This is a genomic window from Arthrobacter sp. AZCC_0090, from assembly GCF_014207375.1.
Taxonomy (GTDB): Bacteria; Actinomycetota; Actinomycetes; order Actinomycetales; family Micrococcaceae; genus Arthrobacter.
In genome coordinates, this window is record NZ_JACHEE010000010.1 from 1 (window position 1) to 56,621 (window position 56,621).

A 56,621-nucleotide genomic window follows, 5' to 3' on the forward strand; every position below is an offset into this window, starting at 1 on the left:
CGGGGCCTGAACCATTTAAACCACCCCCCCTACACACCCGGGCACCCAGCCCCCGGGCACCCGCCCCGCCGGAAGGCGCCATAAGCGAGCGGGCGTCGGGCAGGAAGGTCCCGGGACCCGGCAGAGGTGAGCGGGCGTTTAGCCCGAGAAGAAGTCGGAGAGCTCGGCGATGAGTTTGTCCGGAGCCCGGATTACTCCGTCGTGGCCGTGGCCGGAGAGGATGGTGTAGCTCGATCCGGACAGGACGTCGTGGATCTGGCCGCACGCCACCCCGAAGTATGCCGGGCTCTTTTCGCCCACTACAATGAGCGTCTCCAGCGGCAACTCCAGGAACGGCTCTGCGGGCATGTCCGCGGCAATGACTGCCTTGATCTCACGCACGCCGGCCTGCATGAGCTCACGCATTTGTTTACCCATGGGGGTGCCCGACGTCAGCTTGTTGACGAGGGTCAGCATGGAGAGCGGCATCCTCGCGAAGGCGCCCTCGGTTTCGACGCCCTTCACCAATACTGCGAGTCCGCGGTCAAAGTCTCCGGCCGCCGTCGCGCGCTCGTATTCGCTCGTCCAGTCGGCCTTCACGCTGTGGTTGACAGAAACTGCGGGGTCATAGACCGCCAAGCGTTCCACAGGCAGCGTTCGTGCCGCGTGCAGCGCCACTGCACCCCCGAAGCTGTGCCCGAAAACGTCGGTGCTTGACGTGTGCTTCATGATCTCGGCAAGATCCCTGATGTCCACGTCGAGCGTGTAATCCTTGGGCTGCGGCGACGATTCGCCGCGGCCCCGGCGGTTGAAAGTGTGGACCGGGCGGCCGAGGGCGGCGCTGAGCTTCTGGGCAAACCTGGAGTAGTCTGCGGCGGTCACCATTGAGGCGGGCACGACGACGACGCCGGAGCCGCCAGCGGCCAGCCCACCACCCGTCGTGAAGAGCTCGAGGGTTCCGCCGTCGGCTGTTGTGATGTTCTCGCGCGTCATGCTTCGAGCCTAACGGAGCCGCCGGGTTCCGTCAGTCCTTGAAATAGCTGGAAATGTCCGCCACAAGTTCCTTGACCGCTGCTGGGACGGACCCGTGAAAGCCTTTCGGCGATACCACGAGCGTGCTTCCAGGGACGGCCGCGTACAGTCGCTCGGCGGTGACCTTGTAGTACTTGGGGCTCTTGCTACCCACCATGAACCGTGTGTTTCGAGGAAGTACAGAGAAGTCCCGGGGGTGTGCAGCTTCGTCGTAGGCGGCTTTGAGTTCGCCGACGCCCGTTGGCATGAGTTCCCTGAGGACCTTGTTCACCTTCGTGTGGGAGACGAGGGCCATGAGCCCGGCCAGGATGGGTTCCGGGATCCGGGCCAAGGCGGTGCCGGGCTGCATGCCCTTCTTCATCCGCGCCATGGCACGTCCCACATTTCCGCTATCCACAGATTGCGCAAAGCCGTCCAACCAACCCGTGTCCATACTGCCGTCGATGTTGACCGCGGCATCGTAGACGGCAAGTTTGTTCGGTTCGTAGTTTGTTCCCGCAAACTCCTGCGCGGCGTTCAGTGCCACGGATCCGCCGAGGCTGTGGCCGAGGATGTTCCTCGCGCCCGTCGCGTCCGTGATGGTGCGGACGTCCGCGATCTCCGTGGCCATGGAGTAGTTTGCGGGTAGCTCCGTTGAGCTGCCCCGGCCCCTGCGGTCGTAGACGTCAACTGCCCACCCTTCGCCGAGCCCGCTGGCTAGGGCCATGGAAAATGGCCGATAGATGAGTGCGGTCAGGAATGCACCGCCAATGAGCAGCACGCGACGTTCTCCGGGAGCGTCCACCGAGCCGTAACTGTACAAGGCGAGCTTGCCGCCGTCGGGCGTGGGGACCTCACGTTCTCTCACCGTTTCATCCTAGGGCGACGCCGGCGTCGCCCGTCCCTTGGGCCAGGTAGCGGGCGATTTTCGCCGCGAGATGCTTCCCCGGCCGGAGGGGGCCTTCATGGAACTGCAGGGGGACTATCGCGAAGTCCACCACCGGGACGGCGGCGGCAAGCTGCCGCCCGGTTTCGGCGAAGTACGCCGGGCTCCAGCCGCCACTGAGCATCAGGGTTGGGGTTTCCAACTTCGCATAGTCCTGTATGTGTGAGTCGGCGTCGATGATCACGCGCATCTCTGACACAGCCGTCGGCAACAAGTCCCTCATCTCGGCTCCCAACCTGGTCTTGGCCGAGAGGATGCTGAGCACCCGCAGCGCTCCGAGCGGCAAATAGGAAATCGGCCCGGCCGTGGCCAGCCCTTGGACCAAATGCGCCCATGCATGGTCGAGCTGACCCGCAGTGACGGCCTCTTCCAATTGCGGTCGCCAGCGCCCGTTCAGGTTGCCGGACAGGGAAACCGCGGCGTCGTAAGTGACGATCCGGGAGATGGGCGCGCGCAAGGCTGCCTGGAGCGCCACGAATCCGCCATAGCTATGCCCGACAACATCCGTGGAGCCACTCGCCTCCATCACGGCAAGCAGATCGCTGGTCTCTGTCGCGGCGGAGTAGTCAGGCGGCTGCGGTGCCGAGCGGCCGCGGCCGCGCCGGTTGTATGAATGCACCGGCCGGCCAAGCAGGATGCTGAGGTTCCTCGCGAAGGGCCAGTAGAGGGAGTCGGTCACCAAGGTGCCGTGTACAAGTAGGACGCCGGGTCCCTCCGCCGCGCTCGGAGCGCCGGGAATGGAGGCCCCGGCCGCGGGACGGAAGGAATGCACCTCAAGGTGGCCGCCGTCGTCGTCCGTCTTAACTGTCCACGTCTCCACAGCCCGAGTCTATGTCGGCCGCCGCCGGGAGCGAGGGTAGGTAACTCTGGGGAATTCCGGTAGGGAACTCCAAGGAATCCCCGGTAAACTTGGGGATTGTGACTTCCGTAAACACCCCAGCCCAGCACAACGCCGCAGAGCCCGCCGACGCCAGCGAACAGATGCGTATCCGCATGGAAAAGCGCAGCAAGCTGATCGAGCGTGGCGCCGAGGCATACCCTGTGGGTGTTGAGCGGACGCATTCCCTTGCCGAGATCCGCGAGAAGTACGCCCACCTCCAGGCTGACGAAACCACCGGCGACACCGTGGGCGTCACCGGCCGTGTCGTGTTCGTGCGCAATACCGGCAAGCTCTGCTTCGCCACCATCCAGGAAGGCGGGGCAGACGGAAAAGGCGTCCGCCTGCAGGCCATGCTCAGCCTGGCTAACGTCGGCGAGGAGACCCTCGCGGACTGGAAGGCGCTGGTGGACCTCGGAGACCACGTTTTCATTAAGGGCGAGGTCATTTCATCCCGCCGGGGCGAGCTGTCCGTCATGGCCGACTCTTGGTCCATGGCCTCCAAGGCTTTGCGCCCGCTGCCGGTGCTACACGCTGAACTGAACGAGGAAACTCGCGTCAGGCAGCGCTACGTGGACCTGATGGTCCGCGATGAAGCCCGGGAAATGGTCTACACCCGTGCTGCGATCACTCGCTCGGTGCGCGACACTTTGGACCGCCATGGCTATGTGGAGGTGGAGACCCCCATCCTGCAGCTCGTCCACGGCGGCGCTACAGCCCGTCCGTTCGAGACGCACATGAATGCGTTCGACCAGAAGATGACGTTGCGCATCGCCACTGAGCTCTTCCTCAAGCGCGCGGTGGTGGGCGGAATTGACCGCGTTTACGACATGGGCCGCGTCTTCCGCAACGAAGGCGTCGATTCCACCCACAGCCCGGAATTCACCACCTTGGAATGCTATGAGGCGTGGGCAGACCAATTCGTCATGGCCGATCGCATGAAGGAAATCATCCTCAACGTCGCCGACGTCGTGGGTACCCGCACCATCCAGACGGACGCCGGAGAGATCGACCTCGACGGCGAATGGGCCTGGGTCGCTGTCTATCCGGGACTCTCCGAGGCGATTGGCGAGGAGATTACGCCCGAGACCACGGTGGCGGAGCTGCTGGCGATTGCCGCTAAGCACGAAGTCAAGGTGGATCCCAAGTGGGAGGCCGAAAAGCTGGTGGTCGAACTGTTCGGCGAGATCGTCGAGCCCACGCTGCTCAACCCCACCTTCGTCTACAACTACCCGCCCTCCGCGCAGCCCCTCGCCCGCCCGCATCGGGAGGACGGCCGCTTGATCGAGGCTTGGGACCTCATCATCGGTGGCATGGAACGCGGCACGGCCTTCTCAGAGCTGATCGACCCCGTCATCCAGCGCGAACGACTCACCGAGCAGTCGCGCCGTTCGGCTGCCGGCGACGTTGAAGCCATGCAGCTGGACGAGGACTTCCTCAGAGCCCTTGAGTACGGTGCTCCGCCCATGGGCGGCATCGGCTTGGGCATCGACCGTTTGGTCATGCTGTTCACCGGAGCAGGTATCCGGGAAACCATCTTGTTCCCACTCCTCAAGCCCGAAGGGCACTGACCATGGAATACATTGCCGTTCTTGCGCCGTCCGTCGTTGTCGGGCTTCTCTTTTGGTTTGCCATGAAGGCTATCTTCAACGCGGACAAATCGGAGCGCCAAGCAGAAGCCCGAGCCCAGGAAGAAGCCGGTTTCGGAATTGCGAACCCGGCGGGCGAGGTTCAACGCCTGTCAAATAGCTCTTTCCCGCGGCCTTCCCCAAAGATTTAATAGTGTCTTTGGCGATGTCTTTGACGATGTGCCATGTCCTGGACTTATAATCTTTAATAAGTAGTCCAGCTATTCTGCATATCCGACCCCTCCAAAAGAGAGTCTTTTCATGGCACAGAAAGTCAAAATTATCCTCGTTGACGACCTGGATGAGGGCGCCGCGGATGAAACTGTCCGCTTCGGCCTTGACGGAGTCAGTTACGAAATGGACCTGTCCAGTGCCAACGCTGCCAAGCTGCGGGACGCTCTGGGACCGTTTGTGGCCAAAGCGCGCAAAACCTCCACTGGTCGTGCAACGCGCAGCCGCGTTGCCGCAGGGAGAAACCAGGACTCTGCACAGATCCGTCAATGGGCGCGCGAGAACGGTTATACCGTAAACAGCCGAGGCCGCATTCAGGCCGAAATTCAGGAAGCCTACCAGAAGGCAAATTCCTGACACCAAGTATCAATACCCCGGCCCTTGGGCCGGGGTATTGTCATTTCAGCGTCCGTTTCGCGGGTTACCCGTGTCGATTGGCAGTACGGCGGCACTATTCATCTGAAGGCTTGGAGCCGTCTGGGAATATTCGGTATGTAGTCACTACGTTTGCTGAGAAGAACGACGGCGGGTGGCCCGGCTCGTGAGGGCGGCGGCGGCGCCGCACGAGGCCGCGGAACATCCGGAGTTTGGTTCCCAACGCCGCGCCAAGGACCCTTCACGGCGTGAGTGGACTTATTCCCGGTGCGGCCATGTTTCCCCTGTGGCGAACACGCCCCAAAATTCCTGCGTTGCCACGTAGCATCAAAGTACGTCGTAGCTAGGAGTGTGGCGAAATGTTTGAGAGATTTACGGACCGTGCCCGTCGCGTTGTTGTGCTTGCCCAGGAAGAGGCACGCATGCTCAACCACAACTACATCGGTACCGAGCACATCCTCTTGGGTCTGATCCACGAGGGTGAAGGCGTTGCCGCCAAGGCGCTTGAGTCCCTGAGCATTTCGCTCGATGGCGTCCGCGAGCAGGTACAGGAGATCATCGGCCAGGGCCAGCAGGCTCCGTCCGGTCACATCCCCTTCACCCCGCGCGCCAAGAAGGTACTTGAGCTTTCGCTCCGGGAAGCCCTGCAGCTCGGCCACAACTACATCGGTACCGAGCACATCCTGCTGGGCCTCATCCGTGAGGGCGAAGGCGTTGCCGCGCAGGTGCTTGTCAAGCTTGGAGCCGACCTCAACCGGGTCCGCCAGCAGGTCATCCAGCTGCTCTCCGGCTACCAGGGCAAGGAAGCCGCGGGCCCCGGCTCGGGACCTGGTCAGCAGGAAGGCACTCCCGCCGGTTCGGTGGTGCTGGACCAGTTTGGCCGCAACCTCACCCAGGCTGCGCGCGAAAACAAGCTTGATCCTGTGATCGGCCGTGAGCTGGAGATGGAACGCGTCATGCAGGTCCTCTCTCGGCGCACCAAGAACAACCCCGTCCTGATCGGTGAGCCCGGCGTCGGCAAGACCGCCGTCGTCGAAGGCCTTGCCCAGGCGATCGTCCGCGGGGACGTCCCGGAGACCATCAAGGATAAGCAGCTGTACACGCTCGACCTCGGTTCCCTCGTGGCCGGTTCCCGCTACCGCGGTGACTTCGAAGAGCGCCTGAAGAAGGTCCTCAAGGAAATCCGCACCCGCGGCGACATCATCCTCTTCATCGATGAGATCCACACCCTCGTGGGCGCCGGTGCGGCCGAAGGTGCCATCGATGCCGCGTCCATCCTGAAGCCGATGCTTGCCCGCGGTGAACTCCAGACCATCGGTGCCACCACCCTGGACGAGTACCGCAAGCACATTGAGAAGGACGCAGCTCTGGAACGCCGCTTCCAGCCGATCCAGGTCAAAGAACCTTCCGTCGCGCATGCGATCGAGATCCTCAAGGGCCTGCGTGACCGTTACGAGGCGCACCACCGCGTGACCATCACGGACGGTGCCCTTGCCTCCGCGGCAACGCTGGCCGAGCGCTACATTTCGGACCGTTTCCTTCCGGACAAGGCGATCGACCTGATCGACGAAGCCGGTGCTCGCCTGCGCATCCGCCGCATGACGGCGCCGCCGGAGCTCAAGGCCATGGATGAGCGCATCGCCGAGGTCAAGATGGAGAAGGAATCCGCCATCGACGCCCAGGACTTCGAAGGCGCCGCGTCGTTGCGCGACAAGGAGCAGAAGCTCATTGCCGAGCGTGCCGAGAAGGAACGCAACTGGAAGTCTGGCGGCATGGACGATATTTCCGAGGTGGACGAAGACCTGATCGCCGAAGTTCTCGCGAACTCCACCGGCATCCCTGTCTTCAAGCTGACCGAGGAAGAATCCAGCCGCCTGCTGAAGATGGAAGACGAGCTGCACAAGCGGGTCGTCGGTCAGGATGAGGCCATCCGTGCTCTCTCCCAGGCCATCCGCCGCACCCGTGCAGGCCTCAAGGACCCCAAGCGTCCGGGCGGTTCGTTCATCTTTGCCGGCCCTACCGGCGTCGGCAAGACCGAACTCGCCAAGGCGCTGGCCGAATTCCTGTTCGGTGAAGAGGACGCCCTCATTACGCTGGACATGTCCGAGTACTCCGAGAAGCACACGGTTTCGCGTCTTTTCGGTGCTCCTCCGGGCTACGTCGGCTACGAAGAGGGCGGGCAGCTGACCGAAAAGGTCCGCCGCCGTCCGTTCTCCGTGGTGTTGTTCGATGAAGTGGAGAAGGCTCATGCCGATCTCTTCAACTCGCTGCTGCAGATCCTGGAAGATGGTCGACTGACCGACTCCCAGGGCCGGGTGGTGGACTTCAAGAACACGGTGATCATCATGACCACCAACCTGGGAACCCGCGATATCTCCAAGAGCGTCGCAACGGGCTTCCAGTCCGGCACGGACACCACCACCGGCTACAACCGGATGCGGGCACGGGTCACCGAAGAGCTCAAGCAGCACTTCCGCCCCGAGTTCCTCAACCGCGTTGACGACGTCGTGGTGTTCCCGCAGCTCACGCAGGACGAGATCATCGAGATCGTTGACCTGTTCGTCACGCGCCTCGAGGCACGCCTCAAGGACAAGGACATGGGCATCGAGCTCACCAAGGCTGCCAAGGTGCTCCTGGCCACGCGTGGCTACGATCCCGCCATGGGTGCCCGGCCGCTGCGCCGCACCATCCAGCGCGAGATCGAGGACCAGCTCTCCGAGAAGATCCTTTTCGGTGAACTGCACACCGGCGACATCGTGGTGGTCGACGTGGACGGCGAAGGCGACGACGCCAAGTTCACCTTCGCCGGCAATGCCAAGCCGCGCATTCCGGAAATCGCTCCGAGCGCCTAAGCCCCGAGCGCCTCAGTTCCGACTCGATAGCCCCGCCCACTCCGCAAGGAGCGGGCGGGGCTTTTGTGTTGCGCAGCTAATTCTGAAAGTACCGTTTCACTCTTAGTGAACCTTTTGTGATCTGGCACACATTAAGTGTTGAATCGGAGCATGGATTCGAATGCCTCAGAGACCCCGAGCACACAACCCGAAACTCCTTTTCCACGATCTGGACCACTACCTTGCCATCCCCCGGGTTGGTGGCCTGGCTCTCAGTCCAGACGGAAGCCGCCTGGTCACCACGGTTTCCACCCTCAACGCCAAGGGCACGGAATACGTCACGGCCCTTTGGGAGCTCGATCCCGTGGGAAAGAAGCACGCACGCCGCATCACGCGCAGCGCCAAGGGCGAGACCGGTGCGGTGTTTGCCGCAAACGGCGACCTCTACTTCACTTCAGCCCGTCCTGACCCGGACAGCCCTGAGGCCGATCCCGTGAGCGCATTGTGGCTCTTGCCTGCCGACGGCGGGGAAGCCCGGGTGGTGCACTCCCGCGCGGGCGGCGTCGGAGGCGTCATGGCTGCGTCGGCCGCCGATGCCACGTTCGTGACGGCCTCGGTCCTGGCTGGTTCCACTGACGAGGAAAGCGACGAGGAGCGCCGCAAGGCCCGGAAGGACAACAAGGTGGCGGCTATCCTGCACACGGGCTATCCGGTTCGCTACTGGGACGCCGATCTCGGCCCAGCCCAGCCTAGGCTGTTTGCTGTGGAAAACGGGGACGTGGCTGAGTCGGGAAAGCCCGCGACCGTGGACGCTATCGCGCCCCTGAAACTGCGCAATCTGACTCCCGACGTCGGTGGCAACCTCCGCAACACCCACGCCGTGGTCAGTCCAGACGGCAAGACGATCTACACGAGCCTGGCCAAGCCGCTCGCGAAGGCGGACACGCGCTTTGTGCTCGCCGCTGTCGATGTCGCATCCGGGTCCCTCAAGGTGCTTTTGGACCAAGAGGGGATGAGCTATTTCCAGGGCCCGGTCAGCCCTGACGGCACCATGCTTGCGGTGGTCAGTGAAAGCGATAGCACTCCAAGGGAGGCGCCCCAGGTCAAGCTGCACCTCTTGAACGTCGCCGCCGGAGAAACCCTTGACCTTGAGCCGCTCGCGCCGGGCTGGGACCGCTGGGGCAGTCCGGCGGCGTGGCTTCCGGATGCGCGCTCGCTCCTCGTCACAGCCGACGACGACGGCGCCACGCCGGTCTTCCGGGTCGGCGTCGCTGACGGTACCGTCACCCGGGTGACGCGTGACGCAGCGGCGTATACCGACGTCGTGGTTTCCCCGGATGGGCTGAGCGCGTTCGCGCTCCGCAGCTCTTACCAATTCCCGGCGGAAGCCGTCCGGATCGACCTCGCCACGGGCGGCGTCGAACGGCTCCCCGCGCCCGCGGAGCGTCCCAACATCAAGGGATCGTTGGAGCGGGTGAAGGCGACCGCGGCGGACGGCTCCCGGGTTCCGGCCTACCTCGCGCTCCCGGAAGGGGCATCGGAGGCGAATCCAGCACCTTTGCTCCTGTGGATCCACGGTGGCCCCTTGGGCTCGTGGAATGCCTGGACCTGGCGGTGGAACCCTTGGCTGCTCGTGTCCAAGGGCTATGCCGTACTGTTGCCCGACCCCGCCCTGTCCACCGGGTACGGCCAGCAATTCATCCAGCGCGGCTGGGGTGAGTGGGGCAAAGCGCCGTTTACGGACCTCATGTCCATTACCGACGCAGTGGTCCGGCGGCCTGACATTGACGAGTCGCGGACGGCCGCCATGGGTGGGTCATTCGGCGGATACATGGCCAACTGGGTGGCCGGGCAGACTGACCGCTTCAAGGCGATCGTGACCCACGCCAGTTTGTGGGCCTTGGACCAGTTCGGCCCCACCACGGACGCTTCGCAGTATTGGCTCAAGGAAATGACCGTAGAGATGGCCATGGAGAACTCGCCCCATCTCCATGTCGGAAAGATCAATACGCCCATGCTCGTGATCCATGGTGACAAGGACTATCGGGTGCCGATCGGCGAAGGCCTGAGGCTTTGGTACGAACTCCTCTCCAGCTCCGGTCTGCCTGCCGATGACAACGGCGAGACCCAGCACCGCTTCCTGTACTTCCCGGACGAGAACCATTGGATCCTGCAGCCGCAGCACGCCAAGGTCTGGTACGGCGTTGTGGAGCACTTCCTGGCCAAGCAGGTACTCGGGCAAGACATCGCCGTTCCTGAGGACCTCGGGCTGTAGTGATGAGGTGCAGGGATGGGGGCGCTAAGGCTTCAGGCCGGGGTCGCCTGAGCGGGCAGGCGGCTCGCTGGACATAGGATGGGGCTGTGACTCCGACGTTCAGTATCCGCCCTGCCCGCACCGGCGATGTTGCCGCGATCAAGAGGCTTGTGGCGCCCTTGGCGGAGCAGCGAATCCTGATGGCCAAGGAGACGGTGGCCTACTATGAGAGCCTTCAGGAGTTCCGGATTGCCGAATCGTGCGACGGTGAGGTGATCGGTTGCGGGGCCTTGCACGTTATGTGGGAGGACCTGGCCGAGGTGCGCACTCTGGCGGCGGACGACGATTGGCGCGGCAAGGGCGTGGGCCACGTCCTTGTTCAGCAGCTCCTGGAGGACGCCCGCGCCTTGGGCGTTGCGCGGGTTTTCTGCCTGACTTTCGAAGTGGACTTCTTCAAGCGCCACGGATTCGAAGTCATGGAGGACCAAACAGCAGTGGACCCCCAGGTCTACTCGGAATTGCTCCGTTCCCATGACGAAGGCATAGCTGAGTTCCTCGATCTGGCGCGGGTTAAGCCCAACACCCTGGGCAATACCCGAATGATCAAGATCCTCTAGCTCCGGTTTCTTCTCCCCGGTCCCTGAATAGCTGGCCATCGAGTCTTTACGTATATCAACTTGATGGATAAACTAATCGAGGCTCGGTTGCGGCGAGCCAACCATACTGTGGAGGCGAAAATGAAATACCACGTTATGTTTCCAGACTTTTCAGGTTTCCAGATAGACATACCGCGCCCTGGCTCCACACCGGAGTCGCGCAAGCGCGGGACGGGTGGCTGCATGCGGGAAGCGTGTGCGGATCTCTGGCCGGACCCGTTGGCCACGGGCGTAACGGCCCAGGACCCCAGCACCGGCCGATTGAAGGCCGGCGGGCCGCCGCACTAACCAGGCGCAAACCAGAACCTTTGAGAAGGGACAGCCATTGGGGGCTGTCCCTTCTGTGTTCTCCGGCGCGGCTTTCCACATACGGAACCGTTCCCCTACCGTGCCCGGGGCGCTGGTAGTAGGGTCAAATCACCTACCAGCAACGCCCAGGAGCGAGTCATGAAAAAGCTCATCAACGATCCCCGTTCGGTGGTGGACGAGTCCGTCGAAGGATTTGGCATGGCTCATGCCGACCTCGTGGACGTCCACACGGATCCCATCTTCGTCGTCCGAAAAGGTGCGCCGGTGGCCGGCAAGGTGGCGCTTGTGTCGGGAGGCGGAAGCGGTCATGAGCCGCTTCATGCCGGTTTTGTGGGTCACGGGATGCTCGACGCCGCCGTGCCGGGTGCCGTCTTCACCTCGCCTACGCCTGACCAGATCATTCCCGCCACTGCGGCAGTCGATTCTGGGGCCGGCGTCATACACATCGTGAAGAACTACACCGGTGACGTCCTGAACTTCGAGACCGCGGCAGAGATGGCCCAAGCCGAAGGAATCAGCGTCCGAACTGTTCTCGTCAACGACGACGTCGCGGTGGAGGATTCGCTGTACACCGCAGGCCGGCGCGGCGTGGGAGGCACTGTGCTGGTGGAAAAGATTGCTGGGGCGGCCGCCGAACGCGGGGACTCGCTGGACGCCGTCGCCGGTGTGGCAGAAGGGGTTGTCCGCAATGTGCGCACTATGGGCGTGGCCTTGTCCGGCTGCACCGTGCCCCATGCCGGGGTGCCCAGCTTCGAGCTTGCTGACGACGAGATTGAAATCGGGATAGGCATTCACGGTGAGCCTGGCAGGCACCGGATCGCGATGGAGGGCGCCGACGCCATCACTAGCCGCTTGTTGGATCCCGTCCTTGAAGACCTGGCGATCCGGGCCGGTGAAGAAGTGCTGCTCTTCGTCAACGGAATGGGTGGCACGCCCCTCAGCGAGCTGTACATCGTTTACCGGCGGGCGGCCCAGATCCTCGCCGAAAGAGGAGCCAAAGTGGAACGCTCGCTAGTGGGCAACTACGTCACGTCGCTTGAGATGCAGGGCTGCTCCATATCCGTGCTGCGGCTCGATGACGAACTGACTTCCCTGTGGGATGCACCTGTCCACACTCCTGCCCTGCGTTGGGGGATGTGACTGTGGGTCTGGGGGTCGACTGGGCGGTTCAATGGTTGACGCTCTCCGCACGGCTCATGTCCGAGCATCGTGAGGAGCTGATCGCGTTGGACCGTGCGATTGGGGACTCGGACCACGGCGAAAACATGGACCGCGGATTCCAGGCGGTCATGGAGAAGATCGCCCAGACTCCACCGGAAACACCCGGTGCCGCACTGAAGCTGGCCGCGATGGCCCTGATGTCCAAGGTGGGTGGGGCGGCCGGTCCGTTGTACGGAACCGCATATCTGCGGGCCGCGACGGCACTGGGAGAAAGCACAGAGATTGATGCTGTGGCGCTCGCCGGGGCGTTGACCGCGGCACGTGACGGAATTGTTGCCCGCGGCAAGGCGGAGCTAGGAGACAAGACCATGGTGGATGCGTGGTCCCCTGCCGTGGAAGCCGCGGATGAGGTCCTGGCCGTTGGTGGAGATGCGGTAGCGGTGCTGGCTGCCGCGGCCGAGGCCGCCGAAGTGGGAGCCGTGACAACAGATCCCCTCGTAGCCCGCAAGGGCCGCGCCAGCTACCTCGGTGAACGCAGCGCCGGCCACCGTGATCCCGGAGCCGCGTCTTCGGCCCTGTTGTTGCGCGCAGCAGCTACCGCTGCGGGATTCCCCGAGGGGTCCGCTGAATGACGGTGGGCTTGGTGGTGGTCTCGCACAGCCGGAAGATCGCGGAAGGCGCAGTGGAATTGGCCGCTCAGATGGCGCCCGATGTGAAGTTCTACCCCGTTGGTGGCACGGACGATGGACGGGTTGGCACGGATCTGGAGAAAACAATAGCGGCATTCGAGGCCGGACTTGCCGAGGCCTCGGGGGACGGGCTGGTGGTGCTGACGGACCTCGGCTCCGCAGTCATGACGGCGGAATCGGCACTGGAGTTCTGCAGTGAGCCGGATAGGGTTCTTCTTGCCGACGCTCCCTTGGTGGAAGGCCTCGTTGCCGCCGCGGTTGCCACCCAAGGTGGTGCCCTGGCCGCCACGGTGAAGGCCGCCGCGGAATCGGTTCGATTCGGACCCCAGCCCACGTTAAACGCCGCGGGGCCGGTCCAATCCCAGGGCAGGGGTGAACCGGCGGAAAGCGAGGAATTCGAACTCATCAATCCCATGGGAATGCACGCCAGGCCCGCGGCGAAAATTGCGGGTGGACTGGCTGGCCTGGACGTCGAGGCAACGGTGAACGGCGTCGATGGCACATCAATCATGGAACTTATGAGCCTTGCCGTGGGTCAGGGCGGCAAGCTCAGGGTGGAAGCCTGGGGCAAAGACGCATCCAAAGCCGTGAATTACGTCCGACGGCTTGTGGAACAGGGCTTTGGGGAGATCTGAGGGGGCTGAGGGAGAGGGGCTAAGGGGTGGTTTCGTGGGTCTTTGAGTGGCTCTGAAGTTCAGGCCTGTCGCAGGCCGTTGGCGTCCAACAGGAGGCTGGCTGTGATGACGGTCTGACACTGCTCGCCCCAGGGTTTGGCGCTCTTTGGCGTGAAGTCCAATGTCCTGGCAGGCAAGGTTCCGCCGCTTGCGTCTGAGCCGGTCACCTCGGCATTGATGGGAGAAGCCGTCAATGTCCCCATGTTCAGGAATCCGTAGCTCGTACCATCCGGGGACGAGACGGCCGAACATGCCGCCCCAGGTTCGGGGACGCAGGTTACGGGGATTGACGCACTTCCTGGGCGCAACTCCAGATCGGCCTCACGGCATTTCCCGTCTTGGCATGCTTTCAAATGGACGGTTTTGACCATCGGCGCGTACTCTGCCGCAACGGTCAGAGACACCACCGGGGCCATGGCAATTGCCGGGCAGACGGTCACTTGAGGTTGGCATCCCGAACCGAGCGCCGCCGTCGTGATCAAAGCGATCGCGGCCCAGAACCTTCGCATAATTGAGGATATTCCCGCGGAGAGGTGCCCGGAACGCCATGCCGGCAACTGGCAGGCACATCGTTACCGACATCTACGGACCGTTGCAGCTCCGCGACCTCAAAGCGTTCCGCGACCCACGGCCGGGCCTCTGGCACTCAGACCGCAAGGCCTTTGGCCGTTCGAAAAGCAGTAGGGTTCTGGGCATGACTGAACTGGGCATGACTGAACCCGCGGACGTGCATGCCACCCGCGCCGCCTATGACACGGTAGCTGCCGACTACGCCGAACTCCTGCGCGACGAGCTCGCGTCCAAGCCGTTTGACCGGGCCATGCTCGACACGTTTGCCGAACTCGTGGAGGCGGCTGGAGGAGGGGCAGTTGCAGACGTCGGTTGCGGTCCCGGGCGCATCACGGCGCACTTGCAATCCCTTGGCTTGGCGGCTTTCGGCGTCGACCTGTCGCCGGAGATGGTGGCAGTAGCCCGCCGGGATCACCCCGGCCTGCAGTTTACCGAAGGGTCGATGGAGGCCCTGGACCTGGCGGACGGCGCGTTGGGTGGCATTGTCGCCTGGTATTCGATTATCCATACACCGCCGGCACGGTTGCCCGGGGTGTTCGCCCAATTCCATCGGACCCTCGGGGACGGCGGACTGCTCCTGCTTGCGTTTCAGGCGGGCGACGAACCCCGGCACCTGGATTTCGCCTACGGCCACGAGATCGACCTCGATGCCTACCGCTTGCCACCTGAACGTATCGCGGAACTCCTGCGTCAGGCAGGGCTCGTTGTGGAGGCGCAGCTAGTCCGCGAACCAGACGACAGGTACGAGAAAACCCCGCAGGCCTTCCTTCTGGCCCGCAAGCCAACCCGCGTCTGAAGGAAGCAGCATGGCGGAAACAGCGAAATGGAACCTCACGCCGGGAGCCGCAGCCCGCCGTCGTGCACCTCGGCCAGACCGTCGCGCAGGAGTCCCTCGAGAGCGCGTTCCAGTTGCTCAGGGGCCGAGTTCAAGCGGTGGAGGGCGGCAAGTGGCACCTCGGCGCCGTCGGCGGCAAAGCCAAGGTCAGCTGCGGGACGCTCGAACAGTTCCCGTGCCACGGGCGAAGCGGCCACACGCAACACGGCCATGACCGCGCCCCGGAGCTGCCGGTCCGTGCCGTGCCACGCCTGGCCTTTGGGCGTGTATGTCGGCGGCGGCTCGCCCGCGGTAAGCCATGCGCAGGACTCGCGAACCGGGCAGTCTGAGCACTTGGGGGAGCGGGCCGTGCACACCAGCGCACCGAGTTCCATGACGGAAGCGTTCCACCGGACGGAGAGCCGTACGTCGTTGGGCATGAGCGATTCGGCGAGGCGCATCTCGGACGCAGTGAGCGACGGCGCTGGCAGCGCCAATCCCGAAACGAGCCGTGCATGCACGCGCCGGATGTTCGTATCCACCACGGTTTCGCGCCGCCCAAAGGCAAAAGCGGCTACCGCCGCGGCTGTGTAGTCGCCGACGCCGGGAAGGCTCAGCAGCGCGCTATGCGTGTCCGGCACGTTTCCGCCATGCTGTTCCACCATCGCGACGGCGGCCGCGTGGAGCCTCAGCGCGCGGCGGGGATAACCGAGCCTGCCCCAATGCCGCACGGCCTCGCCCGAAGCCTCCCTCGCGAGATCCGCAGGTTGAGGCCAGCGCTCCATCCAGTCTTCCCACACTGGCAGGACGCGAACCACAGGGGTCTGCTGCAGCATCACCTCGCTGACCAGGATTCCCCACGGGCTGCAGTCCGGCGACCGCCACGGCAACACCCGGGCCTTCTCAGAGAACCAACGGCCGATGGACAGGTGCAAGTCCGTGAGGTGATGGGTGCCGGCAAGTTCAGCGGCGCCTGGCAGTGACATGGGGATCCTCGCTGCGGTTCGTGGCGGGCCCTGATAGCGGCCGATTCCTGCCATCAACTGTAATGGAGCCGGCCAGGGATGACGGACGTCATACTGGCTCCGATCAGGCCCCGGCGGCGTGGTGCGACGCCATCCCGGGCTGGTGTTGCCTAGCCTAGAAGAATGGTCAACAGGGGCAAGCAACCGCCGAGGGCGCGCACGTCGCCGTCGGCAAAAAGCCCTGCCCGGACCGCAGGCGCAAGCCGTTCAAAGAATGCAGGGCGACCTCAAAGGCGCCGGCCGAGCCCCGCCGTTTACCGCCGTCGGAGACTGGTAGTTTTTGGTGCCTTGCTAGTGATCTTGGCGATGCTCGTGGCCGGGGCTGTGGCCGTGAGTTCCTCCCTTGCAAGCAAGGCTGATTCCGGTGCGTCCAAGAACGATGCCAGTGGAGCTGTTCCGGCGGTCCAAACCCCTTCGTCGGCCCCGGTTGCGGCCGCCGCGACCCCCTCTGCGACCCCGGTCTGCGACCTCAACCTCGTGACCGTAACCGCATCCACGGACCAGGCCGTCTATGCAGCTGGGCAGAACCCGTTGCTGAGCATGAAGATCACCAACGGCGGAGCGGCTCCGTGCCAGGTCAACGTTGGCACGTCCCAGATGGAGTTCCTGGTGATGAGCGGCGACGACCGGATTTTCTCTTCGAAGGACTGCCAAGCGAAGAGCGAGGACCTCGTGAAGCAGATTGATCCGGGCAAGAGCGAGATGGCCAACTTCTCGTGGCAACGCAACAGGACGTCGGAAGGCTGCGGCGTGGTCTCGGCAAAGCCGGCCAACGGCACGTACACGTTCAAGGCCACCCTGGGAAACAAAGTGAGCACCAAGGCCATCTTCCAGCTCGGCTAACGCGAGCCGGTGGGTGGGACGCTAGAGGAACCGGTCCAGCAGGCTGGCCTCGGCCATGCGGCTGAGCCCTTCGCGGACGGTCCTGGCGCGCTGGTCGCCGATGCCGTCCACGGTCATGAGATCGTCGATGGTGGCCGCCATGAGGTTCTGGAGGCCCCCGAAATGCTCCACCAAACGGTCGGCCACCGCTTTCGGAACCGACTTCAGCCCTGACAGGAGACGGTAGCCCCGCGGCTGCACACCGGCGTCGAGCACATCCATGCCCCCGGCGAAACCGATGATGCCCGCAATCTTGCCAAGGTCAATCAGCTCCGTCGGGCCAAGATCCAGGAGTGCCTGCACCGCGGCGTCGATCTCTTCCGGTGAGGCGTCCGCGCCGGCATAATCGCGAATGATGACGTCGCTGCCCGGGCCACGGCCCATGGTGAGCTCCTCCAACTGAAGGGAGAGCAACCTGCCGTCCTCGCCCAGTTCCAGGACATACTGCGCGATTTCCTCGGCGATGCGCCGGACCATTTCCTGGCGCTGCAGGGTGACTGCCACATCCCGGACGGTAACCATGGCCTCAATCTCGAGGGCCGAGAGGGCGCTGGTGACCTGGTCCAATCGGGCGCTGTAGCGTTCAAGGGTTGCGAGGGCCTGGTTGGCGCGGGCGAGGACCTTCTCGGAACCCTCCAGGACGTGTCGCAGCCCGTTGACGTACAGTGCGATGATCTGCATGGATTGGCTGACCGAAATCACCGGCACCCCGGTCTGGATGGCGACGCGCTCGGCTGTCCGGTGACGCGTGCCTGATTCCTGGGTCTCGATGCTGGAGTCCGGCACAAGCTGGACTGCGGCACGGAGGATGTTCCCGGCGTCCTTGTCGCAGATGATGGCACCGTCCATCTTCGCAAGCTCACGCAAGCGTGTCGGGGAGAAGTCGATGCCGATTTCAAAGCCGCCTGAGCAGATCGACTCGATGGTCCGGTCCGTACCCAGCACGATCAGGGCGCCAGTGCGCCCACGAAGGATGCGTTCCAGGCCGTCGCGCAGCGGCGTTCCGGGGGCCACCCTGCCCAGAGTCGCCTTGAGCGATTCTTCGGGGCTCCGAGCCATAGGTGTTCCCTTCAACGGTGCAAGCAGACGCGCCCGCGATTATGCCGGTTTTCAGCAGTGAGCCGGCAGGATCAAAGTACTAGGTTTCCCGCAAGCTCAATGATAGAGGTATAGACCGGCAAGAACCGCACAGGCAAGCCTTAAAGTGCCCCAAAGAAGGTTAAGTGAAGAGTGCTTCGAAACGCGTTCGACGGCGGCCGCCAGACCGCCACTTTGTGCTGGATCCGCGCGAACTCAGGGAGTCATTCGAAGCCGGGCGAGCCGCTCGAGGTCGCGCCGCACGCTGAGCAGCGCTGCTTCACGCGCCGGACCCCTTCCGGCGTCCGGGTGTACCTGCCTCGCCGCAGCCTGAGATCCGCCAAGGGAACTGTCCGGGCCGTGACCGGCCGGGGGCCCACTCCTGGGCGCAGAGGTGCTCGTAGCGGTGGCCGCAGGAGTGCCCGCTGCGTTGCCCGCGGCAGAGGAAGGGCCGAGGGGATCGTAGAACAAGCCATTCCCTGGTTTCATTGATGCCTGTCCTTTCGTGCCAACGCCGGCTTTTCGTGCCAACGCCGGCTTTCGTGTGTTTTCCTGGCGGTACGTCTTCGCAACCCTGATGAGCCGGACCGCCGTCAAATCAAACTATCGGCCGGTGGTTTCGGAGGTTTGTGCACCTCGTTTCGATCCTGTTAAACGCCGACGTCCAGAGCTGCCTTCGGCTTGTTCCGCGGGCTGCGATAAACTTGGTATCTTGGCTGGCGCGCAATCGTGCCGCTCCTTGAGTTGGCCCCCGGCCCGCGCAGGGCCCGTATCCAGCCTCCATCCACGTTTGGCCCGTCGTTCCTCAGCGCGGGCAGCGCCCCGATCGCAGCGAAAGTAGCACCGTGTCCCAAGAAGTCCTGAGCCCCGCCCGAGTCCAGGCAATTCACCATGAGGCGTCCCGGCGTCGGACTTTCGCGGTCATTTCGCACCCTGACGCCGGTAAGTCCACGCTCACGGAAGCCCTCGCCCTGCACGCCAAAGTCATCGGTACTGCGGGTGCGTCGAGCGGCAAGGCCAACCGCAAGGAAACTGTTTCCGACTGGATGCAGATGGAGAAGGACCGCGGTATTTCCATCAGCTCCGCGGCCTTGCAGTTCTCCTACCGCGACACCGTGATCAACCTGCTGGATACCCCGGGTCACGCCGACTTTTCCGAAGACACCTACCGCGTCTTGGCCGCCGTCGACTGCGCAGTGATGCTGGTGGATGCCGCGAAGGGCCTGGAAACGCAGACCATGAAGCTCTTTGAAGTCTGCAAGCAGCGGAACCTGCCCATCATCACCGTCATCAACAAATGGGACCGCCCGGGCCTGGACGCCCTCGCGCTGATGGACGAGATCACGGAACGCACCGGGCTTCAGCCCATGCCCTTGACTTGGGCTGTGGGCATTTCCGGCGACTTCCGCGGAGTCTGGGACCTGCGCAACGACCGCTTCGCGCGATTTGCGCGCAATAACGCCGGCGCCAGCATCGCTATCACCGAGTACTTCACCCCGGAAGAAGCAGCGGAAACCCAAGGCAACAACTGGAGCGACGCCGTCGACGAAGCCGGACTGGTGATCGAATCAAACCTTGAGTTCGACGTTGACAGCTTCCACGCCGGAACGGCAACGCCCATTCTCTTCAGCTCGGCTGCTTTGAACTTCGGCGTCAAGGAAATCCTGGACGCCCTGGTGGACTTCGCGCCTCCCGCCGCGCCGCGCCCGGATGTCGACGGTGAGCCCCGCTCCGTTGACGCGCCCTTTGCCGGGTTCGTCTTCAAAGTCCAGGCCGGCATGAACAAGGCCCACCGCGACCACGTTGCCTTCATCCGAGTGTGTTCCGGTGTGTTTGAGCGCGGCATGGTGGTCACGCAGACCCGCACAGGGAAGTCCTTCGCCACCAAGTACGCACAGCAGGTATTCGGACGTGAACGCGAAGTCATCGACGAGGCTTATCCCGGCGACGTCGTTGGTTTGGTGAACGCGTCCTCACTGCGCGTAGGGGACAGCTTGTTCCTGGACGAACCCGTGGAATTCCCCGCCATTCCGCTCTTTGCCCCCGAGCATTTCCAAGTGGCCAGGTCCAAGGACCCCAGCCGCTTCAAGCAGTTCCGCCGCGGGATCGAGCAGCTTGAGCACGAAGGCGTCATCCAGGTGCTCCGCTCCGACGTCCGCGGCGATCAGGCACCTGTCCTCGCCGCCGTCGGCCCCATGCAGTTCGAAGTGGTGGAAGATCGCATGGCACACGACTTCAACGCCCCCATGCGTTTGGAGCGCCTCCCGTACTCGATGGCGAGGATCTCGACGGCGGACGCGATGCCTGCGCTCGCCAACGTCCCGGGCGCCGAGGTGCTGCTGCGGTCCGACGGCGAATACCTGGCTTTGTTCAACGACGTCTGGGCGCTGCGCCGGATCGAGAAGAACCACCCGAACCTCACGTTGGTCCCGATCGGCACGCACAACCCCGCGAAATAGTCCTCCGGACACGGAGTAATCCTCCGGACATGCCCCTCGCTTGAGCCCACGAGTGGGCATGTCCCCCGTGCTCGCCGAGCATGCCCTTTGTGCAGGCGTAGGAATGGACATATTGGGTTCATGTCCATTCCTTGGTTCGAGCAGAGGACATGCTCGGTGGTGAGGTGCGCTGAGAGGGGGACATGTCCAGTGGTGGAGTGAGCCTAGTAGTCCACTTGGCGCTCGAGTTTGCTGTCCAGGCTCAGCACGGCCGGGTTCGCATTGATTGAGCCCGGGAAGGGACATGCTCACTGTCGTGCACTGGATATGCGCGCTGTGTGAGCCCAGGAATGGACATAGTGGCATTATGTCCACTCCTTGGATCGAGCAGGGGGCATGCTCGGTGGGTGGATCGAGCAAGTGGCGGGCCGTTACGTCATCAGCAGGTCCAAGGCCTCGGCCAGGTGGGCCACCTCGCGGACCGAGAACCCTTCGGGGACCGGCCCTGGTCCGTTGGGACTCGCGGGCACCACGGCATGGGTGAAACCGAGCCGCTGGGCTTCGTGGATGCGCTGGTTGATCCCGGGAACGGGACGGACCTCGCCGGCCAGCCCAACCTCGCCGAAGGCAATCAGTCTTTGCGGCAGCGCCTTGCGGGCCTTCGCCGAGGCCACAGCAAGCGCCACGGCGAGGTCGGTGGCAGGTTCGCTCAATTTCACGCCGCCAACGGTGGCCACATAGGAATCGTCCTTGTGCAGGATGCAGCCGGCCCGCTGTTGAAGCACGGCCAGGAGCATGGCGACGCGCGAGCTGTCCAGGCCACTGGTGGCCCTGCGCGGCTGGGAACTGGCGCTCTCTGCCAGGAGCGATTGCACCTCGGCCAGCAGTGGCCGGCGGCCTTCCATGGTCACTGTGATGCAGGTGCCGGAGACCGGCTCACGAGTCCGCGAAACGAAGAGGCCGCTAGGATCGGCGAGGCCTTCGATCCCGGCCTCATTCAGGTCGAAGCAGCCTACGTCGTCCGTGGCCCCGTAGCGGTTCTTGACTGCGCGCAGCAAGCGGAGCCGGGAATGGCGCTCGCCTTCGAACTGGCACACGACGTCCACCAAGTGCTCCAAAAGGCGCGGACCTGCGATGGAACCATCCTTCGTCACGTGGCCCACCAGCAAAGTGGTCATGTTGCGGCGTTTTGCCGCGGCGATGATGGACGCGGCCACTTCCCGGACCTGGGAAACACCGCCCGCGCTCCCTTCGACATCGGCGCTACTGAGCGTCTGCACCGAGTCCACAATCAGCAGCTTCGGCTCGAGCTTCTCCACTTGCCCAAGTGCCTGGCCCAAGTCCGTTTCCGCCGAGAGGTAGAGGCTGTGAGCGACGGCGTCAATCCGTTCAGCGCGGAGTTTGACCTGGGCGGCCGATTCCTCGCCCGTGACGTACAGGACATCCTGACCCGTGCGGGCGAATTTCGCCGCGACGTCCAACAGGAGGGTGGATTTTCCGACGCCCGGTTCCCCGGCAAGCAGGATCACCGCGCCGGGGACGAGGCCCCCGCCCAGGACGCGGTCGAGTTCGTCGACGCCGGTGGGGAGGAACGCGGCGGTGGTGCCGTCTACCTCGGCAATACGGCGCGCCGGCTCCAAAACTGTGGTTGCCGCCGTCGTACGTGCAACTGTGGTGCCTGTTTCTTCGACGGTGCCCCACGCCTGGCACTCACCGCAGCGGCCCACCCACTTGACCGTGGTCCACCCACATTCAGCACATTTGTACGCGGGTGTCTTGGAGGTGCGCGAGGTCTTGGAAGCCATGCGTACAAGGCTAGTGGAGGGGTAGGACAGTCAAGTGCTCCTTACTGCAAAGGAGGCAGCACGTCCCTTGCCTCAAGGGGGTCCATGCCTGCCGCTTCGAGCAAGTCCACCATAAGCGGGCGGAAGAGCATCACCACCGTTTCTCCCTCTAGCTTTTGGACGTGGAGCATTTTGGGATGTAGCCGCGTGGCGATGTCGGCCAGGTCCTGCCGGGCACCGCGCATGTGGGCGCGGCGGGCGCCGTCGTGCACTTCGGCGAGACCGAGCGATAGCTCCTCGACGGCGGCGGACGTGTCCTGCAGGACTTCCGAGATGCTGTCCGTAGCCTCGTCGGTCAGCGCGGCATGGTTGATCGCGCTGGTGAGCCTCCGTGCGAACACGCGGCCGTTGCGGAGGGCGAGGTCGATGGAATCCAACGATTCCGACAGCATGGTCAACTCGTCGCGGTGCCGTCGGTACGCCGGGGCAAGGGTCGCCACCTCGCCGGACGCTTTGAGGGATTGTCTCATGCGGTCCACGAGGGGCTGGCAATTCCTGCCGCGGATGAGCGCGTGCCAGGCCTGGGTCGAGTCGCTGTTGATCAAGGCGTCGGCACACTCGCGGAGAACTTCCGAGAGCTCGTGCAGGAGCTTGCGGACGTCCTGGCGGGGCTCCCTGCGAGGGTCTTTGGGGACCAGCATGGTGACCAGCAGCGCGAAGACCCCGCCCACCACGGCGTCGATGCTCCGGGTGAACGGTCCGCCGGCCGGAGCGGGAAGTAACACCACGAGTAGTGACTGCAGGCCCAACTGCGTTGTGAAAATGCTGCCGCTGTCCAGGAACCGGGCCAGGAGGATGGAGAAAAGGAGCACGAGGGCGGCCTGCCAGATCCCCGAGCCCAGCCAGTGCAGCAGCAGATCGCCGATGACGATCCCGAGGGTGCAGCCAAGGCCAACTTCCATGACCCGGCGAAGCCGCGGATCCCGGGAGAAGCCGAGGGCGATCAGGGACGAAGTGGCGGCGAACAGTGGTCCCGAGTGTCCCAGGATGTATTCAGCGAAGGCGTAGGCGCCCACGGCGCACAAGGTCATCTGGACTGCCGGTACCAACGAGTTCCGGCTGCGGACGAAGCCCGTGCGCAGCCGTGCCCGCAGGAATTTCTTGCTTGCTGAAAGTCCTTGGGGGGCGGCCATGGCTCAAGTCTATTCAGGAGCGGGTCACGGGGTGCGGCAGGTCGAGCGAGCCAAAAGGTGAGGGGCGTCACTTAAACCCTTGCGGTATGCCAAGCGCAAGGGTGACGCTGCACATGTAAACCAATGGTCCGCTGCCGTTCACCTCCCGTTCACTTTGCACCGCCGATCCCGTTACCTGCGGCTCTTACCGTCAATCAAGGTACAAACTCGTACGCAAATCTTCAGTCTGCCGACTTTCTCCCTCGGCACGCATCAGAGAATCCCTGGAAGGGGTACATCCAGTGAAGGTAACTCGCTTCGGCCGCAACGCGGCAATCGCGGTCCTCGCAGTCGGCGCCCTTGCGCTGACCGCTTGCGGTTCGGACAACGCAACCAGCGCCCCCGCAGCCACCCAGAGCGCCGCCGGCGTGAAGGTCACCGGCACGCTGACCGGTATCGGCTCCTCGGCGCAGGGCGCCGCTATGGACGCTTGGAAGACCGCATTCGCTTCCGCCAACTCGGGCGCATCCGTACAGTACTCCCCGGACGGCTCGGGCGCAGGCCGCAAGGCCATCCTTGACGGCTCCGCGCAGTTCGCAGGCTCTGACGCCTTCTTGACTGACGCCGAGCTCGCCAGCTCCAAGACCAAGTGCGGCACCGATGGCGCCATCAACATCCCGGTTTACATCTCCCCGATCGCCGTCGCCTTCAACATCCCCAACGTCAAGGACTTGAAGCTCGACGCCACCACGGTTGCGAAGATCTTCCGCGGCCAGATCACTAACTGGAACGACCCCGCGATCGCCGCGATGAACGCCGGCGTTACGCTTCCGGACCTCAAGGTCACCCCGGTCAACCGCTCTGACGACTCCGGCACCACCCAGAACTTCACGGACTACCTGGCGTCGGCTGCTCCCTCGGTCTGGACCGACAAGGCTGCTGGCCTTTGGCCTGCTTCCTTGAAGGGCGAGAACGCCAAGGGCACCTCCGGCGTCGTCAAGACTGTCACTGACACCCCCGGTGCTGTGACCTACGCTGACGACTCTGCAGTCTCCGGCAAGCTTGGCACTGCGCAGATCAAGGTTGGCTCGGACTTCGTCAAGATCTCTGCTGGCGCTGCCGCAAAGGCTGTCGAACTGGGCAAACCGGTTGCTGGCCGCCCCGCGGGCGACCTTTCCATCAAGCTTGACCGCACCCTGACGGATTCCTCTGCTTACCCGGTAGTGCTGGTTTCCTACCACGTCGTCTGCACCACGTACGACAAGAAGGAAACTGCTGACCTGGTCAAGGCATTCGAGAGCTATGTAGTCTCCGACGCCGGCCAGCAGGCTGCGGCCGGCTCCGCCAAGTCCGCCCCGCTCTCCAAGGCGCTGCAGGACAAAGCAAAGGCTGCCGTGGACTCCATCAAGGCCAAGGCCTAGGACCACAACGGAGTAGTAGTGCCGCGTACGGCGGTACCACTACCCTGAATATCGAAGTTCCCTGTCCCGCGCTGGTGAAACATCACCGGGCGGGGCGGGGAACTTGGCCATTTTTGAGTGAATCTGAAGGATCGTGAAGTGACCACCAACTCCTTGACCACTTCCCAAGGTGCCGGGCGCGCCGGGGACAAGGTCTTCTCCGGAGCCACCTTGGCCGCGGGATGCCTGATCCTCGTAGTCCTCTTCGGCGTCGCACTTTTCCTTGTTGTTCAGGCCATTCCGGCGCTCGTGGCACCGCCAGCGGACATCCAAGGCGGCCACGGCTTCTTCGCCTACATTTGGCCGATCGTGCTGGGGACCCTGATTGCCGCCGTTATCGCGCTGGTGATCGCCACCCCGATCGCTATCGGCGTCGCGTTGTTCATCTCGCACTACGCCCCCCGCAGGCTTGCCTCGGGCCTGGGCTACGTAGTGGACCTCCTTGCTGCCATTCCCTCCGTGGTCTACGGCGCGTGGGGTGCAGCCTTCCTTGCCCCGCAGATTTCGCCCGCCTACGGCTGGCTTGCCAGCAACTTGGGCTGGTTGCCGATTTTCCAGGGCCCGGCCTCCGCTACCGGCAAGACCATCCTGACCGCAAGCATTGTCCTGTCGGTCATGGTGCTGCCGATCATCACCTCCTTGTCGCGCGAAATCTTCCTGCAGACCCCGAAGCTCCACGAGGAAGCCGCTCTGGCCCTTGGTGCGACGCGTTGGGAAATGATCAAGATGGCTGTTTTGCCGTTCGGCCGTCCCGGCATCGTGAGCGCCATCATGCTCGGCCTCGGCCGTGCACTTGGCGAGACGATGGCTGTCGCGCTGGTTCTCTCCTCCGGCGTCCTGACCGCAAGCCTGATCCAGTCCGGAAACCAGACCATCGCCGCGGAAATCGCCTTGAACTTCCCCGAAGCCAGCGGACTCAAGGTCAGTACTTTGATCGCGGCCGGCTTGGTATTGTTCGTCATCACGCTGGGTGTCAACATGATTGCACGCTGGATCATCACCAAGCACAAAGAATTCTCGGGAGCCAACTAATGACTGTCACTGCCCCCGTGGCGCGCAAACGCTCCGCCCTCACCAAGGGACAGTTGCCCGCCTTCGCACCGTACATCGTCCTCGCGGTCGCGTTGGTGCTCGGCGCAGCAATCCTTGCCCTGATCGGCTTCAACGCTTTCGGCTGGGGCCTCGTCTCCGCCATCCTCTTTACGATCGGGTTGGTGGGCTGGAGCGCTGCCGTAGAAGGCGGACGCAAGGCGAGCGACAAGCTTGCCACGTGCCTGATTGTCGGCTCGTTCCTCGTCGCCCTGCTGCCACTGGTCTCGGTCATTTGGACTGTACTGGTGAACGGCATCCCAGGCATCATCACTCCCGGCTTCTTGACGACATCCATGAACGGCGTCACGGGCGCCTTCGACAACAAGAGCGTCGAAGAAGGCACCAAGGTCCTCGGCGGCGTCTACCACGCTCTCCTGGGTACCGTGCAGATCACCCTGCTGGCCACCGTCATCTCGGTGCCCGTGGGCTTGCTGACCGCGATCTACCTGGTGGAATACGGCAACGACCGGGTCTTGGCCCGCGCCATCACGTTCTTCGTCGATGTCATGACCGGCATCCCCTCGATCGTGGCAGGCCTCTTTGCGGCGGCCTTCTTCTTCGTCGTGGTGGGCCCAGGCACCAAGACCGGTGCGGTTGCCGCCGTCGCGCTTTCAGTCCTCATGATCCCGGTGGTGGTTCGTTCCAGCGAGGAAATGCTCAAGATCGTGCCAAACGAACTCCGTGAGGCGGCTTACGCACTGGGTGTCCGCAAATGGCGCGCCATCCTCAAGGTAGTCATCCCGACGGCGATCTCCGGCATCGCGTCCGGCGTCACCTTGGCGATCGCCCGCGTGATTGGCGAGACGGCGCCAATCCTGGTCACAGCAGGGTTTGCCACCAGCATCAACAACAACGTGTTCGGTGGATGGATGGCCTCGCTGCCCACGTTCATCTACACGCAGATCCTGAACCCGACCTCGCCGTCCAACCCGGACCCGTCGAGCCAACGGGCATGGGGTGCCGCGCTGGTCCTGATCATCCTGGTGATGCTCCTGAACCTCGGCGCCAGGCTGATCGCTCGGATCTTCGCTCCCAAGGCCGGCCGTTGAGCCGCCAAGCCAACCGCAAACTTCCAACCACAGCACCGAAGGAACACCATGTCTAAGCGGATCGACGTCAAGGATCTGAACGTATACTACGGCAGCTTCCTGGCCGTTGAAGGCGTCAACATCAACATCGAGGCCAAATCGGTGACAGCGTTCATCGGTCCGTCCGGTTGTGGCAAGTCCACCTTCCTGCGCACCCTGAACCGCATGCATGAGGTGCTGCCGGGCGCGCGCGTCGAAGGCGAAGTCTTGCTCGACGGCGACAACCTCTACGGTCCCGGCGTGGACCCCGTGACTGTCCGCACCCAGGTAGGCATGGTCTTCCAGCGGCCCAACCCGTTCCCCACCATGTCCATCCGCGACAACGTGCTGGCTGGCGTGAAGCTGAACAACAAGAAGATCAGCAAGGGCGCGGCCGACGCTCTCGTGGAGAAGTCCCTGCGCGGCGCCAACCTGTGGAACGAGGTAAAAGACCGCCTCGAGAAGCCGGGCTCCGGACTCTCCGGCGGCCAGCAGCAGAGGCTCTGCATTGCCCGGGCCATCGCCGTGGAACCGCAGGTCATCCTCATGGACGAGCCCTGCTCCGCGCTGGACCCGATCTCCACTTTGGCTGTCGAAGACCTCATCAATGAGCTCAAGGACGAGTACACCGTGGTGATCGTGACTCACAACATGCAGCAGGCCGCTCGCGTTTCCGACAAGACGGCGTTCTTCAACATCGCCGGCACCGGTAAGCCGGGCAAGCTCATCGAGTTCGCGGACACCACCACCATCTTCAACAACCCGTCCCAGAAGGCCACGGAAGACTACGTCTCCGGCCGGTTCGGATAAGCCCCAGAGCTTGCTTGCCTGAAAGACCCGCTGAACTCAGCGCGACTTCCTGAACTCAGCGCCACAGCGGCGAGAGCGCCAGCCCCAGGACGAAGGCCACTGCGGCGGTGACGATCGGCGTCGCAACCCAGAACCCCAGGATCCGCAGCACCATCCGACGGTTGGTCACCGAAAAGTTTTGGTTGGTTCCCGCTCCGAGCACCGCCGATGTCACCGTGTGGGTGGTGGAAAGAGGCAGATGGAGCCCGATGGCGCCGACGAACAGCATGAGCGAAGTCAGGCTTTGGGCGACGAATCCCCGCAGCGGGTCCACCCTGGTCAGCTTGTAACCCAAGGTGTAGGAGATGCGCCAGCCACCACAAAGCGTCCCCGCCGTGAGCATGGCAGCAGTCAGGAGGATGACCCAGAACGGGAGATCGTCGTGGTCGGACACTCCTGCCGCCACAGCGCCGAGCAGTATCACGGCTACAGTCCGCTGCCCGTCCTGCAGTCCGTGGCCGAACGCCACTGCGGCGGCCGAGACGGACTGGGCATGGCGGAAACGGCCGTGCACAACGTCGGGCTGGGTGTAACGCGCCGCCCACGTGACGGGCCACACGAGGAGATAGGCGCCGAGGAAAGCAATCACCGGGGACAGCAGCAACGGCAGGACCACTTGCACCAGCAGAATACTGTCTACCCCGTTGATGTGGCTGCCTCCCATGGTTGCGCTTGCAGCTCCAGCGCCGACCAGGCCTCCCACCAGGGCGTGCGTTGACGAGAGAGGCACGCCGCGCCACCAAGCGTAAGTTCCCCAAAGGATGGCGCTGCACAACCCCGAAGCGAGGACACTCAGCCCGTTCATGCCCGGAGGAAGAACTACCCACGATTGGCTGAAAATCAGGGCGAACCCACCGCTGAGGAGCACCCCGGCAAAGTTGAAAACGGCCGCCAAAACTACGGCAACAGAAGGAGTGAGGGCGCGGGTCCGTACGGAGAGGGCGACGGCGGTGGAGACATCGCGGAAGCCGTTGAGGAACGCGAAACCAGCCGCCAGCGTCACCACGAGGGCGAAGAACGCGACCATCACCTCATGCTTCCTTGACGATGATGCTGCCTACCTGGGTGGCGATGCGGCGCATGTCCTTGGTGACGTCCACCAACTGGTTGGCCACGTCACGATTCCTCGAAAACTGTGCCGACTTCATGTCCCGCAGCATCTCTGCCACCCACGTCCGGTGGCTGCGCTCAGCACGCTTGGCCAGCCGGAGGACCTCGATCCAGTAGTCTTCGAGCTCGTCCAAATCGTCCAGCTGGCGCATGGCATCAACCGTGAGTTCTGCCTGGCGGCTGATGATCTCCAGCTGGTCCGCCGCGCGCTTAGGCAGACGGTCCAGCTTGTAGAGGGCCACGAGTTCGCCAGCGGCGTCAAGCTTCTCCATTGCCTCGTTGAGGAAGCGGGAGAGGGCGTACATGTCCTCGCGGGGGAGCGGGTTCACGAAGCTCGTGCGCATGTGGGTCAGCAAGGCGAAATGCAGATCGGTGGATTTCGCCTCGTGTTCGTGCATCTCTTCCACGAGCCGTTCGTGCTCCGCGACCGGGGCTCCGAAGATCTCAGAAAGCGTCCCTGTGGCCTCAAGAATCTGACGAGCCATCTGCGAAAGCAACTGCAAACCGGCGGGTTCTTGGGGGAAGAGACGCAGCTTCATTTGGCTTCCGGTAGGCGAGGTGGACGGGGACTGAGCGGCGTCTTCGCCGAAGGGCATAAAAATGGTGCCGAACCGGATACGCCTCTCGGCGGTAGGCCGCTCGAAGCGGCTATAAGTTGAAGCCCGGGGGTTTCGCGGTTCGACACCAGTTTCAGTTTTCTACGTCGGCCGAGCTAAGTCAACATTGACAGTTGGCGCTCGGAGTGGTTGCGGTGGCCCCACTCCCTTGTACTTCATGTCAATCAAGCTCACCCAGACGCCATGCGTTGGCCGCGTGCTCCAGGTCCTCAGCGGTCTTGACGAGCTGATGCGAATTGCGGGTCAACTTGCTTGCGTGGCCTTCGTTCGAATGCTCGGCGCTGTCTGCCAGGGTGGCCTGGCCGAGCGCGACGACGCGGCAAAACGCAGCCGAGCGTTCCAGCGCGACGTCGAATTCGCCGTCGAACGCTCCCGAAAGGATGGCGTCTGCCATCTGCTTCATCTCGTCGGCTCCCGGGGGCTCCGCGGCTCCCGCCACAACGTGTGAAACCTGTGCGGTGTCCCGGCCGGCCTTGAAGTACACGGAGATCCGCTCGGAATTCTGCATGGTGGCCGCGCGCAGGGCATAAAGCCGCCACAAAGCGCCGGGCAAGGACCGGGCAGGGCTCTCGGCCCACATCTCGGCGATGGCTTCGAGGCCCTGCTCGTCGGCGAGCTTCACGAGGCGCCTGGTGATCTTGGGATCGTCGCTATCGCGGCCGCGCCGCACAAGTGCCTGAGCCGCAAGGTGTGCGGCTTCGGACACGCGCGCGGGGTCCGCTCCGCCGGCGAACGGCTCGAAGTCAATCGGCGCGAAGGGTTTCGGCTTGTGATGCCTGTTCGCCCCGCCGTACACAGGAGATCCCGATTGTTCGCTCATGCCCCAACGCTACTCCTGTGCCATCGCTCGTGCACTCTTGAACGGTGGCAGATGTGGGGTCTGTTGCGTGGGGCTCGGCTTGTCTTCGGGTGTCGCCGGGGTGACGCGTTCCTTCCTGACCTTGTTTGGATCCGTAAGTGCCGCGACACGCCGTTGTGGCCGCGCGTCGTCGTCGGCGTTTGGTTCAAAAGAGGTAACGACGGCGCGCGGGCCGGCGGTGTCAAAACGCCCCTGAGCTTGAGGTACAGTATTCATGGCTGTTTCTACAGTCAGCAGGGGCCTTTAGCTCAGTTGGTAGAGCATCGGACTTTTAATCCGTGGGTCGTGGGTTCGATCCCCACAGGGCCCACCCATTCCGCAGGCCAGAGGCACATTGCCTCTGGCCTGCTTCTCATTTCGGGGCCAAATCCAACGGAAACCCAACGAATTCAGGGAGCATCCGCGTCTTGAAAGCCCGCGATGGCCTGGAAAGCTCTCGATAGGCATCCAAAATGGGTCGATGGTCATAGATGTCCGAAATCGGGATCGATCTGACGTGGTGAAGGACGGACTCAAACGGAGAAGGCGCCCGATGCAGAAGGGGAGCATCGTGGCCGGCAACCTGATCCGCCGTGATGTCCAGAATGTAGCCCCCCAGGCTCCAGCCAGCAATGCGAATACAGCCACGATGGGCTCTGTTCACCGCAACGGATGATCCATACGTCCTCACCGTAGTCTTCTAGAACTTTGGCGAGCATGAAAGTAGCCCATCGGCACGAACCATGTGGGAAGGTGCGCAGCCCCGAGTGACCGCTGATGTCCATGTTCCGTAAGGCCAGACGGAAGGCAGTCATGATGCTTTTGACCTTCTGGAGTTGTGACTCGTCCATTTCAGCGTCCCGGCGTTCGCTTCACTTGATCGAGCGCCTCGGCGACCTCGGTGTGAACTACTTTGCGCCCCATGTAGACGTCTTGAGTCATCGATACCTGATCCTTCAGCCTTGAGTTAATGCAATGGTGCCAACCAAACCAGGACGAACGGGTCGGCCAGGCACCACCGCCTATGCCTCGTCAGTACACGTGACGTTGAAGTTATCGAACTGCGTCTGGCCGTTGGCGTAGTGGTAGTCGACCGTGTAAGTGCAGGAGAAGCTGAGTGGCGCTCCGGTCACGGCTCTTGTTTCAGACAGATACAGATGATCCTCCTGCGGGTCACCGGATTTAAAGAGGGTCTGCTGGTGCGTGGTCGTGCTGTCCGAGCGCGTAAAGGTCCCGCGTGTGAAGGAGAAGGCAGACGTTACATTTTCTTCCACAATGGCGTTTCCGCTCGGGGTCGAGACATAGTTGCTTTCACCGTCCAGGGAGATACAAATGATGCCACGGTTAGCTGGGTAGCATTCGCTGAAATGGGCTGTGGAGGCTCCGCTGCTGCTGGCCGCAAAAGCGGGGGTGGAGCCGAGTGCCAAGGTGGCGGTTGCGGCTACGGCAACTGCGGCTCGGGCAACGGTTCGTCGGGTGGTTCTGCTGAACATGGTGATCTCCCTGTGAAGGGGCTGGAGTGTGCATCACCAGGGTGGGCGGAGACCATGCACTTTGGATGGAATCGGGGCTAGCCCCTGACGGCGGGATTTCCACTGGATTTCAATCCGTTTAGTACGGGTGCGATGAACCATATCAGAGTGCAACTTGATTGCGCAGCACCCGAATATTTGACTAGGCAGTACCCGGATTCGTGTATGAGACACGGAAGTGCAGCTCGCCGCGCTCGAAGCAGAGGCCAAGCGCAACGGCCGGAAGCTGACCGTCTACCGGGAAGATGCAGCTTCGGCCAAGAGCCTGAAGAATCGGCCGGTGCTGGCGTCAGCGCTCGCGGACCTCAAGGCCGGCACCTATGAGGCGCTGGCAGTATCCAAGCTCGACCGGCTCTCCCGTTCGGTGGCGGACTTCGCAGCGTTGTTGGAAACATCGGACCGTCAGCGCTGGGCTCTCATCTGCCTGGACCTCGAGATTGATACCTCCACAATCACCGGCGCGGCCATGGCGCAGGTGACCTGCACATTTGCGGAGATGGAGCGCAAGAAGATCGCGGAGCGCACGCGGGACGGAGTGGCGAAGATGAAAGCCACCACGGGCAAGCACATGGGGCGTCGCAGCGCACTGCCTGCCCCAACCGTCCAGCGGATAGTTTCAGAGCGTGATGTTAGGTCCTCCCGCCATTGGCGGTTTTCGGTGTTTGTCTGCCCGATTCGTAGAGGGACCGCTTGGATGCATCACGTTAACTGTCGAGCGCTCATCGCAACCCAACGTTTACCCAACGAAAACGACGGCATCCAACGAAATCGGGCTGACCCTTCCAAGGTCCAAGGGCATCGAGAATCCGCGGAAGCTCGGGGGTAATGGCAGCTATCGGAATCTGGCGAAATTGAAGGCCGCCCAATCCGTGTGCGTGACCCACCTGGCTGGGTGACGGCCGAGCGGTCCGGCATGCTCCGACCAGTGTGCGGGGGCGCCGCCGATCCTTCCGGGGAGAGGCACTCGTCGCGCCGGCCCCCAGGCGGTGTTGGTTGCCACGAGGGTGAAGTCTTCGGGTGCGGGCGTGGGCGGGTGCTCGCTCGGCGGGGTGAGCGAATACAACAAGTTGGCCGTGCCAATCAGCGAGGACTGGATGCGCGCCGTCACAGAGTGGGTGAGACGCCGGGTCAAAGCACGGGCGACGGCCGCGGCCAAGAGCCAGCCAGTCGCGTGGTCGAGAGCTTGGACGGGCAGCGGGGTCGGCTCCGCCCGTCCCATGGCGTTAGCTCCGTCGTCGGCGATGCCACAGCTCATCTGGACCAAGCTGTCGAACCCGCGGCGATTGCGCCACGGACCATCCCAGCCGTAGGCGTCGAGGCTGGCTATGATCAGGCCGGGGTTCACGGCGGTCAGGGCTTCGTCGTCGTAGCCCAAGCCTTTCAGGGCGTCGCCTCGCAGTCCCGATACGAGCACATCGGCACCCGCGAGCAGTTCTTCGAAGGTTGCGCGGTCGCTTGAGGCCGTGAGATCCAAAGCGGCGGTACGTTTGCCGAGCGTCGTCTCAGGGAGTAGCGACGGCACCTCGTCAAAGCCCGGCGGGTCGATCCGCAGCACGTCCGCACCATAGCCGGCGAGGAACTTGGTGCACACCGGTCCGGCGATCACCCGCGTCAGGTCCAGCACGCGCACCCCGTCGAAGGGCAGCTGCCCGACGGCGTTCGGTGTGCGGATGCCGGGCGACTGGCGCTCGACGACGGTCAGCGGCGGCGCGTCCGCGGTCGCCGCCCCCGGAGCCGAGGCGAGCCACTGGCGGCGGTTGTGCATGACGGCGGCACATCCGCCCGCCTCCACGATCGCCGTCTCCAACTCCTCGGCACGCAGCCCGGCCACTGCGGCCTCGACGGTTTCGCGGTCATGGGCGCCCAGCACCTGCTCGACGGCGGCGCGGTGGTTGGCGTAGTTGGTGTGCAGCCTGATCCAAGCGTCCGCCGCACGATAGTTTCCGGCGATGGGGTCCCACAGCGGCGGTTGGGTCCAGCCGATCGGGGTGAACAGCCTCTCGGACGTGAACGCGGCGCACGCTTCCCGACTGTTTACGGTCACCGCTTGCGGCCGCGAGTCCCGGCGGGCGGCGAGGAACTGTGCTGCGGCCACCGTCGCGACAGCAACCGCTCCGGTCGCAAGTCCTGTCACGTCAAAAGCCGCCGGGAGGACCGCCCGTGGCCCGGTCGTCGTTAGCTGAGTGGCTGGCCAATCCTCATTGTCGTCATCGGCGCCGATCGCGTGCCACACGCGTGAGATCACATCAGCGAAGCTGTCGTTCACACTCCCCATTCTCAACGGGCCTACACCGGCGATCAACTTTGATTGTCGTCTGCCAGACTATTCACCATGCAGGCCCTTTTGGATGGACTCTTGAACACCAGCCCGCTCCTGATCGGGTGCATTGTTTTCGCCCTCGTCTTCGCCGAGGATGCGATCTTCGTGGGCTTTGTGATCCCGGGCGAAACGGCAGCCGTCGTCGGCGGGGTGATTGCAAGCCGTGGAATCTTCCCGTTGTGGCTCATGATCGCCATTGTGGTGACTGCCGCAATCACGGGCGACACCGTGGGCTACGAAATAGGCAAGCACTTTGGTCCCCGGGTGATGGCCCTGAAGATCCTGGACAAGAGGCGCGCCCAGCTGCAAAAGGCCGAAGATTTCCTCAAGGACAAGGGGGGCCTCGCTGTATTCCTCGGCCGGTTTACGGCCTTCTTCCGCGCAGTCATGCCCGCGCTCGCCGGACTCAGCCGGATGCCTTACCGGCGTTTCGCCTTCTGGAACTTCAGCGGCGGCATCGTCTGGGGGTCCTTGTTCGTGACCCTCGGTTTTGTGGCTGGAAACTCGTACGAGGAAGTGGCCCGCATGGTGGGCCGGGGTGCCGCAGCGGTGGTGGCTGTTATTGCGGTGGCGATCCTTGTCGTCTGGCAGGTCAGGAAGCACCGGGCCAAGAAAGTTTGAGCAAGCGGTAGTGGAAATCTGGCTGAAACCTCAAGGCTTTAGGCTGGTCACAATTTGTTCGGGACGGGCGCTAGAGGAGTGAGCTGGATATGTCTGACGTTTGGCGTTATAACCGTAATAGCTGCCCCGACGTCCTCGGCTTTTCCGGGCCTTGAGTGATCTGATGTCCGCTTCTGCAGCACACAACTTTAAGGAGAACCGATGCATCTTTTGCCCCGTGAGCAAGAAAAGCTGATGATCGTGGTCGCTGCCGACCTCGCCCGCCGTCGGCAATCCCGCGGATTGAAACTCAACTTTCCCGAAGCCGTGGCGATCATCAGCTACGAACTGATTGAGGGTGCCCGCGACGGAAAGACCGTTGCCGATCTCATGAGCTACGGGACAACGCTGCTGCGCCGTGAGGATGTCATGGAGGGCGTGCCCGAGATGATCCATGACGTCCAAATCGAGGCCACGTTCCCTGACGGCACCAAGCTCGTCACCGTCCACGACCCCATCCGCTAGGAGGCCACCATGATTCCCGGAGAGTACCGGCTCCAAGCAGAGCCCATTGAGTGCAACAGCGGACGCGAGGCAATCGCCGTCGAGGTGGTCAACCGTGGTGATCGCCCTGTCCAGGTGGGCTCGCACTACCATTTCGCCGAGGCGAACCCTGCCCTCGATTTCAACCGTGAAGCCGCCCATGGCCGCCGCCTGGACATCCCCGCGGGAACAGCCGCACGTTTCGAACCCGGCGACTCCAAGACCGTCAAACTGGTGGCCCTTGCGGGCAGCCGCGAGGTTTACGGCCTGCGGAACGCCGTCAACGGATCGCTGGATGCAGGCAGCGGAAAGAACGACGGCGGCGCTGCCGCTGCCGCCGAAGGACCCGGAGCAAGCAAGGAAGGGACAGCCCAGTGAGCTTCGAAATTTCGCGCAAGCAGTACGCAGACCTTTACGGCCCGACGACTGGCGACTCCATCCGCTTGGCGGACACCGAGCTTTTCCTCGAGATCGAGAACGACTACACGGTCTACGGCGAAGAGGTCATGTTCGGCGGCGGCAAAGTGGTTCGCGACGGGATGGGGCAGAACGGCCAAGTGACCCGCGGCGGCCGTTTGCCTGAATCAAACGCTGCCTCGGACCAGACGCTCGACGTCCCGGACACCGTCATCTCCAACGTGGTGGTCCTCGACTACACGGGAATCTACAAGGCCGACGTGGCGCTCAAAGACGGGCACATCTTCAAGATCGGCAAGGCCGGGAACCCGCAGATCGCCGACGGCGTGGACATCGTGATCGGCGCCAGCACCGAGATGATCGCGGGCGAGGGCAAGATCCTCACCGCAGGCGGCGTCGACACCCACATCCACTACATTTCCCCGGACCAGGTCCCCACCGCGCTATGCAGCGGCGTCACCACCATGGTGGGCGGCGGGACCGGGCCGGCCGAAGGCACCAAGGCCACCACCATCACGCCGGGCAAATGGCACATTTCGAGGATGCTGCAATCCGTAGAAGGGCTCCCGATCAATATCGGCCTCCTCGGCAAGGGGCACGCGTCCGCCGTCGAGCCTCTGGCCGAACAAATCCGTGCGGGCGCAGTGGGCCTCAAAGTCCATGAAGACTGGGGTGCCACGACGTCGTCCATCGACATGTCCCTGCGGGTGGCGGATGAATTCGATGTGCAGGTGGCCATCCACACGGACACCCTCAACGAGTGCGGATTCGTGGAGGACACCATCAAGGCGATCGACGGCCGCGTGATCCACACCTTCCACACCGAAGGCGCTGGCGGCGGGCACGCTCCGGACATCATCAAGATTGCTGGATTGCCCAATGTGCTCCCGGCATCCACCAACCCCACGCTCCCGTACACGCGGAACACCATCGAAGAGCACCTGGACATGCTCATGGTGTGCCACCACCTCAACCCGGACATCCCGGAAGACGTGGCGTTCGCAGATTCCCGCATCCGGGCCGAAACCATCGCCGCCGAAGACGTGCTCCAGGACCTGGGCATCTTCTCCATGACGTCCTCGGATTCCCAGGCCATGGGTCGCGTGGGCGAAGTCGTCATCCGCACGTGGCAAGTGGCCGACGCCATGAAGCGGCAGCGGGGCGTCCTCAAGGACCCCCGGAGGGACAGCACAGGTGCAAGCCACGGCGCTCCGAACGGCTTGGGCGAGGAAAGCGATAACTTCAGGATCAAGCGCTACATCGCCAAATACACCATCAACCCCGCGATCGCGCAGGGCATGGCCGACTCCATCGGCTCGGTGGAAGTGGGTAAGTTCGCCGACCTCGTTCTGTGGAATCCGGCTTTCTTCGGCGTGAAGCCTGAACTTGTCCTCAAAGGCGGGCAGATTGCCTACGCACTGATGGGCGATTCCAACGGCTCCATCCCCACCCCGCAGCCACGCACCATGCGCCCGATGTTCGCCACCTACGGCAAGGCGTTGCAGCAGTCCTCCATCACGTTCCTGTCCAAGGCGGCAATCGCGGCCGGCGTCCCACAGGAACTTGGCCTCGAACGTGTCATCCGGGCGGTATCCGGCATCCGGAACCTCACCAAAGCGGACCTGAAGTTCAACGGCGAAACGCCGGATATCGCCGTCGACCCCGAAACCTACAAAGTGACTGTCGACGGCGAAGACGTCACCTGTGAGCCTTCCGACGTGCTGCCCATGGCCCAGCGCTACTTCCTTTTCTAGATCGCCGGAGGAGAACACATGATCATCGAAAGGATCCTCGGCAACCTGCACGAATTGCCGCAAGCCGAAGCCGCGGCGCTCGCCAAACTCCACAAGGAGAAGGTCGTCCTGCCCAGCGCCCAACTGGTCAAACGCATCCAACGCGTGACCACGGACCACGGCAAGGAACTCGGCATCCGGCTCCCGGCCGGATCCGGAGACCTGCGCGACGGCGACATCCTCGCCGTCGAGGACGCGAACCTGATTGTAGTGTCCGTGCTGCCGAGCGACGTCCTGGTGATTGCTGCCCGCAGTATCTACGAAATGGGTGTCGTGGCGCACTCCCTTGGCAACCGGCACCTGCAGGCCCAGTTCTTCGACGGCGACTCCGAGTACGGGGCCGAAGTCATGGTGTGCCAGTACGACCACACGGTGGAGGACTACCTCAAACACGTCGGTGTGCCTTACGAACGCCAGGAACGCGTCATGCCGGTGCCTTTCCGCCATGCTGAACACACGCACTAGTTCCGCCTCGGGTGCCGCTAACCCGGTCGGCAAGCCTCCGGCGGGTGATAGGGGCCGTGCCCGCTTCGCGGTGCCCGCCACGCCGCGGCCCCTATCACCCACCTACGCCGTACACGTCACCTTCGGGGAACAACAGTGAGCGCTTATCAATTAGCCCTCCAGCAGCTAACTGACTCCGCTCTTCCTACCGGGGCGTTTGCGCATTCTTTGGGGTTCGAGACTTACATTGACCGCGGGTTGGTTCACGATGAAGCGTCATTCGGCACCTGGTTGTCGGCCTTCATTTCGCAGCAGTTGACCTATTCCGACGGCTTGGCCATTCGGTTCCTTTATGAGGGTTTTGACTTGGCTGGGCTTGATGCTCATTTGAGTGCCCAGCTCTTGCCTCGGCAGTTGCGGGAGGCTAGTACCAAGATGGGTGGGCGGCTGATCGAGATCGGCACCGAAGTCTTTGCGTCGGCCGAGCTGGAAGCGTACCGGACTCTCGTGACCACAGGCCGGGCTGCCGGCCACCAGCCGCTGGCGTTCGCCGTCGTCGCGCGCTCGCTAGGCGTGCCGTTCGAAGAAGCGCTCGCCGCGTACCTTTTCGCGGCGGTCACCTCCCTGACCCAGAACGCGGTGCGCGCCATCCCGCTCGGCCAGAACTCGGGCCAGCGGATTCTGCGCAAAGCGCACGACGACGTCGCTGCCGCCGTCGAACATGTCCGGCACCTCAGCTGGGACGACTTCGGGGCCGTGAGCGCCGGGCTGGAAATTTCGCAGATGCGGCATGAATGGCAACGTGCGCGCATGTTCATGAGCTAAAACCATAGGAGGACACATGTCTGAACCCATCAAGATCGGCATCGGCGGCCCGGTTGGAGCCGGCAAAACGCAGCTCGTGGAGCGCCTGACCCGCCACATGAGCCGGGAAATCTCCATGGCCGCCATCACCAACGACATCTACACGATCGAAGACGCCAAGATCCTCGCAGCCAACGGCATCCTGCCCGAGGACCGGATCATCGGCGTCGAAACCGGCGGCTGCCCGCACACTGCCATCCGCGAAGACACGTCCATGAACACGGCCGCGATCGAGGAACTCAAGAAGCGGCACCCCGAACTGCAGGTCATCTTCGTGGAATCCGGCGGCGACAACCTCTCAGCCACGTTCAGCCCCGAACTCGTGGACTTCTCGATCTACATCATCGACGTCGCCCAGGGAGAGAAAATCCCCCGCAAGGCCGGCCAAGGCATGATCAAGTCGGACCTTTTCATCATCAACAAGACCGACCTCGCCCCGTTCGTCGGGGCAGACCTCTCAGTCATGGAGCGGGACTCCAAGGAATTCCGCGGCGACAAGCCGTTCTGCTTTACCAACCTGAAGACGGACGAAGGGCTCGACAAGGTCATCGCCTGGATGCGGCACGACGTCCTGATGCTTGACCTGGCGCAATGAGTTCACTCGCGAACGCTCTCATCTCACCTGGGCCTTCATCCGCGTCCGCTGATCGGCCCGAGATGGGTCGCCTTGCGCTCGTCATAGGGATACGTGCCGGGCGCTCCGTGGCCGTGCAGCAGTTCCATCAGGGTGCTTTGAGGGTGTTGAGGCCGCATTACTTGGATGGGTCCGGGCAGGTTTGTTATGTCATGGTCAATCCGGGCGGGGCGTATTTGGGGGCGGATCTTTATGTTGTAGACGTGGAGGTGGAGGCTGGCGCTTCGTTGCTTTTGACGACGCAGTCCGCCACGAAGATTTATCGGACTCCGGGGTCGTATGCGGAGCAGCGGATGACTGTGACGTTGGGGGAGGGGGCGGAACTGGAGTTGGCGCCGGACCAACTCATCGCCTACCGGGAGGCCAGCTATCGGCAGAATACGCACATCACCGTACATCCGACGTCGAGCCTCATCATGGCGGAAGTCATCACTCCCGGCTGGTCGCCGGACGGCGCTTCCTTCAAGTACCGGGAACTTCGTCTCCGCAACGAGATCCACGTGGAGGGCGACGACGACGCGGCGCTGCTTGCGCTCGACAACCTCCTGATCCGACCGTCCCTCGGCGATGTGACCAGCATGGGATTCATGGAAGGCTACAGCCACCTGGGTTCGCTCATTGTGGTGGATCCTCGGGTTGACCAAGCGCTCGCAGATGAACTGCACCGGCTGATTGCCGGATACGAAGCGTACTCGGGCTTGTCGCTGACCCGGACCCTTGCGGGCACCACCGGGTTGGTCCTACGATCCCTCTCGAACAGCACCGAGGAACTGAACCGCTTGCTCGGTGCCTGCACCGGTCTTTTGCGCGAACGTTGGTCCGGCCGGGCGCCGCTGAATCTCAGGAAGTACTGATGACCTCACTCGCCGAGTTCGCCTCGATGTACCGCCGGCGCGAACACCTCCCGATGAAGTCGCGCCTCGCGTACATGTTCGGTTCCGTCGTCCTCCTGCACGTTGCCGCCGTCGTGCTCCTGCTGGTGGGTGGCGCCGGTGGCGGGCAGCCGTTGGCGCTGGGTCTTGTGCTGACCGCCTATGTGGCCGGCATCAAGCACAGTTACGACTGGGACCACCTCGCCGCAATCGACAATTCCACCCGGAAGTTCGTGGCACAGCACAAAGACCCCGTGAGCGTCGGCTTTGCCTTCAGCCTGGGCCACAGCTCCGTGGTGATCCTGGCTGGTCTATTGGTGGTGGGCGGCGCAAGTCTGGTGGGCCAACTCATGGAGGACGGGACCACCGGGCACCACGTGCTGGGGCTGATCGGCAGCGGAGTCTCAGGGCTCTTCCTCCTGGCCATGGGCATCTTCAACGGCTCGGCGTTCCTCCGCACAGTGCAGCTGTACCGCGCCGCCCAGGCTGGCGGCGAGATCGCCGTCGACGACCTCGAAACCAAAGGCTTCATCGCGCGGCTCTTGGCCAAGCCGCTATCCAAGGTCCAGCGTCCCCGGAACATCTACGTGATCGGGTTCTTGTTCGGGCTCGGTTTCGACACAGCAACCACCATTGGGCTTCTGGTGCTCACGACGGCGGCGTCCCTCGCGGGTGTGTCTGTGCTCGCCCTCCTGACATTGCCGCTTGCCTTCACGGCGGCCATGACCTTCTGCGATTCCGTCAACGGCGTTGCCATGATGCGGATGTACAAATCGGCGATTCACGATCCCCAGCGCAAGCTGGGATTCAATGCCGTCATCACCGGTATTTCGGCCTTCTCGGCGCTCTTCATCGCGGTCATCACGCTGGGCGGTTTCCTCAATGCGGCCTTTGGGCTTAGCGATCCAGTCACCACCTGGCTAGGCGAAATCGACCTCGGCGACGCCGGGCTGGTGCTGATTGCGTTGTTCGCCGTTGTGTGGGCGGTTGCGGCCGTGCGGGTCCGTGCGGCGCTCCGTGGGAAGACCTGACGACGCCCGCTCACCTATGACCTGAATTCTGACGACGCCCGCTCACTTATGCCCGGAAAATCGACAACGCCCGCTCCCTTTTAAGGCCATTTGGGCGAACCCTCCCGCAATTTCATCGCCAGTGTTCGACGGCGGGCGGCGGCACTTGGTGCGGAAGCCGCTGTCGGGCACTAAACAGTTGGCGACGACGGCGGGCTATTGCTTGGACTGGAGCCACTCCAGAAGCCGATCCACTGGCCACGTCGTCACGATGCGATCGGCGGGTACACCGTTGGCGTCCGCCCGCTCGGCGCCGTATTGCAGGAAATCGAGCTGGCCAGGGGCGTGTGCGTCACTATCGATGCTGAAGAGGCAGCCCGCATCGAGGGCAAGCTGAATCAACTTCTCCGGTGGGTCTTGGCGTTCCGGCCTCGAATTGATCTCGACGGCCACAGAGTGCTCCGCGCATGACGCGAACACTTTTTCTGCGTCGAACTCCGACGGGGGCCTTGTTCCTCGTGACCCCGTGACCAACCGCCCGGTGCAATGGCCAAGGACGTTGGTATGAGGGTCTTCGATGGCGGCGAGCATCCGGCGCGTCATGGCGCGTTTGTCGGAACGGAGCTTCGAATGGACGCTGGCCACCACAACGTCAAGTTGGCTCAGCATTTCCGCAGACTGGTCCAACTGACCGTCCTCCAGAATGTCGACTTCAATTCCCGCCAATAATTGAAAGCCGGACTGTTGCTCGTTGTTGATCTCGTCCACAACCGTTAGCTGCTCCATCAAACGCTCCGCGTTGAGCCCGTTGGCGATTTTGAGGCTGGGGGAGTGATCGGTCAAAGCGAGATATTCCCGGCCGAGAATACGAGCCGCGGCGGCCATGGCTTCGATCGGCGAGCCGCCATCCGACCAGTTGCTGTGGCTATGCAGATCGCCCCGGAGCTTGGCGTCCAGCTTGTGTCCACCATCGACCAAGGGTTCGGCCCCGCGACGGCGGAGGTCTTCGAGATAGCCCGGGACGGTGCCGCCCAGGGACTGGCTGATCACCTCAAGGGTCCGGCTGCCGATTCCTTTGGTTCGTTTGAGGCGACCATCCCTGACCCGGGCGGACAGTTCCTCTTGGCTCAGGCCGGCGATGATGCCCGCAGCCCGGCGAAACGCCTGGACCTTGAAGCTGTCCGCGAGTTCCCGTTCCAGCCAAAAGGCGGTTTCGTTGAGCGCGTCTACGGCGTCCATAGCTCAATCATGTACCACACCGCGCGCAGGCGTATGTGAGCGAGGGTTCGGGTTTGGAGGCTTGTTTGTGAGTGAGGGAGCGTTCGGGTTTGGGGGCTTGTTTGTGAGTGAGGGTTCGGGTTTGGGGGCTTGTTTGTGAGTGAGGGTTCGGGTTTGGGCGTCATGGTGTCGGAATAACTGCGCCGGTCCCCGCGGCCCTGCAATAATCGGAACCAGTTGCCTCGCTCGAGTTGCACGCGGGGCGGTATGCACCTTCGGACGAATCACATCGCAGACGAGGCGGACATGACCAACACTCCCATCCAGCAGGCCATCGTGACCCAGCAAGCAACGGGGAACTTGGACGCAGGCATTGACGAGGACCTGCTTCACCGGCTCGCGGACGTTCACGGCGTCGGGACATCTTTCTACGGCTGGGATGGGCTGCAGCATAAGGTTTCGCCCATCACCCTGGTCCAAGTACTGGGCTCCTTGGGAGTGACGGCGAATTCCAACGAGCAGATCGAGGCGGCCCTCGTGGAGGCGGAAGTGGGGCCGTGGCGCCGGATGCTGCCGCCCGCCGTCGTCGTCCAGGAGGGAACGACGGCGGCCGTGCACGTTCACGTGCGTGACGGTTCGCCGGCCCGCCTGACGATCTCGCTCGAGGACGGAACGGAGCTCGCGGCCACCCAGCAGGAGGACTGGGCTCTGCCGCGTGACGTGGATGGAGTGCCCACAGGCCGCGCAACCTTTGAGGTTCCGGCCGGTTTGCCGCTCGGTTGGCATTCGCTCACGGCCGAGTCCGACGGCGTGACGGCCACCGCCGCTTTGGCTGTGGTCCCAGCCAAGCTGCAAACGGCGGCGCAGCTCGAGGAACGTCGCGGCTGGGGGCTCGCCACGCAGCTGTACTCCGTGCGCTCCAAGCGTTCGTGGGGCATCGGAGACTTCGCCGACCTGGCCGATTTGGCGGCCTTGGCTGGCGCTCGCGGAGCCGACTATGTCCTGGTGAACCCCTTGCACGCCGCCGATCCTGTGCCTCCGGTTCAAGCGTCGCCCTATTCTCCGTCCACTAGGCGGTTCTTCAACCCCATTTATATTCGCATTGAAGAAATTCCCGAACTGGCATATGTGAAGCCCCGGAAGCGCGCCACGGTGGACCGACTATTGGATCACGTCCACGCGCTCAACAAGGACGCTGTACGGCTGGATCGGGACCAGATTTTCGCTGCCAAGCTCGCTGCATTGGAACTCCTTCACACGGTCCGGCTATCCCCGGCCCGGCAGCGCGCCTTCGAGGAGTTCTGCCGTGAGTCCGGCCCGGGCTTGGACGATTTCGCCCTCTGGTGCGCCATCCGCGAGGATCGGTCTCCGGACGACCCCTTCTGGCAGGACCCCACGGCCACCCTCGGTTCACCCAAGGTTGAGTCGATGCGCCACGCATTGGCCGATCGGATCGGTTTCCACCGTTGGCTTCAGTGGATCTGCGATGAGCAGCTCGAGTCAGCGCAGGCCGCGGCGAAGCGTTCGGGCATGCGGCTGGGAGTGGTGCACGATCTCGCAGTCGGGGCGGACCTGAGCAGCGCCGACGCCTGGACCCTGCGCGGCAGCTTCGCGCCGGGTGTCAGCGTGGGCGCACCACCGGACATGTACAACCAGCTCGGCCAGAATTGGAACCAGCCGCCGTGGCACCCGGTCCGATTGGCCGAGGCGGGCTACGCGCCGTTGCGCGCGATGCTGTCCACGGTCCTCCGCCATGCCGGCGGCATCCGCGTGGACCACATCCTGGGGCTGTTCCGCCTCTGGTGGGTGCCCGCCGGAAACTCCGCGCGCGACGGCGCCTACGTCCGCTACGACCACGAGGCCCTCATCGGGATCCTCGCCCTGGAAGCGCACCGCGCGGGCGCGGTGGTCATCGGCGAGGACTTGGGCGTCTTCGAGCCTTGGGTGCGGGACTACCTTGCGGCCCGCGGCATCTTGGGCACCTCGATCCTCTGGTTTGAGTACGACGGCGACTCGCCCCTGCCGCCGGAGCGCTACCGGACGCAGGCCCTCGCTAGCGTCAACACCCACGACCTCCCTCCAACCGCTGGGTATCTCGCCGGCGACCACGTGGAACTCCGGGGCCAACTGGGCTTGCTCGAACGAAGCGTGGCTGAGGAACGGGCCGAGCACCAGGCCAGCCTGGACAAGATGATGGGGCTGCTGCGGGAGCGTGGCCTGCTGCCTGCCCGATTCGACACTGCCGGATTTGAAGCCGGCGGCCAAGAGCTTGGCGAGGAGCAGGTTATCGAAGCCCTGCACCGGCTGTTGGCGCAGGCTCCGTCGGTTTTGCTGGGTGTTGCGCTGGTGGATGCCGTGGGAGAACGGAGGGTGCAGAACCAGCCCGGAACGACGTCGGAGGTCTACCCCAACTGGCAAGTGCCACTAGCCGACGAACGCGGCCGCGCCGTGCTCATCGACGATCTCGACGTGAACCCGCGGTTCAATTCCCTGCTGGCGGCCGTCGACGAGGCTGTTCGGGGCTAGCCGGCCGACCGTACCGAGCTTCCCCAAACCCCCAGACCCCAAACCCGCAAACCTAGTCCGAGGAACTTAGTGGCCGTTCCCCGGTTGGATCGTTAGTGGGTGGTTCAAGTTCGCGCACGCGGGCTTCCAAGAGCGCAATGCGGTCATAAAGGTCGAGGGTCATTCGTGGATCAATGGGTATGCCGTGCGCCGGGTTGGCGGCGCGGCGGCGCAGCCATTGCTCCAGGGACTCTCCCGGTTGCTGCCGTAGCTTTCGCTGGTTCCTCATGCGACCGAGTCTGTCACACCGCTCGGACGCAGCTTTGAAAGCCTACGGCTAATCAGCCAAACGCAGCACTGTCGGCGAATCTGTCTCCAGCTGATCGAGGACTTCGCCCGGGATACCGGTGGCCGGATCCAGGGCGAACGTTGTGACGTGGCCGGAACGCTCGTTCGCCACGTGGAGCCAGCCTTCGCGGACCAAGTGGTGGCGGGGCCAGTCTCCTCCGCTGGGCACGTCAGCCACGGGACGGAGCCGGGTTCCGCTGCCTTCGACGGCCAATACCGAGATGCGGTTGGAGCCGCGGACCCCGGTGTAGACGAAGCGATTGTCCGGCGACATCGCGATTTCGGCTGCTGCGTCGCCGTCGAAAGCACCACCGGCAGTTGCAGGTCCGCGGCTGTGGAGCACAAAGCGGCCGTCCGCGCCGGGCAGGAGCACCGCCACTTCGATGGAGTACTCCGTCACGACGAATGCGGCGTCGACGGAGGGGTGCTGGACCAAGTGCCGCGGTCCGCTGCCCATCGGGAGAGCGACTTGGTGGTCGGGGAGCAGGCCGGTGTCGGGGTAGTAGTTCCACACCCGTATGAGGTCGAAGCCGAGGTCGGTGGTCATAATCCGGCCGTCCTCGAGCATGAGGCTTGCGTGGGCGCGGCTCACCCGCGGGCCGCCAGTGGCGATGTCGATGCCGCCGTCGACGCCGGCGTGTGGATCGTTCGCCGGTGGCGCGGCAAAGCGCGAGGTGATGCCGCCGTCCTCGTCGAGCCCGTAGAGCAGAACGTTACCGTCGCCCCAACAGGCGACCACGATGAAGCGACCGGAAGGGTCGACGGCGACGTGGCAGGCAGCAGCGCCCGCGGGCCAGGCGTCCCCCAGCGGTTCCAGGCCGAACAGCCCAGCCCGCCGGTAGGCCCGGACCGTCTCAACGGCCTCGGCTACCGCATAGACCACCGGCAGGGTGGGGTGAACGGCGACGAACGACGGCGACGGTGCTTCGACTGCGGTGCCCACCCAACTCAGGCTGCCGTCTTCACGGGCTGCAACCGCACCAATACCGAATCCTTGTCCGTTGCTGTCCGATGTGTAGGAACCCACCCAGATGAGCGTTCCGTCGATGGTCTCGGCCATGCGTCAGTGCCCTTGCACATCGGAGTCGACGCCCGCGTCCTGCCCAGCGTCCAAGGTGTCGATCGCGGACAGGTCTGCATCGTCCAGGGCGAAGTCGAAAACGTCCAGGTTTTCCTTCATGCGCAGCGGATTGGCGGACTTCGGGATAGCCACGAGCCCCTCCTGGACGTGCCAGCGCAGCACAACTTGCCCGGGCGTCTTTCCGTGTTTCTTTGCGATTGCCGCCAAGACGGGGGCATTCAGGAGATCTCGCCCCGCTCCCAACGGACTGTACGATTCCGAGGCGATGTTGTGGCTCTCATTGAAGGCACGCTCGTCGATCCGTGTGATGGACGGCGAGATCTGGATCTGGTTGACGGCCGGCAGCACCGAGGTTTCCTCCAGAAGCCGCTCGAGGTGTGAGGGTTTGAAGTTGGACACGCCGATTGAGCGCACCTTCCCCTCAGCCTGGAGCCTCTCGAAAGTCTTCCAGGTGGAGATGAACTCGTTCCGTTGGGGGAGCGGCCAATGGATCAGCAAGAGGTCCACGTAGTCCAGTCCGAGGCGCTGGAGAGAGCCCTCAAGCCCTTCGACGGCGCGATCTCGGCCCTGGTAGGTGCCGTCCAGCTTGGTGGTGATGAACAGTTCCTCGCGCGGGATGCCGCAGTCCCGCACGCCTTGCCCGACACCGGCCTCGTTACCGTATCGGTAGGCCGTATCGACATGCCGGTAGCCAAGTTCGACGGCGGACACCACCGCCGTGGCGACCTCGGCGTCGTCGAGCGGCCAGGTTCCGAGGCCGATCTGCGGAATGGCATTGCCATCGTTGAGCCTGATCAAGGGTGCAGATTCCATATCGGAAGTCTTTCCTATCGGCAGGTATTTGCACAGTGCTCCGGCTTCACCACGCGTAGTCTTCCGGCGCTGTCCGGTGGCCCGGGAAGATGTCATCGAGCCGCTTGAGGGCATCGGCGTCGAGGGTGACATCCAAAGCCCGGATGGCAGCGTCCAACTGCTCCTGGGTGCGGGGACCCACGATCGGTGCGGTCACCGCCGGCTGGTGCAGCAACCAGGCCAAGCCCACATCGCCGGGCTCCTGGCCAAGGTCGTCGGCGAGGTCCTCGTACTGGCGGATCTGGTCCTCGTGCTTCTTGAGCGTTTCGGCCGCGCGGCCCTCAAGGCGCCGGACGCCGTCTCGCTCTTTCTTCAGCACGCCGCCCAGCAGACCGCCATGAAGTGGCGACCACGGGATCAGCCCGAGGCCGTACTGCTGGGCCGCCGGGATGACTTCCAGCTCGACGTTGCGGGTGAGCAGGTTGTAGATGGACTGCTCGCTCACGAGCCCGTTGTAGTTGCGCCGGGCGGCGGCTTCCTGGGCTTGGGCGATGTGCCAGCCAGCAAAGTTGCTACTTCCTGAGTACAGGATCTTGCCCTGTTGGACGGCAACCTCGATCGCCTGCCAGATCTCATCCCACGGAGTGTTCCGGTCCACGTGGTGGAACTGATAGACGTCGATGTAGTCGGTCTGCAGGCGCTTCAGGCTTGCGTCCAAGGCCCGCCGGATGTTGAGGGCGGACAGCTTGGACTCGTTGGGGCGGTCCGTCATGGTTCCGTAGAGCTTGGTGGCCAGGACCACGCGTTCGCGGCGCTCGCCGCCCTTGGCAAACCAGCGGCCGATGATTTCCTCGGTCCAGCCCCGGTTGTCGTGGCCGCCGTAAACGTTGGCGGTGTCGAAGAAATTGATACCGGAGTCCAGGGCGGAATCCATGATGGAGTGCGCTGTGGATTCCTCCGTCTGCGGGCCGAAGTTCATGGTTCCGAGGCACAAGCGGGAGACGCTGAGGCCGGAGCGGCCCAAGTGGGTGTACTGCATGGTTTTGCTTTCCTTACGCTGTGGTGGTTCTTACATTTGGCTGAAGGACGCGACGGCGGGATCTGCGCCCAGGCGAGCACCGGCGTCGAGCGCGCTGACGGCTTCCAGTTCTTCCAAGGTGAGCTGCAATGACGCCGCCGCGAGGTTCTGCCGGATCCGTTCCGGGTGCACTGACTTGGGAATGACGATGTTGCCGATTCCGAGGTGCCACGCCAGCACGATCTGGGCCGGGGTGGCGTTGTGTGTTTCGGCTAGTTTGGTGACTGTTGCCGACCCCAGGTCCGCTCCCTGCCCCAGCGGGCTATAGGCCTCGACGGCGATTCCGTGCGAGCGGCTCTTCGCCGCCAGTTCCTGCTGCTGGAACGTCGGGTGCAGTTCGATTTGGTTGACGGCGGGAACGACGTCGGCTGATGCCAAGAGCGTGTCGAGGTGTTCGGGCAAGAAGTTGGAGACGCCGATTGCCCGGGCGCCGCCGTCAGCATGGATCTTTTCCAAGGCCTTCCACGCATCCACGAAGAGGCCTTGGGACGGCACCGGCCAATGGATCAAGTAGAGATCGATGACGTCGAGGCCGAGTTCGCGGCGGCTGTTGTCGAACGCCGCAGCAGCCTGCCCCTGCTCGCCGTTGCGGAGTTTGGTGGTGATGAAGAGTTCTTCCCGCGAGATGCCGGAAGCCCGGACCGCTGCGCCGACGCCGGATTCGTTCCGGTATCCCGCGGCGGTATCTATGTGTCGGTAGCCGGCTTCGAGGGCGTCCTCCACCGCCTTCTGGGTTTCGGCGGGCGGGACTTGGAAGACGCCGAAGCCGAGTTGGGGGATGGTGATCGAGTTGTTCAGGACGAGCCCGGGAACGGTTGAATTCTGAGCGCTGGACATGTCCGGCCTTTCGTCGCTGCTGGGTGGATTGCCTTGCTGGCACTTTTGAGCCTATGCATGTTCGCAGCAACAATCAGTAGTTTTGACGCCCCCTCTTTTTCCTAGGACTGGCAGTCCTACCTTGGCCGTAGAAACAGGCCTCTAGGGAGGGGAGAATGGGGACATGGGTCAAAGCGCCGAGTTCGGAAAATTCCTCAAAGCCATGCGTGCCCGGATGTCGCCGGACGATGCAGGATTGCCGGAAGCGTCCGGCGCGCGCCGCGTTCCCGGGCTGCGCAGGGAGGAAATTGCCCGCTTGGCCGATGTCAGCACGGACTACTACACACGGCTCGAGCAAGGCCGCCATATCCATCCATCCAGGGCCGTCCTTGAAGCAGTGTCGCGGGCGCTGCGCCTGGACTCAAGCGAGCACACGCACATGATGGACCTCCTAGAGCACTGCGCGTCGAGCGCCAAAGCGCCGACTCCCACGCCACGGGTGCGGCCGGCCTTGCGCCAACTTCTGGACGCTGTGGGCGACGTTCCGGCGCTCCTGCTTGGCCGGCGCAGTGACGTTCTTGGAGCCAACCGCATGGCAGTCTTGCTGTTTGCGGACTTCCCGTCCATGCCTCCCGCCGAGCGAAACCTCACGCGCTGGCTGATCCTGGACCCCCAGGCACGCGAACTGTTCCGGGACTGGAAGACGGTTGCCGCGGAAGCCGCCGGCTCCCTACGTGCGGATACCGGGCGGCACCCCGACGATCCCCAAGCCAACCAGCTCGTGGGCGAACTCGCCGTAAACAGCGAACACTTCCGCCAATGGTGGGCCGGGCATCGAGTGGCGGCGCGTTCGGCCGGCACCGTCCGCCTGCATCACCCCGCGGTGGGGGACGTCGAGCTCAACTTCGAGAATTTGGCCCTGCCGCAGGACCCGGATCAAGTCCTACGCGTCTATTCCGCAAAGGCGGGTTCGCCGTCGGACGATGCGCTCAAGCTGCTGGGCAGCTTTGGTGCGGGAACGGCGTTTAGTGCGGGAACGGCGACGACGGCGACAAGCCCTGAGTTGTCCGCTCGCCAAGCCTCAAACGAGGGCTGACGGGTTTCAGCCATATGTGCTCTACGTCACTGTGCCACTGCATAGTGAATTGGCATGATTCTGTCTATGTGCCCATTGGGTGGCCCTTGCGCGGCGTTTAGGCTGAATCCAGACCTTTTTCGCATATCAAGGATGGAATTCAACGATGAAACGCATCGCGCTGCTGAGGGAGCGGGCAAGCACCGCAGGGTCCGCGGGATCCACAGGCTCCCATTGCCCGGCATCCGGTCAATGGAGCCCTGAAGGCGAACCCCACATTGTGCACACCTTTTTTGAAGGCCACGTCTTCCCGTCCCACAATGGTGTGGCAACGGTCTGGCATCGCCAGTACCTGGTCGCTGGATCCCGATGAGCCCCGAAACCTTAGGGGCATGGGGCCCAAGCCACTTCTCGACGTCGGCCCAGCGGCCCGCTGCGGCGGCGCAGCACCTGCCGCCGTCGAAATGGTCCGAACTCAATCGCGGCGAAACCGTCTGGATCCACGAGGACAAGTGGGGCTTCGACGCCGGCCTTGTGGACGAAGTGTCCTCTGACCACGAATTCCTGTGGATCGAATTTGCCGGCCGTGGCCGGCGACTCCTCTGTGGCGGTGACCCCGTCCAAGTCTGGACCCGCGCGTGAGTCCAGCCTCGCAACTGATGGCCGCCAGCCTTTCCACAGAAGGGCTGGCGGCCATCGTCGGTTTTGGGGTTTGTTTGGCTTAACGCTCGAGGTTCTAACGCTCCAGGCGGAATCCGAGCTTGATGGTTACCTGCCAGTCGGCCACGGCGCCCTCGCTGAGGTGGCCGCGGATTTCCTTGACCTCGAACCAATCGAGGTTGCGGAGGGTCTGGCTTGCAGCCGCAATCCCATTCTTGATGGCGGCGTCGACGCCCTCGGACGAGGTACCAACAATTTCGGAAACGCTATATGTGTGGTCAGCCATTCTTGCTCCTCATGATCGTCCTTGATGCCTGAACTGCTGGCCCGGCAGGCCGTGAAAGCAGACTAGCCGACGCAAGGCCGGGGGAACAGGGGTGGCACTGTGGATAGGATCATCGGCAGCAAGGCCGCGGGTGAGGTGACAACGGCGGCAGCGTGCAACGCTTCCTCTTTTCCCCCGTATCCCCAGAGCGCGAATAACGTGGAAATTCCGTGCTCGGCTGCGCCCGCGACATCGTAGCTTCTGTCGCCGACCATTACCGGGTTGGAGATGTCGATGCCCTGGGAGGCGAGGCGGAGCAGCGCTTCACCGATGACTTCTGCCTTGGTCGCTCTTCTTTCAACGTCCGATGCCCCGCAGATGTTGATGAAGTTGCTCTCGATTCCAAAGCGTCGTGCGAGTCGTAGTGCTTGATCTTCCACTTTGGAGGTAGCAACAGCCATGGGGATTCCTGCCAGCAGCAGTTGCTCCAGCAACTCGATGACCCCTTCGTACAGACTGGATTGCTCCGCGCCGTGATCCGCGTATGCCTTGCGGTAATGTTGGAGGGCTCTCTGGGCTGTCGCTTCATTCAGCCCGGAGACTGTTCTGAATGAGTCCACCATCGGCGGACCGACGAACCTGAGCAGTTCATCCGGCGACGGGACAGGCGCTCCTACTGATTCCAAAGCCTGGGCAGCACTCGAAGTAACACCTAAAGCTGAGTCGATGAGCGTTCCGTCCATGTCGAACAGGACGCAGGTGATGCCGCCGAACGGCGGGCGTGTGTGATGCGGAAGTATCATCTTTTTGGAGCTTTCGGTCGTGGACCTGGTTCTGCTTGGGTTGTGCACGGGAATTACTTTTTGAAAGGTGGACATCGACCGAGTGAGTCTTGATCACATAGACCAGAGGATCCTTGCGGAGCTCACCAAGAATGCACGCATTAGTCATGCCGAACTGGCGACCAAAGTCCTGCTTTCAAGGAATGCCGTGCGGCAGCGGGTCGACCGGATGGAACGGCAAGGGTATATCCAGGGATATACGGTGGTTGCAGGCACATCGGGGCAAAGTCCTGTCTCGGCTTTCCTCATGGTTTACAGGAAAGACCGAGTGCGGGGTTCAGACGTCGTCACTGTTTTGCGTTCGATTCCGGAAGTGGTTTTGTGCGACGTCGTCAGCGGTGACTTTGATCTTCTGGTGAGACTTGAAGCCCGGTCTTTGGAGAGAGTCCAGGAGATTTGGGAGCAGATTGCCGCCCTTCCCGGTGTCACGGATACGGTGACGGCCATGACGCTTTCCAGTCTCATCCGGCGCGGTGTGGAGCCGACCGCGTGACGGATCAGCAATCAAACCGCTGTTATGTGGGTGCCCTTGGCTGGAAACGCAGCGGATTCAAGGATCGATTGAGCAACGGCCCGGTCCAGGAGTTTCCTCTCCATGACGACGTCGAGAATGGTTGACCCATCCCGCAGTGCATCCTTGGCTACTGCCGCTGCCGCTACGTAGCCGATGGCCGGAACCAGTGCTGTTGCAAGGCCTACCGAGGCTGCGGTCTGGCTGGCGAGACGGCTGGTGTTCGCTTCGATGCCTCCCATGCAATGTGTCCGGAGAATGAGTGCTCCTTGTTTGAGCCATGAAACGCCTTGAAGCAGGACATGCGCGATGACCGGCTCGAAGGCATTGAGTTGGAGCTGACCATTGTCTGCCGCCATCGTTACGGCGGTGTCTGCGCCGGCGACCGCGAAAGCGATCTGATTCATGGTCTCCGGGATAACGGGGTTGACCTTTCCGGGCATGATGGACGACCCAGCTTGGCGGGGAGGCAGAGTGATCTCACCAAAGCCATTTTGCGGTCCGCTGGACAGCAACCGGAGGTCGCTGCTGATTTTGGACAGCTTTATTGCGGTCCGTTTCAGCATGCCCGACATGTGCATGAAGACGCCGACGTCGGACGTCGCTTCGACCAGATCGTTGGCAGGAAAGACCTCGACACCGGAAATCTCAGACAGTGCCCGCAGTACCAATTGCTGGTAGCCCGGTTCGGCAGTGATGCCGGTGCCGATGGCGGTGGCTCCCAGGTTGCACTCCCGCATCAGCTCTGTGGACTCCAAGAGCCTGGAGCGATCTTCTTCCAACGTCGCGGCGAAGGCATTGAACTCCTGACCCAGGGTCATCGGCACAGCATCCTGAAGCTGCGTTCTGCCCATCTTGACGACGTCGGCAAATTCGGCGCCCTTGCTTCTGGCGGTTTCGGCAAGCCTGCCCAATTCTTGGTTCAGTTCTGTGGTGGCGAAAATGAGGGCCAGTTTGATTGCGGTTGGATATGTGTCGTTGGTGGATTGGCATCGATTGACATGGTCAATGGGGTGCAAGTGCTGGTAGTCGCCGCGGCGGTGGCCTAGTTTTTCCAGGGCAAGGTTCGCGATCACTTCGTTGGCGTTCATATTGGTGCTCGTGCCCGCGCCGCCTTGGATGACGTCCACGCAGAACTGTTCGTGGTGATGGCCGTCCTCGATTTCCTGGCACGATTCGCGGATTGCTGCCGCTTGCTGGGGCAAGAGGACCCCGAGTTCGCAGTTGGCCTGCGCTGCGGCGCTCTTGATCATCGCGAGGGAGCGCACCAAATGCGGGTGGCTGGAGATAGGAATGCCGCTGATGGTGAAGTTTTCCAATGCCCGGGCAGTGTGTGCTCCCCAGTAGGCGTTCGCGGGTACAGGAATGTTCCCCAGCGAATCGGTCTCGGTGCGGGTGGTCATGGCATTACATCCTCTATTTCTTGATGCAGATGACTTTGGGCTGGGTCATCTCCTCATAGGCAAAATGGACACCTTCCCTGCCGAGGCTTCCGTATTTGGAACCACCGAACGGCATGCCGTCGAACCGATAGTCCGACGAATCGTTGATCATGACGCCCCCTGCGTCGAGGCGGCGGGCAGCGTCCATGGCGTTGCTCAGGGAGTCCGTAAAAATGCCGGCGTGAAGGCTGAAATCGATGGCATTCGCTACTTCAATGGCTTCTTCGAAGGTGTTGAAGGCGTGCAGCATGACCACAGGCCCAAACACTTCTTCGCTCCACAACCTGCTGTCCGCCGGGACGGCTTCCAGGACAGTCGGCCGAAGCACATTGCCCTCCGTCACGTTGCCAGCGAGAAGAGTTGCGCCGTCCTGGATCGCCTCATCCAGCTTGGCTTGGAGTTCGTCCAGCGCTGCCCGACTGATCATCGGGCCGACGTCCGTCCGCTCATCCGAGGGATCTCCTGCAACCAATCGGGCCGTCGCTTCCAGGAAGCGGTGGCGGAAGTCAGCGTACAACGATGTGGCTATGAGGATCCGCTGTACCCCTACGCAGTTCTGGCCAGCGGCCCAGAACGCTCCGGAGACACAGGATTCCACGGCGTCGTCAATGTCTGCGTCGCTCAGGATGATGACCGGCGCGTTTCCGCCGAGGTCCATGGATAGCTTCTTCAGGCCGGCGGCGCGGGCAATGCTTTCCCCGGTGGAAAACCCGCCAGTGAAGGACACCATTCGCACATCCCTGGACCGGATGATGGTTTCGGCCACCTCCCGGTCACCGTGAACGACGGTCAGGACCTCTTGGGGGAGCCCGGCGTCCACCAGGGTGTCCGCGAGCAGCTGGGCCGACAGGGGAGCAAGGGCAGATGGCTTGAGGACCACGGCGTTTCCCCCAGCGATGGCCGGACCGATCTTGTGCGCCACCAGGTTGAGGGGGTCGTTGAAGGGCGTGATCGCTGCGATGATGCCAAGCGGTTCCCGTGAGTACCACCCCGTCCGGTCCTCCGAGCCTTCATAGGAGTCAAAAGGGATGACTTCGCCGGCGTTCCTGCGTGCCTCGGCTGCGGACAATCGGAGTGTGTTGACAGCTCGCAGCACTTCCTTTCGTGCCTGGCGAATGGTTTTCCCGGACTCGGCAACTATGGTCTGGGCGAACTCTTCGCTTCTTTGCTCGATGTCCGTCGCGGCGGCGTCGAGGATCTTGCCGCGTGCGTTGCGGGACAGGGCCTGCGCTTTCCGCGCACCGGACCGGGCCACGTCGAGAACGGCTTCGCCGGAAGAATCATCGCTCAGCGGAACTGCACCGACGATCCTGCCGTCGTAGGGACTCGTTACTTCACGGAACTTCGGCACTACGGTTTCCTGGGCGCAAAGCGTGGAACTAGACATGTGCGGCTGCTCCTGTCTTGGCTGCGTGCATCGCGATGATGTCCGAGAGCAGGGCATAGGCGGTCTCGACGCGGCCGGCCCCCGGTCCCGAGACGGTGACGGGGCCAAGGAGGTCCGTGTCGAAGGAAACGGCGTTCGTCGCGCCTGAAACCCCGGCGAGCCCGTGGTCGAGGGGGAGCGCGATGGGGGCTACGCGAGCGGTGACCATACCGTCAGGATTCCGCAGGGCCGAACCGACGAGCTTCCAGCGGCGTCCCTCCCGGGATGCCTTCCGGATATCTTCGGCCGTGACGGTCGAGATCCCTTGCCGCTGGACGTCCTTGAGTTCGATGCCCGCGCCAAGCAGTTCATTGGCCAGGATCAGGACCTTGAGTTGGACGTCGTATCCTTCGATGTCTGCTGCGGGGTTCGCTTCTGCGTAGCCAAGTTCCTGTGCTTCTTTGATGGCCGCTTCGAAGCCCAGGCCGGCTTCCATCCGTCCGAGCACATAGTTGCTGGTGCCGTTGAGGATGCCTTCGAAGCCGTTCAGCGTGAGGCCCGCGAACATCTTCTTGGCCAATCGGATCACAGGAGTTCCGCTCATGACGGCTCCTTCGAACTCGAAGTGGGCGCCGTTTTGTTCGGCCAAGGAAGTGAGCTCGGCCCCGCGAAGGGCAACGGGGCCTTTGTTCGTGGTGCAGACGCTCTTACCGGATTCGAGTGCCCACCGCACGTGCGAGACTGCCGGCTCGCCGTCGTCGGGGTTCGTGAAGGTGGCTTCGCAGATGATGTCTGCTGTGCAGGAGCGGATGACCGACTCATTGTTCGTGTCAGCGGATCCGCCGTGTTCGGCGAAGGTTTCGCTCTCGCCTCCGAGGGCCAGGGCCAAGGAGAGGTCAATACCGTCGGGCCGGACCAGGGATCCGAGCCGGAGGTCGGTGATGGCAACGACACGGAGGCCGAAGCCCAACTCGGATCGAAGGGCCTCGCCGCGGGTTGCTATCAGTTCGGCCAGGGTCCTGTTGACGCCGCCAAAGCCGATCAGGGCAATGTCATAGGTGGTCATGGTGCTCCTTCACTCAGTTACATCGGTCTTCCAATGTTGGCCGCATTCCATGTCAGTCAAGGCATGTGATTCTGCCTGAAGGGCAGGGCGAAATGACCAACCACATTCCGA

Annotated in this window: 54 protein-coding genes, 1 tRNA gene and 1 pseudogene; 31 read left to right on the forward strand and 25 right to left on the reverse strand. The window is 63.3% G+C overall.

Features of this window, described 5'->3' with window-relative positions; translation table 11 throughout:
• Positions 1–138: 138 nt before the first annotated feature.
• From HNP00_RS15615 to HNP00_RS15625, 3 genes are read right to left on the reverse strand one after another with little or no spacing between them, the layout of a single operon-like run.
• Positions 139–972 carry an alpha/beta fold hydrolase gene (locus tag HNP00_RS15615; protein WP_184740649.1) on the reverse strand — a complete coding sequence of 278 codons (834 nt, stop codon included), beginning with the start codon at positions 970–972 and terminating at the stop codon, positions 139–141.
• 31 nt (positions 973–1,003) lie between these two features.
• Entirely contained in the window at positions 1,004–1,858 is an 855-nt protein-coding gene (locus HNP00_RS15620) for an alpha/beta fold hydrolase (protein WP_184740650.1), read from the reverse strand.
• A 4-nt stretch (positions 1,859–1,862) separates the two neighbouring features.
• On the reverse strand, positions 1,863–2,756 hold the full coding sequence (locus HNP00_RS15625; RefSeq protein ID WP_184740651.1) for an alpha/beta fold hydrolase: 894 nt from the start codon (positions 2,754–2,756) through the stop codon (positions 1,863–1,865).
• A gap of 98 nt (positions 2,757–2,854) precedes the next feature.
• Here HNP00_RS15625 and lysS point away from each other — a divergent pair, with 98 nt between their 5' ends.
• The 9 genes and pseudogenes from lysS to dhaM all read left to right on the forward strand — a co-directional run bounded on the left by lysS (position 2,855) and on the right by dhaM (position 13,582).
• A complete protein-coding gene (lysS, locus tag HNP00_RS15630) occupies positions 2,855–4,384 on the forward strand; it encodes a lysine--tRNA ligase (RefSeq protein ID WP_184740652.1) in 1,530 nt (509 codons plus the stop codon).
• Between the two features lie 2 nt (positions 4,385–4,386).
• Positions 4,387–4,593 (forward strand): hypothetical protein, encoded by a 207-nt coding sequence (locus HNP00_RS15635; RefSeq protein WP_184740846.1) that lies wholly within the window; start codon positions 4,387–4,389, stop codon positions 4,591–4,593.
• Between the two features lie 109 nt (positions 4,594–4,702).
• Positions 4,703–5,029, forward strand: a complete 327-nt coding sequence (locus HNP00_RS15640) for an Lsr2 family protein (protein WP_184740653.1) — start codon at positions 4,703–4,705, stop codon at positions 5,027–5,029.
• A gap of 377 nt (positions 5,030–5,406) precedes the next feature.
• Positions 5,407–7,899 (forward strand): ATP-dependent Clp protease ATP-binding subunit, encoded by a 2,493-nt coding sequence (locus tag HNP00_RS15645; protein ID WP_184740654.1) that lies wholly within the window; start codon positions 5,407–5,409, stop codon positions 7,897–7,899.
• A gap of 150 nt (positions 7,900–8,049) precedes the next feature.
• Positions 8,050–10,153: pseudogene (locus tag HNP00_RS15650) on the forward strand (prolyl oligopeptidase family serine peptidase).
• An 86-nt stretch (positions 10,154–10,239) separates the two neighbouring features.
• Positions 10,240–10,749, forward strand: coding sequence for an amino-acid N-acetyltransferase (locus HNP00_RS15655; RefSeq protein WP_184740655.1), 510 nt, complete (start codon positions 10,240–10,242; stop codon positions 10,747–10,749).
• Between the two features lie 486 nt (positions 10,750–11,235).
• Positions 11,236–12,237 carry a dihydroxyacetone kinase subunit DhaK gene (dhaK, locus tag HNP00_RS15660; RefSeq protein WP_184740656.1) on the forward strand — a complete coding sequence of 334 codons (1,002 nt, stop codon included), beginning with the start codon at positions 11,236–11,238 and terminating at the stop codon, positions 12,235–12,237.
• Between the two features lie 2 nt (positions 12,238–12,239).
• Entirely contained in the window at positions 12,240–12,890 is a 651-nt protein-coding gene (dhaL, locus tag HNP00_RS15665; RefSeq protein ID WP_184740657.1) for a dihydroxyacetone kinase subunit DhaL, read from the forward strand.
• Positions 12,887–13,582, forward strand: a complete 696-nt coding sequence (gene dhaM / locus HNP00_RS15670) for a dihydroxyacetone kinase phosphoryl donor subunit DhaM (protein ID WP_184740658.1) — start codon at positions 12,887–12,889, stop codon at positions 13,580–13,582. Before dhaL ends, dhaM begins: the two co-directional genes overlap by 4 nt.
• 59 nt (positions 13,583–13,641) lie before the next feature.
• Here the strand turns inward: dhaM and HNP00_RS23670 are convergent, their stop codons facing one another.
• Positions 13,642–13,824: a hypothetical protein gene (locus HNP00_RS23670; RefSeq protein ID WP_311770590.1), complete on the reverse strand. Its 183-nt coding sequence runs from the start codon at positions 13,822–13,824 to the stop codon at positions 13,642–13,644.
• Between the two features lie 491 nt (positions 13,825–14,315).
• Between HNP00_RS23670 and HNP00_RS15680 the strand changes: the two genes are divergently transcribed.
• Positions 14,316–14,987, forward strand: a complete 672-nt coding sequence (locus HNP00_RS15680) for a class I SAM-dependent methyltransferase (protein ID WP_260405007.1) — start codon at positions 14,316–14,318, stop codon at positions 14,985–14,987.
• Positions 14,988–15,022: 35 nt separating this feature from the next.
• On the opposite strand, the gene HNP00_RS15685 is transcribed toward HNP00_RS15680, so the two are convergent.
• On the reverse strand, positions 15,023–15,991 hold the full coding sequence (locus HNP00_RS15685; protein ID WP_184740660.1) for an A/G-specific adenine glycosylase: 969 nt from the start codon (positions 15,989–15,991) through the stop codon (positions 15,023–15,025).
• 369 nt (positions 15,992–16,360) lie between these two features.
• Here HNP00_RS15685 and HNP00_RS15690 point away from each other — a divergent pair, with 369 nt between their 5' ends.
• Positions 16,361–16,873: a hypothetical protein gene (locus HNP00_RS15690; protein ID WP_311770591.1), complete on the forward strand. Its 513-nt coding sequence runs from the start codon at positions 16,361–16,363 to the stop codon at positions 16,871–16,873.
• Positions 16,874–16,894: 21 nt separating this feature from the next.
• On the opposite strand, the gene disA is transcribed toward HNP00_RS15690, so the two are convergent.
• Entirely contained in the window at positions 16,895–17,971 is a 1,077-nt protein-coding gene (disA, locus tag HNP00_RS15695) for a DNA integrity scanning diadenylate cyclase DisA (RefSeq protein ID WP_184740662.1), read from the reverse strand.
• 234 nt (positions 17,972–18,205) lie between these two features.
• Positions 18,206–18,478: a hypothetical protein gene (locus HNP00_RS15700; RefSeq protein WP_184740663.1), complete on the reverse strand. Its 273-nt coding sequence runs from the start codon at positions 18,476–18,478 to the stop codon at positions 18,206–18,208.
• Between the two features lie 356 nt (positions 18,479–18,834).
• Between HNP00_RS15700 and HNP00_RS15705 the strand changes: the two genes are divergently transcribed.
• Entirely contained in the window at positions 18,835–20,448 is a 1,614-nt protein-coding gene (locus HNP00_RS15705; protein ID WP_184740664.1) for a peptide chain release factor 3, read from the forward strand.
• A 410-nt stretch (positions 20,449–20,858) separates the two neighbouring features.
• Here the strand turns inward: HNP00_RS15705 and radA are convergent, their stop codons facing one another.
• The gene (gene radA / locus HNP00_RS15710) at positions 20,859–22,232 is read right to left on the reverse strand and encodes a DNA repair protein RadA (RefSeq protein ID WP_184740665.1); all 1,374 of its coding nucleotides are present in this window, start codon (positions 22,230–22,232) and stop codon (positions 20,859–20,861) included.
• 41 nt (positions 22,233–22,273) lie between these two features.
• Positions 22,274–23,404 (reverse strand): aromatic acid exporter family protein, encoded by a 1,131-nt coding sequence (locus tag HNP00_RS15715; RefSeq protein ID WP_184740666.1) that lies wholly within the window; start codon positions 23,402–23,404, stop codon positions 22,274–22,276.
• Between the two features lie 281 nt (positions 23,405–23,685).
• Here HNP00_RS15715 and pstS point away from each other — a divergent pair, with 281 nt between their 5' ends.
• The 4 genes from pstS (at position 23,686) to pstB (ending at position 27,812) form a co-directional block, all read left to right on the forward strand.
• Entirely contained in the window at positions 23,686–24,804 is a 1,119-nt protein-coding gene (gene pstS / locus HNP00_RS15720) for a phosphate ABC transporter substrate-binding protein PstS (RefSeq protein ID WP_184740667.1), read from the forward strand.
• Between the two features lie 138 nt (positions 24,805–24,942).
• A complete protein-coding gene (gene pstC, locus HNP00_RS15725) occupies positions 24,943–25,875 on the forward strand; it encodes a phosphate ABC transporter permease subunit PstC (protein ID WP_184740668.1) in 933 nt (310 codons plus the stop codon).
• Complete coding sequence (gene pstA, locus HNP00_RS15730; protein WP_184740669.1) at positions 25,875–26,984, forward strand: phosphate ABC transporter permease PstA; 1,110 nt, start codon at positions 25,875–25,877, stop codon at positions 26,982–26,984. The genes pstC and pstA overlap by 1 nt, the downstream gene beginning before the upstream one ends.
• A gap of 48 nt (positions 26,985–27,032) precedes the next feature.
• Positions 27,033–27,812, forward strand: coding sequence for a phosphate ABC transporter ATP-binding protein PstB (pstB, locus tag HNP00_RS15735; protein ID WP_184740670.1), 780 nt, complete (start codon positions 27,033–27,035; stop codon positions 27,810–27,812).
• Positions 27,813–27,867: 55 nt separating this feature from the next.
• On the opposite strand, the gene HNP00_RS15740 is transcribed toward pstB, so the two are convergent.
• The 3 genes from HNP00_RS15740 to HNP00_RS15750 form a co-directional block, all read right to left on the reverse strand.
• Positions 27,868–28,878 (reverse strand): inorganic phosphate transporter, encoded by a 1,011-nt coding sequence (locus HNP00_RS15740; protein ID WP_221451560.1) that lies wholly within the window; start codon positions 28,876–28,878, stop codon positions 27,868–27,870.
• Between the two features lie 4 nt (positions 28,879–28,882).
• Complete coding sequence (locus HNP00_RS15745; RefSeq protein ID WP_184740672.1) at positions 28,883–29,500, reverse strand: DUF47 domain-containing protein; 618 nt, start codon at positions 29,498–29,500, stop codon at positions 28,883–28,885.
• Between the two features lie 238 nt (positions 29,501–29,738).
• On the reverse strand, positions 29,739–30,398 hold the full coding sequence (locus HNP00_RS15750; protein WP_184740673.1) for a hypothetical protein: 660 nt from the start codon (positions 30,396–30,398) through the stop codon (positions 29,739–29,741).
• Between the two features lie 276 nt (positions 30,399–30,674).
• On the opposite strand from HNP00_RS15750, the gene HNP00_RS15755 reads away from it, so the two are divergent.
• Positions 30,675–30,747: transfer RNA gene (locus HNP00_RS15755), tRNA-Lys, on the forward strand.
• A gap of 691 nt (positions 30,748–31,438) precedes the next feature.
• On the opposite strand, the gene HNP00_RS15760 is transcribed toward HNP00_RS15755, so the two are convergent.
• A complete protein-coding gene (locus tag HNP00_RS15760; RefSeq protein ID WP_184740674.1) occupies positions 31,439–31,909 on the reverse strand; it encodes a hypothetical protein in 471 nt (156 codons plus the stop codon).
• 217 nt (positions 31,910–32,126) lie between these two features.
• Here HNP00_RS15760 and HNP00_RS23405 point away from each other — a divergent pair, with 217 nt between their 5' ends.
• Entirely contained in the window at positions 32,127–32,774 is a 648-nt protein-coding gene (locus HNP00_RS23405) for a recombinase family protein (protein WP_311770592.1), read from the forward strand.
• A 6-nt stretch (positions 32,775–32,780) separates the two neighbouring features.
• On the opposite strand, the gene HNP00_RS15770 is transcribed toward HNP00_RS23405, so the two are convergent.
• The gene (locus tag HNP00_RS15770) at positions 32,781–34,214 is read right to left on the reverse strand and encodes a CoA transferase (protein WP_184740675.1); all 1,434 of its coding nucleotides are present in this window, start codon (positions 34,212–34,214) and stop codon (positions 32,781–32,783) included.
• Between the two features lie 66 nt (positions 34,215–34,280).
• Here HNP00_RS15770 and HNP00_RS15775 point away from each other — a divergent pair, with 66 nt between their 5' ends.
• The 9 genes from HNP00_RS15775 (at position 34,281) to HNP00_RS15815 (ending at position 41,466) form a co-directional block, all read left to right on the forward strand.
• Positions 34,281–34,889 carry a DedA family protein gene (locus HNP00_RS15775; RefSeq protein ID WP_184740676.1) on the forward strand — a complete coding sequence of 203 codons (609 nt, stop codon included), beginning with the start codon at positions 34,281–34,283 and terminating at the stop codon, positions 34,887–34,889.
• Positions 34,890–35,090: 201 nt separating this feature from the next.
• Entirely contained in the window at positions 35,091–35,393 is a 303-nt protein-coding gene (locus HNP00_RS15780) for an urease subunit gamma (protein ID WP_184740677.1), read from the forward strand.
• Positions 35,394–35,402: 9 nt separating this feature from the next.
• Entirely contained in the window at positions 35,403–35,789 is a 387-nt protein-coding gene (locus HNP00_RS15785; RefSeq protein ID WP_184740678.1) for an urease subunit beta, read from the forward strand.
• The gene (ureC, locus tag HNP00_RS15790) at positions 35,786–37,582 is read left to right on the forward strand and encodes an urease subunit alpha (RefSeq protein ID WP_184740679.1); all 1,797 of its coding nucleotides are present in this window, start codon (positions 35,786–35,788) and stop codon (positions 37,580–37,582) included. The genes HNP00_RS15785 and ureC overlap by 4 nt, the downstream gene beginning before the upstream one ends.
• An 18-nt stretch (positions 37,583–37,600) precedes the next feature.
• Complete coding sequence (gene ureE, locus HNP00_RS15795) at positions 37,601–38,086, forward strand: urease accessory protein UreE (RefSeq protein ID WP_184740680.1); 486 nt, start codon at positions 37,601–37,603, stop codon at positions 38,084–38,086.
• A 135-nt stretch (positions 38,087–38,221) separates the two neighbouring features.
• On the forward strand, positions 38,222–38,890 hold the full coding sequence (locus HNP00_RS15800) for an urease accessory protein UreF (protein WP_184740681.1): 669 nt from the start codon (positions 38,222–38,224) through the stop codon (positions 38,888–38,890).
• 16 nt (positions 38,891–38,906) lie between these two features.
• Complete coding sequence (gene ureG, locus HNP00_RS15805) at positions 38,907–39,524, forward strand: urease accessory protein UreG (protein WP_184740682.1); 618 nt, start codon at positions 38,907–38,909, stop codon at positions 39,522–39,524.
• Between the two features lie 62 nt (positions 39,525–39,586).
• Entirely contained in the window at positions 39,587–40,417 is an 831-nt protein-coding gene (locus HNP00_RS15810) for an urease accessory protein UreD (RefSeq protein ID WP_395893829.1), read from the forward strand.
• Positions 40,417–41,466 (forward strand): HoxN/HupN/NixA family nickel/cobalt transporter, encoded by a 1,050-nt coding sequence (locus HNP00_RS15815; RefSeq protein ID WP_184740684.1) that lies wholly within the window; start codon positions 40,417–40,419, stop codon positions 41,464–41,466. The genes HNP00_RS15810 and HNP00_RS15815 overlap by 1 nt, the downstream gene beginning before the upstream one ends.
• Before the next feature lie 195 nt (positions 41,467–41,661).
• Here HNP00_RS15815 and HNP00_RS15820 read toward each other — a convergent pair whose 3' ends face one another.
• Positions 41,662–42,684, reverse strand: coding sequence for a PHP domain-containing protein (locus HNP00_RS15820; RefSeq protein WP_184740685.1), 1,023 nt, complete (start codon positions 42,682–42,684; stop codon positions 41,662–41,664).
• A gap of 285 nt (positions 42,685–42,969) precedes the next feature.
• Here HNP00_RS15820 and malQ point away from each other — a divergent pair, with 285 nt between their 5' ends.
• Positions 42,970–45,189 carry a 4-alpha-glucanotransferase gene (gene malQ / locus HNP00_RS15825; protein ID WP_184740686.1) on the forward strand — a complete coding sequence of 740 codons (2,220 nt, stop codon included), beginning with the start codon at positions 42,970–42,972 and terminating at the stop codon, positions 45,187–45,189.
• Between the two features lie 52 nt (positions 45,190–45,241).
• Here malQ and HNP00_RS15830 read toward each other — a convergent pair whose 3' ends face one another.
• The 5 genes from HNP00_RS15830 to HNP00_RS15850 are packed head-to-tail and all read right to left on the reverse strand — an operon-like array spanning position 45,242 to position 49,304.
• Positions 45,242–45,457, reverse strand: coding sequence for a hypothetical protein (locus tag HNP00_RS15830; RefSeq protein WP_184740687.1), 216 nt, complete (start codon positions 45,455–45,457; stop codon positions 45,242–45,244).
• Between the two features lie 48 nt (positions 45,458–45,505).
• Positions 45,506–46,576, reverse strand: a complete 1,071-nt coding sequence (locus HNP00_RS15835) for a beta-propeller fold lactonase family protein (protein WP_184740688.1) — start codon at positions 46,574–46,576, stop codon at positions 45,506–45,508.
• A gap of 3 nt (positions 46,577–46,579) precedes the next feature.
• Positions 46,580–47,410 carry an aldo/keto reductase gene (locus HNP00_RS15840; RefSeq protein WP_184740689.1) on the reverse strand — a complete coding sequence of 277 codons (831 nt, stop codon included), beginning with the start codon at positions 47,408–47,410 and terminating at the stop codon, positions 46,580–46,582.
• Between the two features lie 46 nt (positions 47,411–47,456).
• Positions 47,457–48,428, reverse strand: coding sequence for an aldo/keto reductase (locus tag HNP00_RS15845; protein ID WP_184740690.1), 972 nt, complete (start codon positions 48,426–48,428; stop codon positions 47,457–47,459).
• Between the two features lie 30 nt (positions 48,429–48,458).
• A complete protein-coding gene (locus tag HNP00_RS15850) occupies positions 48,459–49,304 on the reverse strand; it encodes an aldo/keto reductase (RefSeq protein WP_184740691.1) in 846 nt (281 codons plus the stop codon).
• Between the two features lie 163 nt (positions 49,305–49,467).
• Here HNP00_RS15850 and HNP00_RS15855 point away from each other — a divergent pair, with 163 nt between their 5' ends.
• Entirely contained in the window at positions 49,468–50,379 is a 912-nt protein-coding gene (locus tag HNP00_RS15855) for a helix-turn-helix transcriptional regulator (RefSeq protein WP_184740692.1), read from the forward strand.
• A gap of 348 nt (positions 50,380–50,727) precedes the next feature.
• The gene (locus HNP00_RS15860) at positions 50,728–51,000 is read left to right on the forward strand and encodes a hypothetical protein (RefSeq protein ID WP_184740693.1); all 273 of its coding nucleotides are present in this window, start codon (positions 50,728–50,730) and stop codon (positions 50,998–51,000) included.
• A gap of 94 nt (positions 51,001–51,094) precedes the next feature.
• Here HNP00_RS15860 and HNP00_RS15865 read toward each other — a convergent pair whose 3' ends face one another.
• Both HNP00_RS15865 and HNP00_RS15870 read right to left on the reverse strand, forming a co-directional pair.
• A complete protein-coding gene (locus tag HNP00_RS15865) occupies positions 51,095–51,304 on the reverse strand; it encodes a dodecin (RefSeq protein WP_184740694.1) in 210 nt (69 codons plus the stop codon).
• Positions 51,305–51,366: 62 nt separating this feature from the next.
• Complete coding sequence (locus HNP00_RS15870) at positions 51,367–52,086, reverse strand: HAD hydrolase-like protein (RefSeq protein WP_184740695.1); 720 nt, start codon at positions 52,084–52,086, stop codon at positions 51,367–51,369.
• Positions 52,087–52,159: 73 nt separating this feature from the next.
• Between HNP00_RS15870 and HNP00_RS15875 the strand changes: the two genes are divergently transcribed.
• Positions 52,160–52,618: an Lrp/AsnC family transcriptional regulator gene (locus HNP00_RS15875; RefSeq protein WP_184740833.1), complete on the forward strand. Its 459-nt coding sequence runs from the start codon at positions 52,160–52,162 to the stop codon at positions 52,616–52,618.
• A gap of 11 nt (positions 52,619–52,629) precedes the next feature.
• Here the strand turns inward: HNP00_RS15875 and HNP00_RS15880 are convergent, their stop codons facing one another.
• Genes HNP00_RS15880 through HNP00_RS15890 form a run of 3 tightly spaced genes read right to left on the reverse strand, consistent with a single transcriptional unit; the run spans position 52,630 to position 56,510 of the window.
• A complete protein-coding gene (locus tag HNP00_RS15880) occupies positions 52,630–54,039 on the reverse strand; it encodes an aspartate ammonia-lyase (protein ID WP_184740696.1) in 1,410 nt (469 codons plus the stop codon).
• 13 nt (positions 54,040–54,052) lie between these two features.
• Positions 54,053–55,465 (reverse strand): aldehyde dehydrogenase family protein, encoded by a 1,413-nt coding sequence (locus HNP00_RS15885; protein WP_184740697.1) that lies wholly within the window; start codon positions 55,463–55,465, stop codon positions 54,053–54,055.
• Positions 55,458–56,510, reverse strand: a complete 1,053-nt coding sequence (locus HNP00_RS15890; RefSeq protein ID WP_184740698.1) for a homoserine dehydrogenase — start codon at positions 56,508–56,510, stop codon at positions 55,458–55,460. Before HNP00_RS15890 ends, HNP00_RS15885 begins: the two co-directional genes overlap by 8 nt.
• Between the last annotated feature and the right edge of the window lie 111 nt (positions 56,511–56,621).

Excerpts from the sequence above, each read along its gene's own strand:
- HNP00_RS15615 (WP_184740649.1), bottom strand. The coding sequence starts at position 972 with ATGACGCGCGAGAACATCACAACAGCCGACGGCGGAACCCTCGAGCTC.
- HNP00_RS15635 (WP_184740846.1), top strand. The coding sequence starts at position 4,387 with ATGGAATACATTGCCGTTCTTGCGCCGTCCGTCGTTGTCGGGCTTCTC.
- HNP00_RS15640 (WP_184740653.1), top strand. The coding sequence starts at position 4,703 with ATGGCACAGAAAGTCAAAATTATCCTCGTTGACGACCTGGATGAGGGC.
- HNP00_RS15645 (WP_184740654.1), top strand. The coding sequence starts at position 5,407 with ATGTTTGAGAGATTTACGGACCGTGCCCGTCGCGTTGTTGTGCTTGCC.
- dhaK (WP_184740656.1), top strand. The coding sequence starts at position 11,236 with ATGAAAAAGCTCATCAACGATCCCCGTTCGGTGGTGGACGAGTCCGTC.
- dhaM (WP_184740658.1), top strand. The coding sequence starts at position 12,887 with ATGACGGTGGGCTTGGTGGTGGTCTCGCACAGCCGGAAGATCGCGGAA.
- HNP00_RS23670 (WP_311770590.1), bottom strand. The coding sequence starts at position 13,824 with ATGGGGACATTGACGGCTTCTCCCATCAATGCCGAGGTGACCGGCTCA.
- HNP00_RS15680 (WP_260405007.1), top strand. The coding sequence starts at position 14,316 with ATGACTGAACTGGGCATGACTGAACCCGCGGACGTGCATGCCACCCGC.
- HNP00_RS15685 (WP_184740660.1), bottom strand. The coding sequence starts at position 15,991 with ATGTCACTGCCAGGCGCCGCTGAACTTGCCGGCACCCATCACCTCACG.
- disA (WP_184740662.1), bottom strand. The coding sequence starts at position 17,971 with ATGGCTCGGAGCCCCGAAGAATCGCTCAAGGCGACTCTGGGCAGGGTG.
- HNP00_RS15700 (WP_184740663.1), bottom strand. The coding sequence starts at position 18,478 with ATGAAACCAGGGAATGGCTTGTTCTACGATCCCCTCGGCCCTTCCTCT.
- radA (WP_184740665.1), bottom strand. The coding sequence starts at position 22,232 with ATGGCTTCCAAGACCTCGCGCACCTCCAAGACACCCGCGTACAAATGT.
- HNP00_RS15715 (WP_184740666.1), bottom strand. The coding sequence starts at position 23,404 with ATGGCCGCCCCCCAAGGACTTTCAGCAAGCAAGAAATTCCTGCGGGCA.
- pstA (WP_184740669.1), top strand. The coding sequence starts at position 25,875 with ATGACTGTCACTGCCCCCGTGGCGCGCAAACGCTCCGCCCTCACCAAG.
- pstB (WP_184740670.1), top strand. The coding sequence starts at position 27,033 with ATGTCTAAGCGGATCGACGTCAAGGATCTGAACGTATACTACGGCAGC.
- HNP00_RS15740 (WP_221451560.1), bottom strand. The coding sequence starts at position 28,878 with ATGGTCGCGTTCTTCGCCCTCGTGGTGACGCTGGCGGCTGGTTTCGCG.
- HNP00_RS15745 (WP_184740672.1), bottom strand. The coding sequence starts at position 29,500 with ATGAAGCTGCGTCTCTTCCCCCAAGAACCCGCCGGTTTGCAGTTGCTT.
- HNP00_RS15750 (WP_184740673.1), bottom strand. The coding sequence starts at position 30,398 with ATGAGCGAACAATCGGGATCTCCTGTGTACGGCGGGGCGAACAGGCAT.
- HNP00_RS15760 (WP_184740674.1), bottom strand. The coding sequence starts at position 31,909 with ATGTTCAGCAGAACCACCCGACGAACCGTTGCCCGAGCCGCAGTTGCC.
- HNP00_RS15775 (WP_184740676.1), top strand. The coding sequence starts at position 34,281 with ATGCAGGCCCTTTTGGATGGACTCTTGAACACCAGCCCGCTCCTGATC.
- HNP00_RS15780 (WP_184740677.1), top strand. The coding sequence starts at position 35,091 with ATGCATCTTTTGCCCCGTGAGCAAGAAAAGCTGATGATCGTGGTCGCT.
- HNP00_RS15785 (WP_184740678.1), top strand. The coding sequence starts at position 35,403 with ATGATTCCCGGAGAGTACCGGCTCCAAGCAGAGCCCATTGAGTGCAAC.
- ureE (WP_184740680.1), top strand. The coding sequence starts at position 37,601 with ATGATCATCGAAAGGATCCTCGGCAACCTGCACGAATTGCCGCAAGCC.
- ureG (WP_184740682.1), top strand. The coding sequence starts at position 38,907 with ATGTCTGAACCCATCAAGATCGGCATCGGCGGCCCGGTTGGAGCCGGC.
- HNP00_RS15810 (WP_395893829.1), top strand. The coding sequence starts at position 39,587 with ATGGGTCGCCTTGCGCTCGTCATAGGGATACGTGCCGGGCGCTCCGTG.
- HNP00_RS15815 (WP_184740684.1), top strand. The coding sequence starts at position 40,417 with ATGACCTCACTCGCCGAGTTCGCCTCGATGTACCGCCGGCGCGAACAC.
- HNP00_RS15820 (WP_184740685.1), bottom strand. The coding sequence starts at position 42,684 with ATGGACGCCGTAGACGCGCTCAACGAAACCGCCTTTTGGCTGGAACGG.
- malQ (WP_184740686.1), top strand. The coding sequence starts at position 42,970 with ATGACCAACACTCCCATCCAGCAGGCCATCGTGACCCAGCAAGCAACG.
- HNP00_RS15830 (WP_184740687.1), bottom strand. The coding sequence starts at position 45,457 with ATGAGGAACCAGCGAAAGCTACGGCAGCAACCGGGAGAGTCCCTGGAG.
- HNP00_RS15835 (WP_184740688.1), bottom strand. The coding sequence starts at position 46,576 with ATGGCCGAGACCATCGACGGAACGCTCATCTGGGTGGGTTCCTACACA.
- HNP00_RS15840 (WP_184740689.1), bottom strand. The coding sequence starts at position 47,410 with ATGGAATCTGCACCCTTGATCAGGCTCAACGATGGCAATGCCATTCCG.
- HNP00_RS15845 (WP_184740690.1), bottom strand. The coding sequence starts at position 48,428 with ATGCAGTACACCCACTTGGGCCGCTCCGGCCTCAGCGTCTCCCGCTTG.
- HNP00_RS15850 (WP_184740691.1), bottom strand. The coding sequence starts at position 49,304 with ATGTCCAGCGCTCAGAATTCAACCGTTCCCGGGCTCGTCCTGAACAAC.
- HNP00_RS15855 (WP_184740692.1), top strand. The coding sequence starts at position 49,468 with ATGGGTCAAAGCGCCGAGTTCGGAAAATTCCTCAAAGCCATGCGTGCC.
- HNP00_RS15860 (WP_184740693.1), top strand. The coding sequence starts at position 50,728 with ATGAGCCCCGAAACCTTAGGGGCATGGGGCCCAAGCCACTTCTCGACG.
- HNP00_RS15865 (WP_184740694.1), bottom strand. The coding sequence starts at position 51,304 with ATGGCTGACCACACATATAGCGTTTCCGAAATTGTTGGTACCTCGTCC.
- HNP00_RS15870 (WP_184740695.1), bottom strand. The coding sequence starts at position 52,086 with ATGATACTTCCGCATCACACACGCCCGCCGTTCGGCGGCATCACCTGC.
- HNP00_RS15880 (WP_184740696.1), bottom strand. The coding sequence starts at position 54,039 with ATGACCACCCGCACCGAGACCGATTCGCTGGGGAACATTCCTGTACCC.
- HNP00_RS15885 (WP_184740697.1), bottom strand. The coding sequence starts at position 55,465 with ATGTCTAGTTCCACGCTTTGCGCCCAGGAAACCGTAGTGCCGAAGTTC.
- HNP00_RS15890 (WP_184740698.1), bottom strand. The coding sequence starts at position 56,510 with ATGACCACCTATGACATTGCCCTGATCGGCTTTGGCGGCGTCAACAGG.